Below are 57,671 nucleotides of genomic sequence, written 5' to 3' on the forward strand. Positions count from 1 at the left end.
TTGGAGAACATTGCGGATCTTTGGAATAATGCACTGACCAGCATAGAAAAGAAAATAAGCAAACCGAGTTATGAAACATGGCTGAAGTCAACGAAAGCTCACTCTCTTCAAGGTGACACGTTAACGATTACTGCGCCGAATGAGTTTGCCCGCGATTGGCTGGAAGAGCGCTATTCCCAATTGATCTCTGGAATTCTCTATGACATAACTGGAGAAGAATTAGGAGTAAAATTTATTATTCCTCAAAATCAAAATGAAGAAGGGCTTAATTTTCCAAATCCGCCTAGAAGAGCGGATAAAGAGGATGAACATCCTGAACTGCCATTAAACATGCTTAATCCTAAATATACTTTTGATACCTTTGTTATTGGCTCAGGAAACCGCTTTGCCCATGCTGCATCATTAGCTGTGGCCGAAGCGCCCGCTAAAGCATATAACCCTTTATTTATTTATGGGGGTGTCGGTCTTGGAAAAACTCACCTTATGCACGCCATTGGCCATTATGTGTTAGATCATAACCCGTCAGCTAAGGTTGTATATTTATCATCAGAGAAATTTACGAATGAATTCATCAACTCCATTCGTGACAATAAGGCAGTGGATTTCCGCAATAAATATCGAAAAGTAGATGTACTGTTAATTGATGATATTCAATTTTTAGCCGGAAAAGAATCAACTCAAGAGGAATTTTTCCATACTTTTAATACATTACATGAGGAAAGCAAGCAAATTATTATTTCCAGTGATCGGCCGCCAAAGGAAATTCCGACTCTTGAAGATAGGCTTCGATCCAGGTTCGAATGGGGGCTTATTACTGACATTACACCGCCCGATCTTGAAACAAGGATCGCAATTTTGCGTAAAAAGGCAAAGGCTGAAGGACTCGATATACCTAATGAAGTTATGCTGTATATTGCCAATCAAATTGATTCAAATATTCGTGAATTAGAGGGGGCTCTTATTCGCGTTGTTGCGTATTCATCCTTAATTAATAAAGATATAAATGCTGATTTGGCTGCTGAGGCTCTAAAAGACATTATTCCAAGCTCAAAGCCGAAAGTAATTACCATTCTAGATATTCAGCGCGTTGTCGGGGAACACTATAATGTAAAGCTAGAGGACTTTAAAGCGAAAAAGAGAACAAAATCCGTTGCTTTTCCGCGGCAAATTGCTATGTATTTATCTCGAGAGTTAACAGATTTCTCTTTGCCGAAGATAGGAGAAGAGTTTGGGGGACGGGATCATACAACCGTAATCCATGCCCATGAAAAAATCTCTAAACTCGTGCAATCAGATACTCAATTCCAAAAAGAAATTAAAGAGATTCATGAAATACTAAAAATATAGTGTGCATAACGTGAACCAGCTTACACACAGTCTGTCCACATGTGGATAGGCTGTGTTTCCATTAAGAAAATAGAGTTATCCACATGTTAACAAGCCCTACTAGTACTTCTAGTATTTTTAAAAAGAAAAATATATAACTAAAATATAAAAAATAGTTTAGACGGAGGATTAAGAAATGAGATTTATAATCCAACGGGATCGATTAGTTCAAGGTGTTCAAGATGTTATGAAGGCGGTAACGAGCCGAACTACTATTCCGATTTTAACGGGGATCAAAATCGTGGCGACATCTGAGGGCGTTACATTAACAGGCAGTGATTCAGATATATCCATTGAATCATTTATTCCTAAAGAAGATGGTGGAGATGAAATTGCTGAAATCAAGCAGACAGGCTCCATTGTGCTCCAAGCGAAGTTTTTTAGCGAAATTGTTAAGAAGCTGCCTACAGATACGGTTGAAATGCACGTGGAAAATCAATTGCAAACGGTCATCCGCTCTGGAAAATCTGAATTTAAATTAAATGGATTAGATGCGGAGGAGTATCCGTTATTACCGCAAATCTCAGAAGAAAATGTCTTTAAGATTCCAACTGACCTTCTTAAAGCGATGATCCGCCAAACGGTGTTTTCAGTGTCCACCTCAGAAACACGCCCCATCTTGACAGGTGTAAACTGGAGAGTGGAAAACGGGGAATTAACCTGTATTGCAACAGATAGCCATCGCTTAGCGCTTCGAAAGGCTAGAATAGAAACGGAAGCGGCAGAAAGCTACAATGTCGTTATTCCAGGAAAGAGCTTAAGCGAATTAAGCAAAATTTTGGATGATCATAATGATCCAATTGAAATTGTCATTACAGAAAATCAAGTTTTATTTAAAGCTAAGCACTTATTATTTTTCTCAAGATTACTTGAAGGTAATTATCCTGATACGTCTAGATTAATTCCAACAGAGAGCAAAACAGATATTGTTGTCCATACGAAGGAGTTTTTACAGGCGATTGACCGTGCTTCCCTATTAGCAAGAGAAGGACGAAATAATGTCGTTAAATTTACAACGATTGACGCAGGGGTTATTGAAATATCTTCTAATACACCAGAAATTGGACATGTTGTCGAAGAATTGCAAAGCCAATCTGTAGAAGGCGAGGATTTAAAAATCTCCTTCAGTGCCAAATTTATGATGGATGCCCTTAAAACATTAGAGGGTTCAGAAATTAAGATAAGTTTCACGGGAGCAATGAGACCATTTGTTATTCGGCCAATTAATGACGATTCCATTCTCCAGCTTATTTTGCCGGTTAGAACGTATTAATAAAGTGAAACTTCAATCAGTGGGGGTCTTACAACCCGTTAATCTGCGATAAACAAAAATGACGGGGAGCTGCCAGCAATAAGCTGGTAGCTTTTCTTTGTAAATTCGCTCAATTTTTAGTAAAATAGAACTTTAGGGTACATTCTAGAAATTGTTATGATTTTATGGGAAAAATAAGAGAAGATAGCTTTTCTTTTCTTTTTTACAATAAAAATCAAGCAATCGAGGAAGTGAAAAGATGACAGAAATCAAAATTGATACAGAATATATTACACTTGGCCAATTTCTTAAAGTATCTGAGGTCATTCAGTCTGGCGGGATGGCGAAGTGGTTTTTAAGTGAATATGAAGTATTCGTAAATGGAGAGCAGGATCAAAGAAGAGGAAGAAAGCTCCGAACGGGAGATAGGATTCAAATCGAAAGCTTTGGTTCATTTACGATTGTTTAAAAAATAGGCCTTCTGTAGCAGAGAGCTATGCTAAAAGGATGTAGGTCCATGTATATCGAGCAATTGCTATTAAAAAATTACCGGAACTATGAAGGATTAGAGGTCCAGTTTGAAAACAAGGTGAATGTCATTTTGGGTGAGAATGCTCAGGGAAAAACAAACGTCATGGAATCGATTTATGTATTAGCCATGGCAAAATCGCATCGTACCTCAAATGATAAAGAACTTATTCGCTGGGACCAAGAGTATGCTAAAATAGAAGGCAGGGTCCAAAAAAACAATGGATCTTTGCCCATGCAGTTAGTCATCTCTAAAAAGGGAAAAAAGGCTAAATGCAACCATATTGAACAGCAAAAATTAAGTCAATATGTTGGAAATATGAATGTTGTCATGTTTGCTCCCGAAGATTTACATCTTGTAAAGGGCAGTCCACAAGTAAGACGGCGTTTTATCGACATGGAAATTGGGCAAGTCTCTCCCATTTATCTTCATGATGTTAGCCAGTATCAAAAAATACTGCAGCAAAGAAACCATTATTTAAAGCAGCTCCAAATAAAAAAACAAACGGATCAAACGATGTTAGACATCCTAACTGAGCAGTTTATCCAAACCGCCGTCAAAATCGTTAAAAAGCGCTTCGAATTTCTGCAGCTGCTTGAAAATTGGGCAAAGCCGATTCATGAAGGCATATCAAGAGGGCTTGAATCATTGAAAATAGAGTACAAGCCATCGGCAGATGTATCAGATGAGCAAGATTTGTCGAAAATGATAAAAGTATATGAAGATAAATTTGGAAAAATAAAAAATAGAGAGATTGAACGTGGTGTTACGATGTTCGGTCCTCATCGAGATGATCTGCTCTTTTTTGTAAATGGGCGCGATGTACAAACCTTTGGCTCACAAGGGCAGCAGAGAACAACAGCTTTATCAGTTAAGCTGGCAGAAATTGAGCTTATTCATTCTGAGATTGGCGAATATCCACTATTGCTTCTTGATGACGTACTTTCAGAACTTGATGATTATCGTCAATCACATTTACTAAATACGATTCAAGGAAAGGTACAAACCTTTGTCACAACGACAAGTGTTGATGGAATCGATCATCAGACTTTAAAAGAGGCAGCTGCTTTCAAGGTGGAAGCCGGAAGTATGAAAAAGATTCAATGAGGTGAGCAATTGTACATCCATGTCGGAGAAGATATATTAGTTCGTTCCAAGGATATTGTCGCTATTATTGATAAACAAAGTGTTCACTCTTCTAAAATGATAGAAGAGTTTTTAGAGCGCCAGAAGCACTCTGTCATAAACCTCTCCAAAGGGTCTTATAAATCAGTGGTCATTACCACAAAGGAAATCTATTTTTCCCCACTGGCATCAGGTACATTAAAAAAGCGTTCCGCGAAATCCGCAATTTAAACAGATAAAGATAATAGTTTGGCGAAATAAAATAAGGATTAGCCAGGCTTTTTTATAGATAATTGATAGTTGATAGTAATGCAAATGAAAGTGTAGGTGATCGATGTGTCAATGGAGCAAAAGGCAGTGCAGGAAGAGTCTTATGATGCCAATCAGATACAGGTTTTAGAAGGTCTTGAAGCGGTTCGTAAGCGTCCAGGGATGTATATTGGTTCTACAAGTGCTAAGGGTCTGCACCATCTCGTATGGGAAATTGTAGATAACAGTATTGACGAAGCATTAGCCGGATATTGTTCAGAAATTAATGTGTGCATCGAGAAAGATAATAGTATAACCGTTATCGATAACGGACGTGGAATCCCTGTCGATATTCAAGAAAAAATGGGCCGTCCGGCCGTTGAAGTTATTATGACCGTTCTCCATGCTGGAGGGAAATTCGGCGGCGGCGGATATAAGGTTTCAGGCGGATTACATGGTGTAGGGGCATCTGTTGTTAATGCACTTTCCACTGAATTAGAAGTATTTGTCCATCGGGATGGGCATGTTCACTATATTAAATTTGAGCGTGGAGTAACATGCGAAGATTTAAAAATTATAGGAGAAACAGACCATACTGGCTCCACCATTCACTTCAAGCCAGATCCGGAGATTTTTTCAGAGACAACGGAATACGACTTTGAAACGCTGGCAAACCGTATCCGGGAATTAGCCTTCCTAAATCGCGGACTGAAAATCACAATTGAGGATAAACGAGAAGAGGGCAAGAAGCTAGAATATATGTATGAGGGCGGAATCAAGTCGTACGTTGAGCATTTAAATCGTTCAAGGGAAGTCCTTCACGAGGAACCGATTTATATTGAAGGCGAGCGTGATGGAATTAATGTTGAAGTATCCATCCAGTACAATGATGGATATACAAGCAATATTTATTCCTTTGCTAATAATATTAATACGTATGAAGGCGGAACCCATGAGGTCGGCTTCAAAACGGCTTTAACAAGGGTCATTAATGACTATGCAAGAAAAAGTGGGATTTTCAAAGAAAATGACACCAATCTTTCAGGGGAAGATGTTCGCGAAGGAATAACGGCTATTATATCCATTAAACATCCGGACCCTCAATTTGAAGGACAAACAAAAACAAAGCTAGGGAATTCTGAAGCCCGTGCGATAACAGATACTGTTTTTTCTGAAGCATTAGAAAAATTCCTGCTAGAGAATCCGGCAGTGGGGAGAAAAATCGTTGAAAAGGGGCTAATGGCTGCCCGTGCAAGATTAGCCGCTAAAAAGGCTCGTGAATTAACAAGACGAAAAAGTGCATTAGAAGTATCAAGCTTACCTGGTAAATTAGCGGATTGTTCATCAAAAGATGCAACCATCTCTGAATTATACATTGTTGAGGGAGATTCAGCGGGCGGATCGGCCAAACAAGGACGCGATCGCCATTTCCAAGCCATTCTTCCGTTAAGAGGGAAAATCCTCAATGTCGAGAAAGCTAGACTGGATCGAATTCTTTCAAACAACGAAGTAAGAGCGATGATTACAGCTGCTGGAACAGGCATTGGTGAAGATTTTGATATTTCGAAAGCGCGATACCATAAGATTGTCATCATGACCGATGCGGATGTTGATGGTGCCCACATCCGGACTTTACTATTAACCTTCTTCTATCGCTATATGAGACAAATCATTGAAGCGGGATATATTTATATTGCACAGCCGCCTTTATATAAAATCCAGCAAGGTAAACGGATAGAGTACGCCTACAATGAAAAGCAGCTGGAAGAAGTTATGGGAAGTTTGCCAAGTAATCCTAGACCAAATGTACAGCGTTATAAGGGATTAGGAGAAATGAATCCGGAGCAGCTTTGGGAAACAACGATGAATCCGGAAACAAGGACACTTCTACAAGTAAATCTTGAAGACGCAATTGAAGCGGATGAAACTTTTGAAATCCTTATGGGTGACAAAGTTGAACCACGCCGTCAATTCATTGAAGAAAATGCATTGTACGTTAAGAATCTAGATATTTAACATCATTCAGCAGAATTATAAAATGGTGAAATTCCTGCAAACAATCTAGTTAAAGGACCAGGATAGATCTATCCTGGTTTTATATACGTTTAGTATAAAAGGCAGTTGCTTTTGATATTTAGACTACCTTTTTTAATAAAAACTATTCACCAGGGAATTTTGCATACGAGTAGATTAAGAAATAGTTTGACACTTTAAGGAGGTTCTTTACATGGCTGAAACTCCGAAATCCCGAGTAAGAGAGATAAATATAAGTCAAGAAATGCGTTCGTCCTTTCTTGACTATGCAATGAGTGTTATTGTATCTCGTGCTTTACCGGATGTTCGAGATGGACTAAAGCCGGTTCACCGCCGGATTTTATACGCAATGCATGATCTAGGCATGCATTCAGATAAACCTTATAAAAAATCAGCTCGTATTGTTGGGGATGTTATTGGTAAATACCACCCTCACGGAGACTCTGCTGTCTATGAAACAATGGTGCGGATGGCTCAGGACTTTAACTTTCGTTATATGCTTGTTGATGGGCATGGTAACTTTGGATCTGTTGATGGAGACTCTGCAGCAGCGATGCGTTATACGGAAGCTCGTATGTCCAAAATCTCGATGGAGCTTTTAAGAGATATTAATAAAGACACAATTGATTATCAGGATAACTATGATGGTGAAGAGAGAGAGCCTGTTGTTTTACCAGCTAGGTTCCCGAATTTATTAGTCAATGGTACATCAGGGATAGCAGTTGGAATGGCGACAAATATCCCTCCGCATCAGCTTGGTGAAGTCATTGATGGGGTTCTGGCAATAAGTAAAGACCCTGAAATCACTATTCCTGAGCTAATGGATATTATTCCAGGCCCCGACTTCCCAACTGCCGGAATGATTCTAGGCCGGAGCGGAATTCGCAAGGCGTATGAAACAGGAAGAGGATCAATTACTTTAAGAGCCAAGGTTGATATTGAACAGAAGTCGAATGGCAGAGAAGTAATTATTGTCAATGAAATTCCTTACCAAGTGAATAAAGCAAAATTGATTGAAAGAATCGCTGAGCTTGTCAGAGATAAAAAAATTGATGGTATTACAGACCTCCGTGATGAATCTGATCGTAACGGGATGCGGATTGTCATTGAAGTTCGCAGAGATGCTAATGCAAGTGTATTATTGAACAATCTATATAAGCAAACAGCTATGCAAACGAGCTTCGGGATCAATTTGCTTGCCTTAGTAGATGGTGAACCAAAGGTACTGAATTTAAAGCAGTGTTTAGAGTATTATTTAAATCACCAAAAAGTTGTGATTCGCCGAAGAACGGAGTTTGAATTAAGAAAAGCGGAGGCGCGTGCTCATATTCTTGAAGGCTTAAGAATTGCACTCGATCATTTGGATGAAGTTATTGCATTAATCCGCGGCTCTCAAACAACGGATATTGCTAGAGAAGGATTAATGACCAAATTCAATCTTTCTGAGAAGCAAGCGCAGGCTATTTTGGATATGCGTCTGCAACGTTTAACAGGCTTAGAGCGTGAGAAAATTGAAGATGAATACGCAAGCTTAGTTAAACTAATTGCCGAGCTGAAAGCAATTTTAGCGGATGAGGAAAAAGTGCTTGAAATTATCCGTGAAGAATTGCTTGAAATTAAAGAAAGATTCAACGATGAACGCCGCACGGAAATCGTTGCTGGGGGCATTGAGCAAATTGAAGATGAAGATTTGATCCCTCGAGAGAATATCGTCATCACTTTAACTCATAAAGGCTATGTTAAACGTCTTCCGGTGTCTACTTATCGTGCCCAAAAGCGTGGTGGCCGCGGAATTCAAGGAATGGGAACGAATGAGGATGATTTTGTTGAGCACTTAATGACAACTTCTACTCATGACACCATTCTATTCTTCACGAACAAAGGAAAGGTATACCGTTCTAAAGGATATGAAATTCCTGAATTCAGCCGTACAGCGAAAGGGATTCCAATTGTCAACCTTTTAAGCGGGTTAGAGAAGGATGAATGGGTAAATGCCATTATTCCAGTTGAGGAATTTGTAGATGACTGGTTCTTATTCTTTACAACGAAGCAGGGAATTTCGAAGCGTTCCCCACTTACTTCATTTGCTAATATTAGAAACAATGGGTTAATTGCCATTAATTTAAGGGAAGATGATGAGTTGATTTCTGTACGTCTAACAGATGGACAGAAGGAAATTATTATTGGAACGAAAAATGGTTTACTCATTCGTTTCCCTGAAGATGATGTCCGTTCTATGGGACGTACTGCAACAGGAGTTAAAGGAATAAACTTAAGTGGTGATGATGAAGTAGTGGGAATGGAAGTGTTAGAGGAAAATTCCCAAATACTTATTGTTACGAAAAACGGTTATGGAAAACGTACACCTTCCGAAGAATACCGTATTCAAGGAAGAGGCGGTAAAGGAATTAAAACATGTAATATCACTGAGAAAAATGGAGATCTCGTTTCTATGAGAGCCGTTACAGGTGAAGAAGACTTAATGTTAATTACGACTGGCGGTGTCCTGATCCGTATGGCAGTAAATGATATTTCGACAATGGGTCGTAACACGCAAGGTGTAAGACTCATTCGTCTAGACGAAAACATAGATGAATTTGTCGCTACTGTTGCCAAGGTTGAAAAAGAAGAGGATAAACCAGAAGAAGAATTAACAAAGCCATTAGAAAGTGCTGAATTCGTTCCGAGTGAGGAATCCGAAGAGGACGATCAAGAATAGTATACGTATTGGGGGAACACAAACTTTGTGTTCCTCCTTTTGTGTTAAATGGGGTATAATGGTAAGAACGACTCATGACATTTGGGGTGGAAGACTGTGCGTGTAAACACAAGGGAATTGCAAGAAGGATGTATTGTATCTGAAGATATTTATAGTCTGACTAATCGTCCAATTGTTACAAAGAAAAGCATTCTTACTAAAGAATTAATTCATATATTAAATGTTTTTCTTATTGAGGAAGTAGCTGTAGAAAAATTAATGGTTAATGGCTCTGTGTTTTTTCCAGAAGAATACATAAGTGATGAAAGAGAAACAAAGGAAGCACCAAGCGAGAACAATGATTGTCTGGAAGATATGTTTCTTATTGGGGTACAAAAATATAAAAGGGAATTTAAGAATTGGCAATCAGGTTTGCCAATAGATATTTCAAAAATCAGAAGTATTATGCTCCCTCTTGTTGAAAAATCAGAAGCAAATCCATCAGATTTGTTCTCCCTTCATCATTTATCAAACAATGATGAGTACCTGTTTCAGCACTCTGTTGCTGTCGGGCTATTAAGTGCCTTTATAGGAAAGAAACTTAAATATAATAAAGGAGATGTTTTACAGCTAGCTCTTTGTGGTTGTCTTTCAGATGCAGGAATGGCAAAAGTAAAACCTTCCATCCTCTTTAAGAATTCAACTTTAACCTTTCAGGAATTTGAAGAGATTAAAAGACATCCAGTCTACAGCTATAAGATGGTGCAAAATATTTCTCTGTTAAAGGAAACGGCAAAGATAGGGATATTTCAACACCATGAAAGATTAGATGGAAGCGGCTACCCATTAGGGGAACAAAACAATAAGATCAGCACATTCGCCAAAATCATTGCAGTTGCTGATACATTTCATGCCATGACTAGTAATAGACTTTACCGAAAAAAGCAGTCTCCTTTTAAAGTGTTAGAAATGATGCTTCAGGATATGTTCGGGAAATATGATATTGCAGCGATGCACGCAATCGGGTCAGGCTTTATGACGTTTTCAATTGGAAGCACTGTAAAGCTTTCAGACGGTCAAATAGCTGAAATTATGTTCTTAGAAGAAAAAACACCGACAAGGCCACTTGTAAAAATAATTAAAACAGGTGAAATTCTCCACTTAGAAAAGCACCGGCAACTATATATAGAGGAAGTGTTGAAATAGACCACAGCATAGTTGGTCTATTTTTTTGTAATAGGGTAATTAACATATTTTACAATAACAAAAAGAGCAATTTATACTTAAAAAACACTTGCAAAAGCACTATGGGCTTGTTATACTAATTCAAGTCAGCAAGCGAGGGCAAACAACCTCTTTAAGAAAAAAAGTGTTGACATGGTTTTCTGCAAATGTTATATTAATGAAGTCGCCTCTGAGCGATAGTATAGTTCTTTGAAAACTGAACGAACAAAAACGTCAACGTTTAACTTTTAGTCTTTTTTAAAAAAGACATTTATGAGCTAATCAACTCACAATTTATTGGAGAGTTTGATCCTGGCTCAGGACGAACGCTGGCGGCGTGCCTAATACATGCAAGTCGAGCGAACTTGCGGGAGCTTGCTCCCAAAAGTTAGCGGCGGACGGGTGAGTAACACGTGGGCAACCTGCCTGTAAGACTGGGATAACTTCGGGAAACCGGAGCTAATACCGGATAATTCTTTTCTACTCATGTAGGAAAGCTGAAAGATGGCTTCGGCTATCACTTACAGATGGGCCCGCGGCGCATTAGCTAGTTGGTGAGGTAACGGCTCACCAAGGCAACGATGCGTAGCCGACCTGAGAGGGTGATCGGCCACACTGGGACTGAGACACGGCCCAGACTCCTACGGGAGGCAGCAGTAGGGAATCTTCCGCAATGGACGAAAGTCTGACGGAGCAACGCCGCGTGAGTGATGAAGGTTTTCGGATCGTAAAACTCTGTTGTTAGGGAAGAACAAGTACCGTTCGAATAGGGCGGTACCTTGACGGTACCTAACCAGAAAGCCACGGCTAACTACGTGCCAGCAGCCGCGGTAATACGTAGGTGGCAAGCGTTGTCCGGAATTATTGGGCGTAAAGCGCGCGCAGGCGGTCCTTTAAGTCTGATGTGAAAGCCCACGGCTCAACCGTGGAGGGTCATTGGAAACTGGGGGACTTGAGTGCAGAAGAGGAGAGTGGAATTCCACGTGTAGCGGTGAAATGCGTAGAGATGTGGAGGAACACCAGTGGCGAAGGCGACTCTCTGGTCTGTAACTGACGCTGAGGCGCGAAAGCGTGGGGAGCGAACAGGATTAGATACCCTGGTAGTCCACGCCGTAAACGATGAGTGCTAAGTGTTAGAGGGTTTCCGCCCTTTAGTGCTGCAGCAAACGCATTAAGCACTCCGCCTGGGGAGTACGGCCGCAAGGCTGAAACTCAAAGGAATTGACGGGGGCCCGCACAAGCGGTGGAGCATGTGGTTTAATTCGAAGCAACGCGAAGAACCTTACCAGGTCTTGACATCCTCTGACAATCCTAGAGATAGGACTTTCCCCTTCGGGGGACAGAGTGACAGGTGGTGCATGGTTGTCGTCAGCTCGTGTCGTGAGATGTTGGGTTAAGTCCCGCAACGAGCGCAACCCTTGATCTTAGTTGCCAGCATTCAGTTGGGCACTCTAAGGTGACTGCCGGTGACAAACCGGAGGAAGGTGGGGATGACGTCAAATCATCATGCCCCTTATGACCTGGGCTACACACGTGCTACAATGGATGGTACAAAGGGCTGCAAGACCGCGAGGTTTAGCCAATCCCATAAAACCATTCTCAGTTCGGATTGCAGGCTGCAACTCGCCTGCATGAAGCCGGAATCGCTAGTAATCGCGGATCAGCATGCCGCGGTGAATACGTTCCCGGGCCTTGTACACACCGCCCGTCACACCACGAGAGTTTGTAACACCCGAAGTCGGTGGGGTAACCGTAAGGAGCCAGCCGCCTAAGGTGGGACAGATGATTGGGGTGAAGTCGTAACAAGGTAGCCGTATCGGAAGGTGCGGCTGGATCACCTCCTTTCTAAGGATGAATTGAAGTGCTCGATACTTCAATAAAAGGCGTTTATTGTTCGTTCAGTTTTGAGAGAACTATTTCTCTTTATAATTTAATACCTTGTGAGAGAATTGAGAGCTTACGCAGGGATGCGTGCTTATCATTTATCAAACACTGTTATATATGGGCCTATAGCTCAGCTGGTTAGAGCGCACGCCTGATAAGCGTGAGGTCGATGGTTCGAGTCCATTTAGGCCCACCATCTCATGTTAACGGGGCCTTAGCTCAGCTGGGAGAGCGCCTGCCTTGCACGCAGGAGGTCAGCGGTTCGATCCCGCTAGGCTCCACCATGACGAATTCACATTCGTTTATTTTTTTCGGGGTTATTATCTTATAGAAGAAAGATAATAACTAAATATTTGCTCCTGCGCCGCAGTGTAATCAGGGAAGTAATCCCTCAGCTCGTCGCAAGGCAGCATGAAGAATTGCTACGATGCGAAATCACGATGTGATTGAAGTCAGTAGCCTTGTTCCTTGAAAACTAGATAATGATTTGAAGAAGCAATAACCGAGTAATCGCCATTTTAGTTATTCTCTCTATTATAAATAGAGTTTAAAACCAAACGATTCTTACGAATCGTGAGGGCAATGAGAAGCGAACAGGTCGAGGAAGCGACCGAACGAGCACCGGAACGTACGCAGTTGGTACGTGAGGAGCACAGTGACGGAGCTGACGAAGAGATGTGAAGCTTATCATTGACCGAACAAGGTTAAGTTAATAAGGGCGCACGGTGAATGCCTTGGCACTAGGAGCCGATGAAGGACGGGACTAACACCGATATGCTTCGGGGAGCTGTAAGTAAGCTTTGATCCGGAGATTTCCGAATGGGGGAACCCACTGTTCGTAATGGAACAGTATCTTTACCTGAATACATAGGGTATTGAAGGCAGACCCGGGGAACTGAAACATCTAAGTACCCGGAGGAAGAGAAAGCAAACGCGATTCCCTGAGTAGCGGCGAGCGAAACGGGATTAGCCCAAACCAAGAGGCTTGCCTCTTGGGGTTGTAGGACACTCTATACGGAGTTACAAAGGAACGAGGTAAATGAACAGGTCTGGAAAGGCCGGCCAGAGAAGGTAAAAGCCCTGTAGTTGAAACTTCGTTCCCTCCAGAGTGGATCCTGAGTACGGCGGGACACGTGAAATCCCGTCGGAAGCAGGGAGGACCATCTCCCAAGGCTAAATACTCCCTAGTGACCGATAGTGAACCAGTACCGTGAGGGAAAGGTGAAAAGCACCCCGGAAGGGGAGTGAAATAGTTCCTGAAACCGTGTGCCTACAAGTAGTCAGAGCCCTTTAACGGGTGATGGCGTGCCTTTTGTAGAATGAACCGGCGAGTTACGATTACATGCAAGGTTAAGTTGAATAGACGGAGCCGCAGCGAAAGCGAGTCTGAATAGGGCGAATTGAGTATGTGGTCGTAGACCCGAAACCAGGTGACCTACCCATGTCCAGGTTGAAGTCCAGGTAACACTGGATGGAGGACCGAACCCACGCACGTTGAAAAGTGCGGGGATGAGGTGTGGGTAGCGGAGAAATTCCAATCGAACTTGGAGATAGCTGGTTCTCTCCGAAATAGCTTTAGGGCTAGCCTCATGTTGTTAGAATCTTGGAGGTAGAGCACTGTTTGGACTAGGGGCCCTCATCGGGTTACCGAATTCAGACAAACTCCGAATGCCAAAGATTTATCCATGGGAGTCAGACTGCGAGTGATAAGATCCGTAGTCAAGAGGGAAACAGCCCAGACCACCAGTTAAGGTCCCAAAGTATACGTTAAGTGGAAAAGGATGTGGAGTTGCTTAGACAACCAGGATGTTGGCTTAGAAGCAGCCACCATTTAAAGAGTGCGTAATAGCTCACTGGTCGAGTGACTCTGCGCCGAAAATGTACCGGGGCTAAACGTATCACCGAAGCTGTGGATGGACATCTGCGATGTCCGTGGTAGGAGAGCGTTCTAAGGGCGTTGAAGCTAGACCGTAAGGACTGGTGGAGCGCTTAGAAGTGAGAATGCCGGTATGAGTAGCGAAAGATGGGTGAGAATCCCATCCACCGAATGCCTAAGGTTTCCTGAGGAAGGCTCGTCCGCTCAGGGTTAGTCGGGACCTAAGCCGAGGCTGAAAAGCGTAGGCGATGGACAACAGGTTGATATTCCTGTACCACCTCTTTACCGTTTGAGCAATGGGGGGACGCAGGAGGATAGGGTAAGCGCGCTGCTGGAATAGCGCGTCTAAGCAGTTAGAGTGCAAGCGAGGCAAATCCCGCTTGCGTTAAGCTTGAGCTGTGATAGCGAGGGAAATATAGTACCGAAGTTCCTGAATCCACACTGCCAAGAAAAGCCTCTAGCGAGGGAAAAGGTGCCCGTACCGCAAACCGACACAGGTAGGCGAGGAGAGAATCCTAAGGTGAGCGAGAGAACTCTCGTTAAGGAACTCGGCAAAATCACCCCGTAACTTAGGGAGAAGGGGTGCTCATTTGGGTGAATAGCCCGGATGAGCCGCAGTGAATAGGCCCAGGCGACTGTTTAGCAAAAACACAGGTCTCTGCGAAGCCGCAAGGCGAAGTATAGGGGCTGACGCCTGCCCGGTGCTGGAAGGTTAAGAGGAGGGGTTAGCGCAAGCGAAGCTCTGAATTGAAGCCCCAGTAAACGGCGGCCGTAACTATAACGGTCCTAAGGTAGCGAAATTCCTTGTCAGGTAAGTTCTGACCCGCACGAAAGGCGTAACGATCTGGGCACTGTCTCAACGAGAGACTCGGTGAAATTATAGTACCTGTGAAGATGCAGGTTACCCGCGACAGGACGGAAAGACCCCGTGGAGCTTTACTGTAGCCTGATATTGAATTTCGGTACAGCTTGTACAGGATAGGTAGGAGCCTTGGAAGCCGGAGCGCCAGCTTCGGTGGAGGCATTGGTGGGATACTACCCTGGCTGTATTGAAATTCTAACCCGCGCCCCTGATCGGGGCGGGAGACAGTGTCAGGTGGGCAGTTTGACTGGGGCGGTCGCCTCCTAAAGAGTAACGGAGGCGCCCAAAGGTTCCCTCAGAATGGTTGGAAATCATTCGAAGAGTGTAAAGGCATAAGGGAGCTTGACTGCGAGACCTACAAGTCGAGCAGGGACGAAAGTCGGGCTTAGTGATCCGGTGGTTCCGCATGGAAGGGCCATCGCTCAACGGATAAAAGCTACCCCGGGGATAACAGGCTTATCTCCCCCAAGAGTCCACATCGACGGGGAGGTTTGGCACCTCGATGTCGGCTCATCGCATCCTGGGGCTGTAGTCGGTCCCAAGGGTTGGGCTGTTCGCCCATTAAAGCGGTACGCGAGCTGGGTTCAGAACGTCGTGAGACAGTTCGGTCCCTATCCGTCGTGGGCGCAGGAAATTTGAGAGGAGCTGTCCTTAGTACGAGAGGACCGGGATGGACGCACCGCTGGTGTACCAGTTGTCTTGCCAAAGGCATAGCTGGGTAGCTATGTGCGGACGGGATAAGTGCTGAAAGCATCTAAGCATGAAGCCCCCCTCGAGATGAGATTTCCCATAGCGTCAAGCTAGTAAGACCCCTGAAAGATGATCAGGTTGATAGGTTTGAGGTGGAAGCGTGGCGACACGTGGAGCTGACAAATACTAATCGGTCGAGGACTTAACCACATTTAGTATGATTACTCGAATAACTTCTTCAGCATTATCTAGTTTTGAGGGAACAAACCTCAATGAAATAGGCTTAGTGGCGATAGCGAAAAGGTCACACCCGTTCCCATCCCGAACACGGAAGTTAAGCTTTTCAGCGCCGATGGTAGTTAGGGGCTGTCCCCTTGTGAGAGTAGGACGTCGCTAGGCAAATGAAAGAACAGCTGTTTAGGCTGTTCTTTTTTTGTTATTACATAATGTAAGTGAATCCATTAGAATATGTAGTTTTGTTTTTATGGTAAGGGACGGTAAATAGCATATTAAGCAGTAGACCAATTCATATATTGAAATGGTCTTTTTATCTAAGTTTGACGGACACTTGTTCCGTTAATTGTACCGAATTGGGATAAATCCTTATGTTTGAGGAAAAAGAGAATCCGCTATTTTCAAATAAAGCAGTGATTTCCCCGTGTTTTTTGTTAATAGCGAACTCAGTGTCCTCAAAGCCATTAAAATAAGGTCAATTAATGAAAATAACGGAACTATAGTCCGATTAAATTCCCTCAACATTATCGGAACAATTTCATGACGATGCAATCTTATTTTAAATAATAAAGGATTTCCTTATTTTTCTTTCGATAAGGTTTGATAAATTAAAAATGGCCCCTTTTTAGCAGTTATATTTAAAAAAGCCTGGATAAAAGGGAAATCCTGATTTGGCATCATTTTAATTAATTCGCTCCACCATTCTGTTTCATACCGGGCAATCATGCTTAAATTATATAGCAATAAATAATGGATTAATAATTCCGGATAAAGATTTAAACTATTTTTTGTTCTAGGGAAATAGTGTTGTCCATTTTCAAAATTATATTTGATAGGGAGGCAATCGTTTAGGCCAGTTGAGCCAATCTTAAATTGAATATATTGTTCATTTGATCCCTGTAGTTGTATATCGGATGAAGTCTCATTTTTCCAATACTCTATAAAGCGTGCTTCAGTCATATGAAAGGAGTCTAAAATATCCTTTGGTAACATGTAAGTTTGATCCTGATGCTTCATTTGAAAAAATGTTTGTTTTCCCTCTGTTTGTATAAACATTTGATTAAGTTCAGGAATCTGTGCGAGTAACTCCCGCATATTCGTTTTTTCGCCCTCTAAATGTTTCATGTGAAACAGTTTTTCCCCCATATATGGATAAAGTCCGCTTTTCTGGATTTTTACCTCATCTTGGAAAAAGTGATATTGCTGCTTTTTCCTTTTCCTTGTTGAGACTCCATGTGCAAGAACAGTGGTTGTTTCAGGATAATTAGGATCGACAGTTAAAATACAAGCTTTTATTAGATGAACCAGCCCATAAAATAAAAGGATTGGCTTAATTAAAAGTGGAGCAAGTTCAGCTTGTTTGTAATAAATTTGTCCATGTTCAAGATAATATATAAATGGGTAGCTATTTTCATAACTTTTTTGTTCTGCTGAATCTAAATGTTGAAGATGATAGCACTTTTTTAGAAAGGACTGTGAGGAACTTGCCGAAAAATAATATAAAAATGAATCCCAATCTTTGTAGTCATTCATTAATACGTACCCCCAAGTTATTAGAAAAGTCCAACATATTGAAGAATCCTTGACAGTATTTTGCCCAATTGATAACCTACTAATAATATTTTCAAGAAATGGGGGTCAAAAAGATGTGGGAAAGTAAGTTTGTAAAAGAAGGTTTAACGTTTGATGATGTATTGCTTGTTCCTTCAAAATCAGAGGTTCTTCCACGTGATGTAAGTTTAAGTGTTCAGTTAGCAGAAAAGATTAAGCTTAATATTCCAATCATCAGTGCAGGGATGGATACTGTAACTGAAGCGGAAATGGCTATTGCGATGGCTCGACAAGGTGGATTGGGTGTCATTCATAAAAATATGACGATTGAGCAGCAGGCTGAGCAAGTCGATAAAGTGAAGCGCTCTGAAAGCGGCGTTATTACAGACCCATTTTTCCTTACCCCAGAACAACAAGTATATGATGCAGAGCATTTAATGGGGAAATACCGAATTTCAGGTGTACCTATCGTAAATAATGGTGAAGAGCAAAAACTTGTTGGGATTTTAACAAACCGAGATCTTCGATTTATTTCGGATTATTCGATTATTATTTCTGATGTTATGACAAAGGAAAACCTTGTCACTGCACCTGTGGGAACTACTTTAGAAGAAGCAGAGAGCATTCTGCAAAAGCATAAAATTGAAAAGCTCCCGCTTGTGGACAGTGAAGGGATCCTAAAAGGTTTAATTACGATAAAAGATATTGAAAAAGTGATTGAGTTTCCAAATTCGGCTAAAGATGATCAGGGCCGCTTATTAGTTGGAGCTGCTGTTGGTGTAACGAAAGATACAATGATGCGTGTCGCAATGCTTGTAAAATCTCAAGTGGATGTTATTGTAGTGGATACTGCACACGGACATTCAAAAGGCGTATTAGATACTGTTCGTGAAATAAGAAACACTTACCCAAATCTAGCGATCATTGCTGGAAATGTTGCAACTGCAGAAGGCACAAAGGATTTAATTGAAGCAGGAGCAGATATTGTCAAAGTAGGAATTGGACCTGGCTCCATTTGTACAACTCGAGTGGTTGCAGGAGTAGGCGTCCCTCAAATTACAGCCGTGTATGATTGTGCTACTGAGGCAAGAAAGCATGGAAAGTCAATTATTGCTGACGGTGGAATTAAATATTCAGGTGATGTAGTAAAAGCTCTTGCTGCTGGTGGACATGCCGTTATGCTTGGCAGCCTATTAGCAGGAGTATCCGAAAGTCCAGGGGAAACAGAAATCTTCCAAGGTCGCCGCTTTAAGGTTTACCGCGGAATGGGTTCTGTTGCTGCGATGGAAAAGGGTTCAAAGGATCGTTATTTCCAAGAAGATAATAAGAAATTTGTGCCGGAGGGAATTGAAGGCCGCCTTCCATATAAAGGGCCTTTAGCAGATACAATTTATCAGCTTGTGGGCGGTCTGCGTTCAGGTATGGGGTATTGTGGAACAAAGGATTTAACGGAATTAAGAGAGAAATCACAATTTGTAAGGATGACTGGTGCTGGATTAAAGGAAAGCCATCCGCATGATGTCCAAATAACAAAAGAAGCACCAAACTATTCTTTTTCATAATTCAATAAAAAATTTAAAAGCAGAGTAAGCATAACGCTACTCTGCTTTTTATTTGAAACATCTTAGGTAAGAATAGGTAAATCCTCTGTCTATGTTTTAATGTCGAATTATGATAAAATATCAAACGTGTACTAAAAAGTTGGAGGGCTTTGTATTGAAAAAATTCCGCAAATATGTAGCTAGTATTCTTGCATTCGTAATGGTAATAGGCCTTTTTCCTAGCTTAAATAGAGCCTATGCAGAAGATTTTTTAAATGTTAATGGCGATGCTGCTATTTTAGTAGAAGCAGAGACAGGTAAAGTACTTTATTCTAAAAACGCCGACCAAGTTCTTGGTATCGCTAGTATGACAAAAATGATGACTGAGTATCTTCTTCTGGAAGCGATTAAAGAAGGAAGAGTGAAATGGGACCAAGAATATTCCGTCAGCGAGTATGTCTGGAAGATTTCACATGATAGGGATTTATCCAATGTACCTTTGCGCAGAGATGGAAAATATAATATTCGTGAACTGTACCAAGCAATGACGATTTACTCGGCAAATGGTGCGACGATTGCCATTGCAGAAACGCTTGCGGGTTCTGAAGAGAACTTTGTAAAAATGATGAATAAAAAGGCAGAAGAACTAGGGTTAAAAGATTTCAAGTTTGTTAACTCATCTGGCTTAAATAATAAACATTTAAAAGGATTCCACCATACTGGGACAGAAGATGAAGAGAATGTGATGTCTGCAAGAGCTACTGCAAAGCTAGCTTCTTATTTGCTTAATGACTACCCAGAAGTGTTAGAAACGACAACTATTCCGAAAATGACCTTCAGAGAAGGCACAGAAGATGCGATTGACATGCAAAACTGGAACTGGATGCTTCCTAGTCTTGTATATGGCTTTGAGGGCGTAGATGGCCTAAAAACAGGAACAACGGAGTTTGCAGGCTATTGCTTTACAGGAACAGCTATTAGAAATGGCACACGTTATATCACTGTTATTATGAATGCCAAGGATGAAAGCGGTAAGGGTACATATAAATCCCGCTTTGATGAAACAAAGAAAATGTTTAATTATGCGTTTAGTAATTTTGGCAAAGAAGAGCTAGTACCAGCTAATCACCAAGTGAAGGGTCAAAAGACTTTACCTGTTATTAAAGGAAAAGAAGACAAGGTGAAGATTGAAACAAAGGATCCAATCACAATGGTCGTGAAAAATGGCGAAAAAGAAAACTATAAGACAAAGCTAGTTTTGGATAAAGAAAAGCTAAATAATAAAGGGGAATTAACGGCGCCAGTTAAAGAAGGGGAAAAGGTCGGAACTTTAACGATTGAATCTTCTAATGAAGGTGACTTAGAATTTTTATCTGAAGAAGGAAAAAGTAGAATTCAAGTAGATGTTGTTGCAGCTGAAGATATTGAAAAGGCGAACTGGTTTGTTTTAATGATGCGTGGAATCGGCAGCTTTTTCGGGAATGTCTTTGGGGGCATCTCTTCAACTGTAAAAGGTTGGTTTTAGTAAAAAGGGTTTCTTGTCTTGACAGGAAGCCCTTTTTGTTGTTTAGTTTCATTATAGGAAAGAAGCGAAGAAAAACTATTTTGCATAATATAGTTGCAAATGGTTCATAATTGTAGTACATTATGAATTACAAAAATTTCTATAATCAAAAGCAATGAGAGGAACTAGTAACAGGATTTTCATTCTTAAGAGAGCCAATGGCTGGTGAGAATTGGCGGGTGAAGCTTGTGAATCCATCCTCGAGCAAAGTATGGAACGCACTAAAGGGGAACATTTTTGAATCTCCTTGTAGGCAAGTAAATACTTTCGGTATAAAACCGTTATGAATTTAAGGTGGAAGGCTTTTGCCTTCAACTAGGGTGGCAACGCGGGTAACTCTCGTCCCTTTTTTGGGGACGGGAGTTTTTTGTGTTTTGCCCCCTTTTTTAAAAATAAGGAGGGGTTATGAAATGTTAGATATTAAGTATTTAAGAGCTAATTTTGAAGATGTGAAAAAGAAGCTGGAGCATCGAGGCGAGGATTTAACGGATCTTGGGAAATTTGAAGATCTTGATACGAAACGACGGGATTTGATTGTGAAAGCTGAACAGCTGAAAAGCAGACGGAATGAAGTTTCTCAGCAGGTTGCAATTTTAAAGCGTGATAAACAAGACGCGGATCATTTAATTGCTGAAATGCGAGAGGTTGGAGATCAAATTAAAGAGCTTGATGATGATCTGCGCACGGTTGAAGAGGAATTAGATCAACTATTGCTTAGCATTCCAAATATTCCGCATGAAAGTGTCCCAGTTGGAGAAACTGAAGACGACAATGTGGAAGCGTGGAAGTGGGGAGAGGTTAGACAGTTTGACTTTGAACCGAAGCCGCACTGGGAAGTGGCGGATCAGTTGAATATTCTTGATTTTGAACGTGCTGGGAAGGTGACAGGAAGCCGATTTGTATTTTACAAAGGACTCGGTGCACGCCTTGAACGTGCTTTATTCAACTTTATGCTTGATCTTCACACAGAGGAGCATGGCTTTACAGAGGTATTGCCGCCTTATTTAGTCAATCGTGCAAGTATGACAGGTACTGGCCAGCTTCCGAAGTTCGAGGAGGATGCTTTCCTTATCGAAAATGAGGACTATTTCTTAATTCCAACAGCGGAAGTGCCAGTAACGAATATGCACAGAGAAGAAATCTTAAGCGCAGAGGATCTTCCGATTAATTATGCTGCATTTAGTGCTTGCTTCCGTTCTGAAGCAGGATCAGCTGGACGTGATACGAGAGGGCTTATTCGCCAGCACCAATTTAATAAGGTGGAGCTTGTTAAATTCGTAAAGCCTGAAGAATCTTATGATGAATTAGAAAAGCTGACAAAAAATGCCGAGAAGGTTTTGCAGCTATTAGGCCTTCCATACCGTGTGATGAGCATGTGTACGGGTGATCTTGGCTTCACGGCTGCGAAAAAGTATGATATTGAAGTGTGGATTCCAAGCTATAACACTTACAGAGAGATTTCTTCTTGCAGTAACTTTGAAGCTTTCCAAGCAAGACGTGCGAACATCCGTTTCCGCCGTGAAGCAAAGGGTAAACCTGAGCATGTGCATACACTAAATGGATCTGGCCTTGCAATCGGCCGCACCGTTGCAGCTCTGTTGGAAAACTATCAGCAGGAAGATGGCAGTGTCGTGATTCCAGAAGTACTGCGTCCGTATATGGGCAATAGGGATGTTATTAAACCGGATTAATTTTCGTTAGATTCCAAACTTTTGTTGAATTCCAGAAAGATTGGAAATAGAGTGCATAAAGACTTTTTGAGCGGGGTCACTCCCGCTCAAAAAAAATATTAAATAATATTGACAGCGATTTTTAAAAATGATATATTATTTCTTGTCGATACGGAGGAATACCCAAGTCCGGCTGAAGGGATCGGTCTTGAAAACCGACAGGCGGGTCAAACCGCGCAGGGGTTCGAATCCCCTTTCCTCCTCCATTATCATTGACATTATACACGCGCATAAATTGGAGATAAAAACCGTTACAGGCTCATGTAGCGGTTTTTTTTATACTTTAAATACTAAAAAAGTCGCCTGTTTAGGCGACTATTTTTTTAATAATTGAGTTTGCTTCATGAACTCTGAAATCCGTTCAAGAATCGGTTCAACTGAGCTTTCATCATCAATAATATCATAATCATTGATGTTCAATCGAAGGACAGGACAAGCGTTAAAGGAGTTAATCCAATCCTCGTAACGCTTATGCATTTCCTTCCAATACTCAATTGGTGTCTGCTGCTCCATTGGGCGTCCTCGTTCATGGATTCGCGATAAAATATCATCTAGGGAGCCTTCTAGATAAATAAGCAAGTCCGGATGCGGGAAATAAGGAGTCATGACCATCGCCTCAAATAGGCTAGTATAGGTTTCGTAATCGACCTTGGACATGGTGCCTTTTTCATAATGCATTTTCGCAAAGATCCCAGTGTCCTCATAAATGGATCGATCTTGAATAAAACCGCCGCCATACTCAAAAATTCGTTTTTGTTCTTTAAAACGTTCAGCCAGAAAATAAATTTGCAGATGAAAGCTCCAGCGTTCAAAATCCGCATAAAATTTATCTAAATAAGGATTGGTATCCACTTTTTCAAAGGATGTGCGAAAGTGTAGAGCCTTTGCAAGGGCATTGGTCATTGTCGATTTTCCCACTCCAACCGTTCCGGCAATCGTGATGACTGCATTTGAAGGGATTCCATATTTGTTTCGAAGAATCATGATTGCATGCTCCCTTTAATTAATGTGATAGATAAAGTGTCAATGATCTTTTGAAGATCGTCTTGATTTTTTACAAAGTCTAAATGGTCGCCATTGAAGCGCAGAACTGAAACCTCTGGGTGCTGAGATTCGAATTCGCTAATCGCCTTGTCATAGTCAATAGATAACTGCTCTAAATACAAAGGGCTAATATTCTTTTCAATATCCCTTCCTCTTAGGCGAATACGACTTAAAATCGTTTCAAGACTTGCATGAAGATAAATCACTACATTGGGCTTTGGCATATCTTTTGTTAGGATACCGTAAATTTTTTCATATTTTTCGTATTCCTGTGTATTTAATGATCGTCCGGCAAAAATAAGATTTTTAAATATATGATAATCTGCAACGACTGGCTTATCTTTCTTCAGGAAATGGTTCTGAATATCAGCTAGTTGCTTATAGCGGTTGCAGAGGAAAAACATTTCAGTTTGAAAACTCCATTCTTCGATGTTTTCATAGAATTTACCTAAAAACGGATTTTCATCTACTATTTCTTTCAGTAGAGCAAATTCGAAATGATCGGAAATGGCCTTGGCCAGTGATGTTTTCCCAACGCCTATTGGTCCCTCAACCGTGATGAAAGGGGTTGCTCCCATGGATAGTCCTCCTACTCCGTACTGCTTTGTCTATTAAGTTTTATATGGCACTCCGTTCTTAAACGACACAAAAATTATTTTATCACACAATTGTGATGGAAGGGATATGGAATTTTTTTTATCAGAAATACACAAAAAAACAGCTGACAACGTATCAGCTGTTTATAATCATTTAAGGTCTTTTTACAACATTAAAATTCTCTGTGATCAATAGCCAGTTTTGCGGAAAAGAAAGGCCAAGCTTCCAATAGCTCATTCCCCTTAACTTCAATTCTTTAATCAAATCAAATTTTGCCTGAATGGAGCGGGCGTCCTCAAACCAGACTTCATGTTTCTTACCTTCATTGTCGGTATAGGTAAAAAATGGTGCCTGAGCTTTTGTGTCATACTGGATAGGGACGTTGTTGTCCGCGGCAAGCTGTATGGCCTGCTGAGGGCTCACTGCTCGAGCGAAGGAACCTTGAACAAATGGCAGTGTCCAGTCATAGCCGTAAAGGTTTTGACCCATCAATATTTTGTTAGAAGGAATTTCAGATATTGCATACTCTAATACATTCCGAACGGGTCCAATCGGAGAAACAGCCATGGCTGGTCCGCCGCTATAGCCCCATTCATAGGTCATGATGACAACGAAGTCAACGATTTCGCCGTGTGCTTTATAATCATGGGCTTCATACCAGCGGCCTTTTTGCCCTGCGCTTGTTTTTGGGGCGAGTGCGGTTGAGAGCAGCCAGCCTTCTTGTTGAAACCTAGCTTTGGCTTTCCTAAGAAAACGATTGTATGCTTCGCGATCCGCTGGGCGTAAGTATTCGAAATCGAAATGAATATCCCGGAAGCCATATTTTTTAGCAGTTGCCACAATATTATTTAAAAATTTGTCTTGAATGGGAATATCATTAAGCAAAATTCGACCTAGTTCATCACTAAATTGATCATTCTCTTGATTTGTAATAACCATCATTAAAACATTTCTGTTTGCGCGGGCAATGGCTGGAAAATTATTTAATAATGGCTCTTTCAGGGACCCATCACGAAGCGCCTGAAAGCTAAAAGGAGCTAAATAGGTCAAATAAGGAGCGGCTTCTCTTGCACTAGTTTCTAAATTGGGTGCTACCGTTGTGCCCCTTGGTTCTACATACGCATTAAATTCAGCCTGCTGTTTTGGACGGGGCGGAATATAAAGTCTAAATCCGACCTGAAGCGGAGTGTTTACAGAAATACGGTTGACTGAAGCAAGTTCCTGGTAGGAAAGACCAAATTTCCTTGAAATTGAATATAGACTATCCCCGCTTTGGACCGTGTAAAATTGGCCGACAATGGGAATTACTAGGGTTTGACCAACCACTAAATTATTAGGATTAGGAATTTCATTAGCTTCAGCTATATCATTAGCGGTCGATCCATAGGCACGCGCAATACTTGTTAAGGTTTGGTTTTCTTGAACAACATGAATTTGCAAAATGACTCCTCCTTCGTCAAACAATTAAGGGCCTTTATCGATGACTAAAATTGAACACTACCACCATTTTATGAAAGGAAAAATAAAGTCATGATATAATTTAGCGAAGGATCTAATTAAAAGGATGAAATAAAATGGATTTGCAAATGGTACAATCTGATGAAGTATATATGCAAGAAGCGATAAAAGAGGCAAAAAAGGCTGAACAAATAAAGGAAGTCCCGATTGGGGCAATCATTGTACTAAACGGGGAAATCATCGCAAGGGCCCATAATTTGAGGGAATCCAATCAAAATGCGATCTCGCATGCAGAGTTACTTGCAATTGATAAGGCATGCCAGCAGCTTGGCACGTGGAGGCTTGAGAATGCCATTCTTTATGTTACCCTTGAGCCATGCCCAATGTGCGCCGGAGCCATTATTCTTTCTCGGATAAAAAAGGTTGTATACGGTGCAAAGGATCCGAAGGGCGGCTGTGCAGGCACTTTTATGAATCTTTTGCAAGATGAGCGATTCAATCATCAGAGTGAGGTAGTAACAGGAGTTCTTGAAGAAGAGTGCGGTGAATTACTGTCATCTTTCTTCCGAAATTTGCGAGACCGAAGAAAAAAAGAGAAGAAACAAAGGAAACAATCACAGTTGGATAATCATACAGGAATTGTCAGCGAATAGGAATTGATTTTTACACAAAAGATTAGTATACTTAATTATGCGTCACATATGGCGCAACTAAATATGGTTTCAACTTTGCCGTGCTAGGCGGGGAGGTAGCGGTGCCCTGTACTCGCAATCCGCTCTAGCGAGGCTGAATCCCTTCCCGAGGCTGGTATCCTGTAGGGCCTGCCTTAAGTAAGTGGTGTTGACGCCCGGGTCCTGCGCAATGGGAATCCATGAACCATGTCAGGTCCGGAAGGAAGCAGCATTAAGTGGACGCTCCCATGTGCCGCAGGGTTGCCTGGGCCGAGCTAACTGCTTAAGTAACGCTTATGGGAACCAGTCGAAGGAAGGTGCACGGCAGTTTAACTATATAAACAAAACTCATCTCTCTGAATCGGGATGAGTTTTTTTATTTCTAATACTTTGAAATAATGAAAATGAATAAGGTATAATGGTTGTTGAGAATACATAGGAAGGGGGCGTAACAATGAGTTATCAGGCTTTATATCGTGTTTGGCGTCCTCAAAGCTTTATTGATGTTGTCGGACAGGAGCATGTAACGAAAACATTGCAAAACGCCCTGCTTCAGGAAAAAATCTCGCATGCCTATCTGTTTTCTGGGCCCCGCGGCACTGGGAAAACAAGTGCGGCAAAGATTTTGGCTAAGGCAGTCAACTGTGAGAGGGCACCAGTAAACGAACCTTGTAATGAATGCCCTACTTGTAAAGGGATAACAGACGGATCTATCCAGGATGTCATTGAAATTGATGCCGCATCTAATAACGGCGTTGAAGAAATTAGGGACATTCGGGACAAGGTTAAATATGCACCAAACATTGCAAGGTATAAAGTCTATATTGTCGATGAAGTTCATATGCTATCCATTGGAGCTTTTAATGCCTTATTGAAAACACTTGAGGAGCCTCCGAAGCATGTTATCTTTATTTTAGCAACAACTGAGCCCCATAAGATTCCGCTTACGATTATTTCAAGATGCCAGCGATTTGATTTTAAACGCATTACAGCACAAGCAATTGTAGGCAGAATGAAGCTCATTGTCGAAGAGACTGGCGTCAAATGTGAGGAACAGGCATTGCATGTGATTGCGAGAGCAGCAGAGGGCGGCATGCGTGATGCATTAAGTTTACTTGATCAGGCTATTTCATTTAGCCAAGATGAAGTGACGACAGATGATGCTTTAACTGTGACAGGAGCTGTTTCGCAAGGTTTTTTAAATAAACTGGCTTCTGCAGTTATGGAAAGGAATGCGGCAGCGGGTCTGGAATTCTTGGAGGAACTTCTCTTCCAAGGGAAGGATCCTGCACGATTTGTTGAAGACTTTATCCTATATTATCGAGACATGCTTCTCTTTAAGGCAGCCCCTAAATTGGAGGAATCGCTGGAAAAAGTTATGTTGGATGAAGAATTCCAACAGCTTGCCGAAAAAATTCAGCCAGAAGAGCTGTATGAATTAATAGAAGTACTGAATAAAGCACAGCAGGAAATGCGCTGGACGAATCATCCGAGGATTTTTCTTGAGGTGGCAATCGTTAAGGTTTGCCAGCTTGATAGAAAAGGATCGACTGCAGCCGGCGGAGACCTTCAGCCGCTTCTGCAAAAGATAGAACATTTAGAGAATGAAATCAGCCTTTTGAAGCGCCAGGGTGTTGTGATTCAAGATGAAGGTCAGCCTGCCGTTCAGAAAAAGGCACAAAGAAGCTCTCGTAAAGGCTTTCAAGCACCAACAGGGAAGGTTAACGAAATATTAAAGCAAGCTACAAAAAATGATTTAATGGCGATAAAAAGCAATTGGGGTGAAATGTTAAACAGGCTGGCTCATAATCAAATGAGGTCCCAAGCTGCTTTGCTAAATGAAGCGGAGCCTGTTGCCGCATCTTCTACAGCCTTTATCATTAAATTTAAATATGAAATTCATTGTCAAATGGCAATGGATAATACGAGATTTCTCGACACCTTATCCAATGTCATGTATGAGCTCTTAGGAAAACGAATGCAGCTCGTTGGAATTCCTGATGAACAATGGCAGAAAGTCAGAGAAGATTTTCTCAACAGCCAGCAAGATAATGGAGTCAACGAAGAACATTCGAATGAGGAAGAGCCGTTAATTGCCGAAGCGAAAAAATTATTTGGTGATGATTTAGTAGAAATAACAGACTAATTAACTGGAGGTACAATTAAATGCGTGGAATGGGAAATATGCAAAATATGATGAAACAAATGCAAAAGATGCAAAAGAAAATGGCCGAAGCTCAGGAGAAGCTTGGTGAAGAAAGAATCGAAGGGACTGCTGGCGGCGGAATGGTTTCTGTCATTGTTTCTGGCCATAAAGAAGTCCTCGAAGTAAACATCAAAGAAGAAGTAGTAGATCCAGAGGATATCGAAATGTTACAAGACCTTGTATTAGCTGCAACGAACGAGGCTCTTAAAAAGGCAGATGAATTAACAAATAACACGATGGGCCAATTCACTAAAGGGATGAATCTGCCTGGAATGTTCTAAAGACTCCTATTGTCTAGCTTCAGTTGTTGGATTAGACTGAAGCTTTTCTTTTTATAGGCGCTTCCGCTTTTCAATGTCTAGCTCCAGTGCCTAGGGACCCGAGGTCATAAGCCAACTTGTCATGAAGGTAAAAGGCGACCTTCCTGCCAACTTGTCTTATGCTTGTCGTCCCTGATCAAGGGCTTCCGCTTTTCTTTGTCTAGCTTCAGCACCTACCCCCTCGAGGTCACAAGCCAATCCTCCCAGAAAGGAAAGGGCACCTTTCCGGGAAGGCTCGTCTTGTGCTTGTCGGGGGTGGGCACTAAGGAAAGCTTCTGCGAATAATCATCGCAGGAACAATCGTTCTTTGATTGTTCCGAAGGCGCTTCCGCTTTTCTTATTAAGGAGGAATTAATATGCATTATCCTGAACCGATATCTAAGCTGATTGACAGCTTTATGAAATTGCCAGGTATCGGCCCGAAAACGGCCGCTCGTCTGGCATTTTTTATATTAAGTATGAAGGAGGACACTGTCCTTGATTTTGCAAAGGCGTTAGTGAACGCCAAAAGGAATTTGTCTTATTGCTCAGTATGCGGCCATATTACGGATCAAGACCCTTGCTATATTTGTGAAGATCAGAGAAGAGATCGAACGGTTATTTGTGTCGTTCAAGATCCTAAAGATGTCATTGCAATGGAAAAAATGAAAGAGTATCATGGCTTATATCATGTATTGCAAGGCGCTATCTCTCCAATGGATGGAATTGGGCCAGAGGATATAAACATTCCCACACTTCTAAAAAGACTCCAAGATGACACAGTACAAGAAGTTATACTTGCCACGAACCCTAATATTGAGGGAGAAGCGACAGCGATGTATATTTCTCGTCTATTAAAGCCATCTGGAATTCGTGCTACGCGAATTGCCCACGGGCTTCCTGTCGGAGGGGACCTTGAATATGCCGATGAAGTAACTCTATCAAAGGCACTTGAGGGAAGAAGAGAAGTTTGATTTAAAACTGTCGAGGCGCATGCGCTTTCTAATGGGGGCGAAGATAATGTTATTTCGTAGGAAGGGCTGGCTGCGTAGGGAATTTGATGAAAAGCTTTTAGATAAGGTTTACGATTTAAGGGATACTTGGACAAATCACAAAACGCTTGTTGAAAAAAGCTTCGACCCATCCGCAGAGATTATGACACAAGCAAAACTTGCAGAGGCAAAATACTTCTTTCTTTTTAAAGAAGTAAAAAAAAGAAATATAACCTTACACAAATAATTTTTGGACATAGTCCTTCTATCGAGGTCTTTTTTGTATATCGATTTCATAAATTGATAGTACAAGTTTCTCGAAAGGAGGATTTTTCTTATTGGAGCCTGTTATCGTCATTTCTATATTAGGTGTTTGCATTTTATTGCTACTATTTATGGGTACGCCACTAAAACCGGTTAAAATGGTTGGACAAGGTATTATTAAGATATTGATTGGTGCTCTGTTTTTATTCTTTTTAAATACGTTTGGAAATCAGTTTGGCATACATGTACCCATTAATTTAATTACTGCCTCTGTCTCAGGTTTTCTAGGGATTCCTGGTTTGTTTTCATTAGTAGCTATACAGACTTGGATAATTTGAATAGATGAACAGCTGCACGTCAAAGTAGCTGTTCAATTTTTTTGTTGAATTTTATTGACAGCTCACATATATGATGTTAATATATTAAAAGTCTTCACAAAAACATTTATTAAACAACGGAATTCATTAAGAAAAAAAGTTGTTGACATAGTGTTTTAGAGATGATATGATTATAAAGTCGCCTCTGAGCGATAATATAGTTCTTTGAAAACTGAACGAACAAAAACGTCAACGTTTAACTTTTAGTCTTTTTATAAAAAAAGACATTATGAGCTAATCAACTCACAATTTATTGGAGAGTTTGATCCTGGCTCAGGACGAACGCTGGCGGCGTGCCTAATACATGCAAGTCGAGCGAACTTGCGGGAGCTTGCTCCCAAAAGTTAGCGGCGGACGGGTGAGTAACACGTGGGCAACCTGCCTGTAAGACTGGGATAACTTCGGGAAACCGGAGCTAATACCGGATAATTCTTTTCTACTCATGTAGGAAAGCTGAAAGATGGCTTCGGCTATCACTTACAGATGGGCCCGCGGCGCATTAGCTAGTTGGTGAGGTAACGGCTCACCAAGGCAACGATGCGTAGCCGACCTGAGAGGGTGATCGGCCACACTGGGACTGAGACACGGCCCAGACTCCTACGGGAGGCAGCAGTAGGGAATCTTCCGCAATGGACGAAAGTCTGACGGAGCAACGCCGCGTGAGTGATGAAGGTTTTCGGATCGTAAAACTCTGTTGTTAGGGAAGAACAAGTACCGTTCGAATAGGGCGGTACCTTGACGGTACCTAACCAGAAAGCCACGGCTAACTACGTGCCAGCAGCCGCGGTAATACGTAGGTGGCAAGCGTTGTCCGGAATTATTGGGCGTAAAGCGCGCGCAGGCGGTCCTTTAAGTCTGATGTGAAAGCCCACGGCTCAACCGTGGAGGGTCATTGGAAACTGGGGGACTTGAGTGCAGAAGAGGAGAGTGGAATTCCACGTGTAGCGGTGAAATGCGTAGAGATGTGGAGGAACACCAGTGGCGAAGGCGACTCTCTGGTCTGTAACTGACGCTGAGGCGCGAAAGCGTGGGGAGCGAACAGGATTAGATACCCTGGTAGTCCACGCCGTAAACGATGAGTGCTAAGTGTTAGAGGGTTTCCGCCCTTTAGTGCTGCAGCAAACGCATTAAGCACTCCGCCTGGGGAGTACGGCCGCAAGGCTGAAACTCAAAGGAATTGACGGGGGCCCGCACAAGCGGTGGAGCATGTGGTTTAATTCGAAGCAACGCGAAGAACCTTACCAGGTCTTGACATCCTCTGACAATCCTAGAGATAGGACTTTCCCCTTCGGGGGACAGAGTGACAGGTGGTGCATGGTTGTCGTCAGCTCGTGTCGTGAGATGTTGGGTTAAGTCCCGCAACGAGCGCAACCCTTGATCTTAGTTGCCAGCATTCAGTTGGGCACTCTAAGGTGACTGCCGGTGACAAACCGGAGGAAGGTGGGGATGACGTCAAATCATCATGCCCCTTATGACCTGGGCTACACACGTGCTACAATGGATGGTACAAAGGGCTGCAAGACCGCGAGGTTTAGCCAATCCCATAAAACCATTCTCAGTTCGGATTGCAGGCTGCAACTCGCCTGCATGAAGCCGGAATCGCTAGTAATCGCGGATCAGCATGCCGCGGTGAATACGTTCCCGGGCCTTGTACACACCGCCCGTCACACCACGAGAGTTTGTAACACCCGAAGTCGGTGGGGTAACCGTAAGGAGCCAGCCGCCTAAGGTGGGACAGATGATTGGGGTGAAGTCGTAACAAGGTAGCCGTATCGGAAGGTGCGGCTGGATCACCTCCTTTCTAAGGAAGATTTGAAGTACTTGATACTTCAATAAAAGACGTTACTTGTTCGTTCAGTTTTGAGAGAACTATTTCTCTTTATAATTTAATACCTTGTGAGAGAAATGAGAGCTTACGTTAGTGATGCGTGCTTATCATTTATCAAACACTGTTATATATGGGCCTATAGCTCAGCTGGTTAGAGCGCACGCCTGATAAGCGTGAGGTCGATGGTTCGAGTCCATTTAGGCCCACCATCTCATGTTAACGGGGCCTTAGCTCAGCTGGGAGAGCGCCTGCCTTGCACGCAGGAGGTCAGCGGTTCGATCCCGCTAGGCTCCACCATGACGAATTCACATTCGTTTATTTTTTTCTGGAAAATCACGTTGTGATTAAAATCAGAAACATTGTTCCTTGAAAACTAGATAATGATTTGAAGAAGCAATAACCGAGTAATCGCCATTTTAGTTATTCTCTCTATTTTATATAGAGTTTAAAACCAAATCACAATTCAGAAGAGTTGTGAGGGGGATGAGAAGCAAGCAGATCAAGGAAGCGACAGAACGAGCACCGGAGCGTACGTAGTTGGTACGCGAGGAGCACAGTGACGGAGCTGACGCAGAGATGCGCCGCTTATCATTCACCGAACAAGGTTAAGTTAATAAGGGCGCACGGTGAATGCCTTGGCACTAGGAGCCGATGAAGGACGGGACTAACACCGATATGCTTCGGGGAGCTGTAAGTAAGCTTTGATCCGGAGATTTCCGAATGGGGGAACCCACTGTTCGTAATGGAACAGTATCTTTACCTGAATACATAGGGTATTGAAGGCAGACCCGGGGAACTGAAACATCTAAGTACCCGGAGGAAGAGAAAGCAAACGCGATTCCCTGAGTAGCGGCGAGCGAAACGGGATTAGCCCAAACCAAGAGGCTTGCCTCTTGGGGTTGTAGGACACTCTATACGGAGTTACAAAGGAACGAGGTAAATGAACAGGTCTGGAAAGGCCGGCCAGAGAAGGTAAAAGCCCTGTAGTTGAAACTTCGTTCCCTCCAGAGTGGATCCTGAGTACGGCGGGACACGTGAAATCCCGTCGGAAGCAGGGAGGACCATCTCCCAAGGCTAAATACTCCCTAGTGACCGATAGTGAACCAGTACCGTGAGGGAAAGGTGAAAAGCACCCCGGAAGGGGAGTGAAATAGTTCCTGAAACCGTGTGCCTACAAGTAGTCAGAGCCCTTTAACGGGTGATGGCGTGCCTTTTGTAGAATGAACCGGCGAGTTACGATTACATGCAAGGTTAAGTTGAATAGACGGAGCCGCAGCGAAAGCGAGTCTGAATAGGGCGAATTGAGTATGTGGTCGTAGACCCGAAACCAGGTGACCTACCCATGTCCAGGTTGAAGTCCAGGTAACACTGGATGGAGGACCGAACCCACGCACGTTGAAAAGTGCGGGGATGAGGTGTGGGTAGCGGAGAAATTCCAATCGAACTTGGAGATAGCTGGTTCTCTCCGAAATAGCTTTAGGGCTAGCCTCATGTTGTTAGAATCTTGGAGGTAGAGCACTGTTTGGACTAGGGGCCCTCATCGGGTTACCGAATTCAGACAAACTCCGAATGCCAAAGATTTATCCATGGGAGTCAGACTGCGAGTGATAAGATCCGTAGTCAAGAGGGAAACAGCCCAGACCACCAGTTAAGGTCCCAAAGTATACGTTAAGTGGAAAAGGATGTGGAGTTGCTTAGACAACCAGGATGTTGGCTTAGAAGCAGCCACCATTTAAAGAGTGCGTAATAGCTCACTGGTCGAGTGACTCTGCGCCGAAAATGTACCGGGGCTAAACGTATCACCGAAGCTGTGGATGGACATCTGCGATGTCCGTGGTAGGAGAGCGTTCTAAGGGCGTTGAAGCTAGACCGTAAGGACTGGTGGAGCGCTTAGAAGTGAGAATGCCGGTATGAGTAGCGAAAGATGGGTGAGAATCCCATCCACCGAATGCCTAAGGTTTCCTGAGGAAGGCTCGTCCGCTCAGGGTTAGTCGGGACCTAAGCCGAGGCTGAAAAGCGTAGGCGATGGACAACAGGTTGATATTCCTGTACCACCTCTTTACCGTTTGAGCAATGGGGGGACGCAGGAGGATAGGGTAAGCGCGCTGCTGGAATAGCGCGTCTAAGCAGTTAGAGTGCAAGCGAGGCAAATCCCGCTTGCGTTAAGCTTGAGCTGTGATAGCGAGGGAAATATAGTACCGAAGTTCCTGAATCCACACTGCCAAGAAAAGCCTCTAGCGAGGGAAAAGGTGCCCGTACCGCAAACCGACACAGGTAGGCGAGGAGAGAATCCTAAGGTGAGCGAGAGAACTCTCGTTAAGGAACTCGGCAAAATCACCCCGTAACTTAGGGAGAAGGGGTGCTCATTTGGGTGAATAGCCCGGATGAGCCGCAGTGAATAGGCCCAGGCGACTGTTTAGCAAAAACACAGGTCTCTGCGAAGCCGCAAGGCGAAGTATAGGGGCTGACGCCTGCCCGGTGCTGGAAGGTTAAGAGGAGGGGTTAGCGCAAGCGAAGCTCTGAATTGAAGCCCCAGTAAACGGCGGCCGTAACTATAACGGTCCTAAGGTAGCGAAATTCCTTGTCAGGTAAGTTCTGACCCGCACGAAAGGCGTAACGATCTGGGCACTGTCTCAACGAGAGACTCGGTGAAATTATAGTACCTGTGAAGATGCAGGTTACCCGCGACAGGACGGAAAGACCCCGTGGAGCTTTACTGTAGCCTGATATTGAATTTCGGTACAGCTTGTACAGGATAGGTAGGAGCCTTGGAAGCCGGAGCGCCAGCTTCGGTGGAGGCATTGGTGGGATACTACCCTGGCTGTATTGAAATTCTAACCCGCGCCCCTGATCGGGGCGGGAGACAGTGTCAGGTGGGCAGTTTGACTGGGGCGGTCGCCTCCTAAAGAGTAACGGAGGCGCCCAAAGGTTCCCTCAGAATGGTTGGAAATCATTCGAAGAGTGTAAAGGCATAAGGGAGCTTGACTGCGAGACCTACAAGTCGAGCAGGGACGAAAGTCGGGCTTAGTGATCCGGTGGTTCCGCATGGAAGGGCCATCGCTCAACGGATAAAAGCTACCCCGGGGATAACAGGCTTATCTCCCCCAAGAGTCCACATCGACGGGGAGGTTTGGCACCTCGATGTCGGCTCATCGCATCCTGGGGCTGTAGTCGGTCCCAAGGGTTGGGCTGTTCGCCCATTAAAGCGGTACGCGAGCTGGGTTCAGAACGTCGTGAGACAGTTCGGTCCCTATCCGTCGTGGGCGCAGGAAATTTGAGAGGAGCTGTCCTTAGTACGAGAGGACCGGGATGGACGCACCGCTGGTGTACCAGTTGTCTTGCCAAAGGCATAGCTGGGTAGCTATGTGCGGACGGGATAAGTGCTGAAAGCATCTAAGCATGAAGCCCCCCTCGAGATGAGATTTCCCATAGCGTCAAGCTAGTAAGACCCCTGAAAGATGATCAGGTTGATAGGTTTGAGGTGGAAGCGTGGCGACACGTGGAGCTGACAAATACTAATCGGTCGAGGACTTAACCACATTTAGTATGATTACTCGAATAACTTCTTCAGCATTATCTAGTTTTGAGGGAACAAACCTCAATGAAATAGGCTTAGTGGCGATAGCGAAAAGGTCACACCCGTTCCCATCCCGAACACGGAAGTTAAGCTTTTCAGCGCCGATGGTAGTTAGGGGCTGTCCCCTTGTGAGAGTAGGACGTCGCTAGGCAAAAGTAAAGAACATCGTAGAGATGTTCTTTTTTTGTATATAAATTTAGAATGGGGACTTATATGAGCATCGTGGGGCGAATTTTACTAAAAACCCATAAAAACGCCCGCCATAAGAGGTTCATGGGACGCGTTTTGCAAAGCCCCCGTCTAAAACGATTGCCATGAGATGTTCAAAAGGACGCATTGTGCAAATAAAAAGTGATGGCTGAATTTTACCGTATTCCTATCCTAATGCCAGTAAATCACGGGGGTAAAAAGCAAAATAAAAAGCCCCAAATGGAGCCTGCATTATGAAAGTATTTCTGGATTGGTGATTTTTTTTAGTTGTTTTAAATAATATTTATATTTTGGATTACTTGTATCTGTAGAAATTAAATCACTTTCGCAATCTGTACAGATAAAAGAAGTGTATAGATGAATCCCTCTTATTTTTGTTTGCTCGCAAATGACACACTTTTCCCCTATATGCTTCTTTGCTATTAGCGAACTCAATGACTCCACCTCCATACACCAATTCTTTCCTAATTCATTGATTTGTATACAGTTCTTTGAAAATTCACTTAAAGAGATTACTTGATTACTAATGTATGTTAAAAAATGAATTTGGTTGTATGTCTTATTCAATTCTTCTTTCCCATTGGCATTTGCATAAGAAAGTATCGAGATTCACTTCTATTTGGTAAAATAGATGGGATGATGAACTAGATATTTGGTGATTATAAATGAATCAAAATAAAATGCCTATATTAGATGCTTTAAAAGCACATATCAAACGTAACCCTGTTTCCTTTCATGTTCCTGGACATAAATATGGAGACCTTCTTCCTGATGAAGGAAAGGGTTATTTTCAGGAATTATTAAAGCTTGATGCAACAGAACTAAATGGTTTGGATGACCTTCATTCACCTGAAGGGATTATCTTGGAAGCTGAAAAGCTGCTTGGTCATTTTTACAGCGCGAAAAAGAGCTTTTTCTTAGTAAATGGCTCAACTGTTGGAAATCTGGCGATGATCATGGCTGCGGTCGCAGAAAATGAGACAGTGCTTGTTCAAAGAAATTGCCACAAATCGGTCTTAAATGGAGTTCAGCTTGTGAAGGCCCATCCTGTTTTTCTAGGGCCAGATTTCGATGAAGAATGGGGTGTGGCAGGAGAAGTATCTCTTCACACAGTGGAAAAGGCTGTGCAAGAGTACCCGGATGCGAAGGCCATTATTCTTACCTATCCGAACTATTATGGGATGATTCATGATATAGAGGAGATCATTCAGTATTCTCATTCAAAGGGGATCCCCGTTTTAATTGACGAGGCACATGGTGCTCATTTTGCAGGAAATGATAAATTTCCACGGTCAGCTGTCCAATTAAAAGCTGATATTGTAGTTCAGTCAGCTCATAAAACACTTCCTGCTATGACGATGGGTGCCTATCTTCATTTTAATAGTGACATTCTAACAGAAAGAAAAGTCAGCGATTGTCTTCAACTCCTGCAATCAAGCAGTCCCTCATATCCCATTATGGCATCATTGGATATGGCGAGGCACTATTTGGCTACTTATTCAAATGAGGATATGAATGTTTTTTTACAAAAGATAACTGAATTTAGAAGGAGGCTGCAGCAATTAAGGGGCATCAGAGTACTAGAATATCAAAATGGCAAAGGAGATCCACTCAAAATAACGATTCAATCCACCACATCGTTAAGTGGATATGACTTGCAAAGCTTACTCGAAGGTGTAGGAATTTATGCTGAAATGGCTGATCCCTATAATATACTGCTAGTTTTTCCTTTATTAAAAAAAGATATGGATTTTCCTATTGAAGAAATAATTTCGCGTTTTGAAGCAGCTCTTCAATCTATTCCAAATACACAGAGGTGCAAGATAGTAAACAGCTTTGGCAAACCGAAAATTTCGAAGCCGAGCTTGAGTGTGAAGCAGATGAGTAGCCTCAAAAGTGAATCCATCCACTTGGAAGAGGCGGTCGGTAAAATTTGTGCGCAATTACTTATTCCCTATCCACCTGGTATCCCACTATTATTTCCTGGGGAAATAATACGAAAAGAAGATATAGATTTTATTAAATTATTGCTGAAAACAGGTGCCAGATTTCAAGGCGGAGACAGCTTGAAATCTGGAAGAATAGACATATTTCACGAATAAATTAACTTAAGCCTCCGGCGGATGCCTCAGATTTTTTAGAGGAAATTATCGGGCAAGCTCGATAATAATCTGTACCGAGGAGAAATTGATTATAATATTATTGAATCATCTTGGAGGTTAGCGATTTGAAAAAAGGTATTTTTATAACGATGGAGGGACCTGAGGGGGCAGGGAAAACCACAATCATTAACATGCTTGGCTCAAGATTAGAGGCAGAAGGCTATCAGGTTATGCAAACGAGAGAACCAGGTGGTATTGATATTGCTGAGCAAATTCGAAATGTCATTCTGGACAAGAACAATACGAAAATGGATCCCCGTACTGAGGCCTTATTGTACGCAGCGGCAAGAAGGCAGCATCTTGTTGAAAAAGTCCTTCCAGCTCTTGAGAAAGGTTATATTGTTTTATGCGATCGATTTATTGATAGCTCCCTAGCTTATCAAGGGTATGCAAGAGGATTAGGAATAGATGAAGTCTTTTCTATTAATCAATTTGCCATCGAAGGAATGATGCCGCAATTAACGTTCTATTTTGATATAGAACCAGAGACAGGCCTTGAAAGAATCAATCGGCATAAGGATCGGGAAGTAAATCGTCTTGATCTTGAGGACTTAGAATTCCATCACATGGTACGCGAGGGTTATTATAAGCTAATGAATGATCATTCTGAACGTATGTATAAAATAGATGCGTCTCAATCAATAGAAGAAGTGTATGAGGCAGCTGAAAAAAAGATAAAAGAGATAATCAATCGGGAAGAATAAATAAAAGGAGGGTGACTTTTTTCATGTATATAACCCTCTTTTTTGTACCCAAAAGTTCCTTATCCTTCTAGTCAATATGGATAAAGCATGTTAGTTCTTTAAAAAATTGCTATAATGGATATAGGAAGGCAATTTTAGAAAAGTGGAACAAATGAAGGGGGATGAGAGAATGAAACTTATATTAGCGGTTATTCAAGATCAAGACAGCAATAAATTAATGAATGCATTGGTAGATAATAATTTCAGAGCAACTAAGCTTGCAAGTACTGGCGGCTTTCTAAAATCAGGGAATACAACCTTTATGATCGGAACAGAGGATATTCGTGTTGACAGGGCACTGCAAATTATTAAAGAAAATTGCAAATCAAGAGACCAGCTAGTGGCCCCTATCTCTCCAATGGGAGGAAATGCTGATTCATATGTTCCATATCCAGTTGAGGTCGAGGTCGGCGGAGCAACCGTCTTTGTACTGCCAATTGAAAAATTCCAGCAGTTTTAATAGAATTTTATTATAAAGAATTGAAGTGGTGGTTATTGTGGTCAAAACGTGGGAAGACCTAGAAGGAATGCAGCCTGTTGTTTTGAAAATGTTTAAAAATAGCATCTTAAAGGATAGGCTTGCCCACGCTTATTTGTTTGAAGGGATGAAAGGAACTGGCAAACGGGAAGCCGGTAGTCTTTTAGCAAAAAGTGTATTTTGCCACTCACCCATTCAAGGCTATATGCCTTGTGAGGCTTGTGTAAATTGCAAAAGAATAAACAATGGGAATCACCCTGATGTTCATATTGTTGAACCAGATGGTCTGTCCATTAAGAAAGCTCAAATCCAATCTCTTCAAGAGGAATTTTCGAAAACAGGTGTTGAATCTAAGAAGAAATTATATATGATTGTTCATGCTGATCGAATGACTTCAAATGCTGCTAACAGTTTACTGAAGTTTCTTGAAGAACCACACCCTCATACAATGGCTATTTTAATGACAGAGCAGGCACAGCGAATACTTCCTACTATTCTTTCTCGCTGCCAAACTATTTCATTTCAGACGCTATCACCTGAAAAAATGGCTGAAAAGCTAACAATGAATGGAGTATCTCCACAGATGGCTCCATTAATTGCCCAACTTACCAATAATATAGATGAGGCAATTGCGTATAGTCAGAATGATTGGTTTGTACAAGCACAAAAAATAGTGTTAAAATTATATGAAGTGCTTAAGAAAAGTCCTTTGGAGGCGATGGTGGCTCTCCAGGATGATTGGTTTAAGCATTTTAAAGAGAAAGAGCAGTTAGATCTAGGTCTTGATTTATTACTTTTAATCTCTAAGGATTTACTATATATACAGCTCGGTAAGGAAGGTCAGATTGTCTATCTAAATGAGAAAGCACGTTTAGAACAGTTTGCGTTGCAATCCTCTAGCAGACAGGTATCGGAACAGATGACGGCTATTTTGGAAGCAAAAAGGAAATTGCATGCAAATATGAATCCGCAGCTGTTAATGGAACAGCTTGTGTTGAAATTGCAGGAGGGGTCTTCATTTGTATGATGTAGTAGGAGTCCGCTTTAAAAAAGCGGGCAAGATATATTATTTTGATCCCGGCGGGCTAGAGATAGAGAGGGATGACTTTGTCATTGTTGAAACAGTCCGTGGTGTGGAATATGGCAAGGTTGTCGTTCCGCCGAAAAAGGTTGATGAGCATGATGTGGTTCTGCCTTTAAAAAAGGTGCTGCGAATCGCGGATCAAAAGGATAAAATGATTGTCGAAGAAAATAAACAGGCCGCAAAAGAAGCTTATGAGGTTTGCAGTGAAAAAGTTAGTACTCATCATTTAGATATGAAACTAGTTGATGTTGAATATACATTTGACCGAAATAAAGTTATTTTTTACTTCACTGCTGATGGAAGGGTAGACTTCCGGGAGCTTGTAAAGGATCTTGCAGCAATTTTCCGCACAAGGATAGAATTACGGCAAATAGGAGTTAGGGATGAAGCAAAAATGTTGGGCGGCATTGGCCCTTGTGGAAGAATGCTATGCTGTTCTACTTTTCTAGGCGACTTTGATCCAGTGTCCATTAAGATGGCAAAGGATCAGAATCTCTCCTTAAACCCAACGAAAATATCAGGTTTATGCGGGCGTCTGATGTGCTGTTTGAAATATGAAAATGATGAATATGAAGAAGCAAAAGCCCAGCTTCCTGACCTTGGTGAGTGGATCCAGACACCGGAAGGTCCTGGCAAAGTAGTAGGATTAAATATTTTAGAACGGGTGCTGCAAGTGGATGTAACTGCTGCTGAACGCGTGCTTGAGTATACTTTAGAAGAATTAGTCAAACAGGGTGCTGTATCAGTTCAATCCACAGATTAATGAGGTGGAATACGTGGATAAAAAAGAAATCTTTGATTCAGTAAGTAATATGGAAGCCCAAATTGGACACTTATATCAACAGCTAGGCGAGTTAAAGCAGCATTTGGCAGAAATACTAGAAGAGAATAACTCTTTAAAGCTGGAGAACGAGCATTTAAGGCGCCGTTTGGAATTAACGACAGATAAAGAAAAGACGAAGGTAAAAAAAGGGCCGTCAGCCAATTCGCCAATGGATTCCACTGATTACAAAACAGCTGATATTGGAGAAGGCTATGATAATCTTGCCCGTCTTTATCAAGAGGGTTTTCATATATGTAACCTCCATTTTGGAAGCCCGCGAAAAGAGGGAGATTGCCTTTTTTGCTTATCTTTTCTTAATAAGAAATAATTTTATGGCCTTCCTCTTAAGGGGAAGGCTATTTTTAACATATCTAACTACCATGAAACGCTTTAGGAGCATCTTCATCGCACGAGTAAGAGCTTTTAGAAGGAGCGTCTACGCATTTCTAATTACATGGAGGAAAAAAGAATGGATATTTTAAAAGGGGACGAGCGTTTAGATTATTTACTTGCAGAGAATTTGCGAATCATTCAGAGCCCCACAGTGTTCTCCTTTTCACTTGATGCCGTTTTACTTGCCAGGTTTGTTCATGTGCCGATTCAAAAGGGCCTTTTAATTGATCTTTGCAGTGGGAACGGTGTGATCCCGTTGTTTTTAAGCATGAGAACAAAAGGCTCCATTATTGGGGTTGAAATACAGGAACGACTTTTTGATATGGCAAAGAGAAGCATCGAATATAATCAATTGGAAGCCCGGCTTCAAATGATTCATGGGGATATTAAGGAGATCACAAAGGAGCTTGGATTTGGCAAATTCGATGTTGTTACTTGTAACCCGCCTTATTTTCCGACTCCCTCATCAGAAGAGATCAATGTGAACGAGCATTTAGCCATTGCCCGCCATGAAATTCTCTGTACGCTGGAGGACGCGATCAAGGCTTCAAGCGACTTAGTCAAGCAGGGCGGAAAGGTCGCGTTTGTTCATCGGCCAGGAAGGTTCTTAGACATTGTGACACTGATGAGAAAATACAAATTGGAACCGAAAAAGGTCCAATTTGTTTATCCGAAGCAAGGAAAGGAAGCAAATACCTTATTAATAGAAGCAACTAAATACGGCAGTCCAGATTTAAAAATCTTGCCCCCTTTATTTGTCTATCAGGAAAATAATGAATACACCCCTGAAATAAGGGAGATTTTATATGGAGAATAATCACCTTTTTTATGTGCTCCAGTGCAGGGACCATACGTTGTATGCAGGCTATACGAATAATTTAGAAAAGCGGATAAAGCTTCACAATGAGGGAAAGGGAGCGAAATATACAAGAGGAAGAGGCCCAGTTAAGCTAGTCTTCTCAAAAGCGTACGATAATAAAAGTGATGCCTTAAAGGCAGAATATGAATTTAAGCAGTGGCGTAGGGAGAAAAAAGAGAAATACCTCATTAATGAAACGGGTGGTACTTATGTGGCAGCAAAAAAGCTTTGATAAGGAAGACAGTAAGGGAATTTTGTATTTAGTTCCGACCCCTATTGGGAATTTAGAGGATATGAGCTTTCGGGCGATTCGTATTATGAAGGAAGCAGATTTTATTGCTGCTGAGGATACAAGGAATACGAAGAAGCTATGTAATTATTTTGAGATTGAGACTCCTATTATTAGCTATCATGAACATAATAAGGAGGTTAGCGGGCAGAAATTATTAGAGAAAATAGCAGATGGAGCGAAGATTGCTCTTGTGAGTGATGCAGGGATGCCAACGATATCTGATCCCGGCTATGAGCTGGTTACTGCTGCGGTTGCCGAGAAATTGACGGTTGTTCCGCTTCCTGGCGCAAATGCAGCCCTAACTGCACTCATTGCATCAGGAATTAATCCTCAGCCCTTCTATTTCTATGGATTTTTAGATCGGAAAAAGAAAACCAAAAGAAAAGAGCTTGAGGAGCTTTCGAAAATTTCCGCCACTACGATTCTTTATGAAGCCCCACATCGTTTGAAAGAGACACTTACACTTATTGAAGAACAAATGGGGAATAGAGAAATTGTCCTTTGCCGCGAATTGACAAAAAAGTTTGAGGAGTTTATTCGTGGTTCTGTAAAAGAGGTTTTAAATTGGGCAACAAATGAAGAAATTAGAGGAGAATTTGTTCTAATTCTTGAAGGTTCATCAGAGACCGAGTCAGAAGAGGATGAGGTCTGGTGGCAGGATTTATCCGTTGAAGCTCATGTGGAGCATTATATAAATGATCGTGGAATGAATAGTAAAGATGCCATTAAACAAACGGCAGCAGATAGAGGCATGAATAAGAAAGAGGTTTACCATGCCTTTCATGTAAAATCAAATGATAAAGAAGAGTAAAAAAAGAAGCTTCTCTGCGCAGAGAAGCTTTCTTTATATTATTTTACAAGTTCAAATCTGTTTTGAATTTCACTTAATAATTGTTCTGCACCTTCGCGGCTAACAATTAATTTTCCATTAGCTAATTGGATGTTATCGTCAGAAACTTCCCCAGTTACTAGGCAAGTCATATTTGGCTTGTACTTTTTAAGGATAATACGATCATCATCTACGTAGATTTCTAGAGCATCCTTTTCAGCAATATCCAATGTACGTCTTAACTCGATAGGAATAACCACGCGACCAAGTTCATCAACTTTACGAACAATACCTGTAGATTTCATATTAAAATCTCCTCCCAAATCTTAAAAAATATTTTTCTATTTAATGTTCTTTCGCCAATATTCGACAAAAACTTTATTAACTCAATAATACCAGCGTTTCCCAAATCCGTCAATTAATTTATTTTTTAATTTACCTAGAAGTTTTTACCTTATCCCGTAAAGGTTATTACATCAAGGTTTGTTGATATTACAGCAGTTTTTACGGATAGTTTAGTAAAAATTCTAATTTACATGGACATATTTTTAATATTATTGCCAATAAAATAATTCGACAAATAGCAACAGGACCTGCAAAATTCAATATAATAATATACGAGAGGAGATATATTTTTATAGGGATAAAAAACAAATTAAGTGGTTTCGCAAATAAACTGGGTAGTTTCGCAAACAAACTGAGTGGTTTCGCAAACAAACTGGGTAGTTTCGCAAATAAACTGAGTAGTTTCGAAAACAAACTGGGTAGTTCCACAAACAAAGTGGGTAGTTTCGCAAACAAACTGAGTGGTTTCTCAAACAAACCGAGTAGTTTCGCAAACAAACTAGTGGTTTCGCAAACAAATGGAGTTGAATCGCAAACAAATAAAAAATATGTATTTGATTAGTGATTCAGTTCAGACAAATCAAATAAGCAACTACTTACATTTTTAGGGCTTCAGTCATTCTATATTTGTTGCACAAATACTAAATATTAGGTATATTTTGATGGTATAAGAGGTTATGCTGACTTAATGAATCCGTTTGCTCACGGAAGTTCTAATTATTATAAGAAGCCTATATTTGGCAAGCATTTCAGTTCGATCTCGTCCATTGTAAGGTCGGGATTTTTTAGCTAAAAAGGAGGGGATTTTGTGGGAGGTAAAAAAACGTTTTATCTTACTACACCTATTTATTATCCAAGCGGAAATTTACATATTGGCCACGCCTATACAACGGTAGCTGGCGACGCGATGGCTCGCTACAAGCGTTTGCGCGGATTTAATGTCATGTATTTGACTGGTACGGATGAGCATGGTCAAAAGATCCAGGAAAAAGCAGAGGAAAAAGGTGTTACACCTCAAAGCTATGTAGATGAAATTGTCGAAGGAATTCAAGTGCTTTGGAAAAAGCTTGATATTTCCTATGATGATTTTATCCGGACAACTCAAGAGCGTCATAAAGATGTTGTTCAAAAAATCTTTGCTCAATTATTAGAGCAAGGTGATATTTATCTTGGGGAATATGAGGGATGGTATTGTACACCATGCGAATCGTACTTCACAGAGCGCCAGCTAGCAGATGGAAATTGTCCGGACTGCGGAAGAGCTGTTAACAAGGTGAAGGAAGAATCATATTTCTTTAAAGTAAGTAAATATGCAGACAGACTCCTGCAATACTATGAAGAGAATCCTTCGTTTATTCAGCCTGAATCTCGAAAAAATGAGATGATTAATAATTTTATTAAGCCAGGCTTAGAGGATCTTGCCGTTTCTAGAACAACTTTTAATTGGGGAATTGAAGTTCCCGGCAATCCTAAGCATGTCATTTATGTGTGGATCGATGCTCTATCGAACTATATAACAGCTTTAGGCTACGGAACAAAGGATCCATCGAAATACGAAAACTTCTGGCCAGCAGACGTGCATTTAGTAGGGAAAGAGATTGTCCGTTTCCATACGATTTATTGGCCAATCATGCTGATGGCTTTAGATTTGCCGCTTCCTAAGCAAGTGTTTGCACACGGATGGTTACTAATGAAGGATGGCAAAATGTCTAAGTCAAAAGGAAATGTAGTGGATCCTGTTACCTTAATTGATCGTTACGGTCTTGATTCATTACGTTATTATTTATTGCGTGAAGTTCCATTTGGTTCCGATGGTGTATTCACTCCGGAAGGCTTTGTAGAAAGAATTAATTTTGACCTTGCCAATGATTTAGGAAACCTGTTAAATCGTACGCTGGCAATGGTAGATAAATATTTTGGCGGAGTTATTCCAAAATATAATGGTTCAAATAGTGAGTATGACCAGTCGTTGCTTCAAGCAAATAAGGAAACAGTTCAGAAATATGAAGAGGCGATGGAAAAAATGGAGTTTTCCGTAGCTTTATCGACCATTTGGCAATTAGTGAGCAAATCGAATAAATATATCGATGAAACACAGCCATGGGCTCTGGCAAAGGTCGAGGCAAAGACTTCTGAGCTAGAAAGTGTAATGGCCCATTTAGCAGAATCTTTAAGAAGAATTGCCGTTCTCATCCAGCCGTTCTTAACAAGAGCGCCGAAGGAAATTTTTTCCCAGCTAAATGTAAATAAAGACAACTTAACTACATGGGAGAGTCTAGAAAGCTTTGGGTTAATTCCAGAAGGGACAAAGATTGCCAAAGGCGACCCTATTTTCCCTCGTCTTGATTTAAATGAAGAAGTAGAGTTTATCAAAACAAAAATGCAAGGCTCAGCACCAAAAGCAGAAGAAGTGAAACAAGAGGAAAAGCCTGACAGTGAAGAAATTACGATTGATGATTTCATGAAGGTTGACCTGCGGGTAGCGCAGGTTATTCATGCAGAACCAGTGAAAAAGGCTGATAAGCTGCTGAAGCTTCAGCTAGATCTTGGCTATGAGAAGAGGCAGGTTGTCTCTGGAATTGCTCAGTTTTACAAGCCAGAGGACCTCATTGGCCGAAAACTTATTTGTGTCACAAACCTCAAGCCTGTTAAACTGCGTGGAGAGCTTTCTGAAGGAATGATCCTTGCCGGCAGCAAGGATGGAGAACTTTCACTAGCAACCATTGCTGAGTCGCTTCCATTAGGAGCTAGAGTAAAATAATATTAGAAATACGCTGGAGTTAGACAGTTTCTAACTATCTCACCTATTCTAAGAACTAACATAGAAATGTTTCACGTGTAACATTATACGTAAAACATTTCTATGTTTTTCTTTTATAAAATAATATTTATTCACATATTTAACGATAATATCATTGATGTGAATGGTAAAAGGATTAGATTTATTATTTTTCTATAATGAGTAAAAAGCAGCACTACTATATTTGGAAAATTATCTGCCATTTGTATTAATTGTAACCGAAACGATATAGTTGTTACCAAAATATAATATATGTAAAAAGGAGAATATTTGATGTTTTTCGACACCCACGCACATTTGAATGCCGAACAATATAATGATGATCTAAGAGAGGTTATTGACAGAGCAGTGGAGGAAGGAGTTTCCCGCATTGTCGTTGTTGGCTTTGATCGTCCAACCATTGAAAAGGCGATGGAACTGACTGAACAATATGACTTTATATACGCAAGTGTGGGCTGGCACCCAGTTGACGCCATTGATATGACCGATGAGGATCTCCAATGGATTGAGGAGCTCTCTAGCCATCCGAAGGTAGTAGCACTTGGTGAAATGGGGCTCGATTATTATTGGGACAAGTCTTCAAAGGAAATTCAGAAGGAAGTATTTAGAAAACAAATTCAGCTGGCGAAAAAGGTAAAGCTGCCGATTATCATTCATAATCGGGATGCCACAGCTGATATTGTAGCTATTTTGAAGGAAGAGGGAGCAAGTGAAGTGGGCGGGATTATGCATTGCTTCAGCGGCAGCTCAGAAACAGCCAAGGAATGTGTGGAAATGAATTTCTATATTTCACTTGGCGGACCCGTTACCTTTAAAAATGCAAAAAAACCGAAGGAAGTTGCAGAAGTCATCCCAATGGAGAAGCTATTAATCGAGACAGACTGCCCGTATTTAGCGCCTCACCCTTATCGCGGCAAGCGGAACGAGCCTAGCTATGTAAAACTAGTGGCAGAACAAATTGCAGAAATTAAAAATGTCTCAGTAGAAGAAGTAGCTAGAATAACAACAGAGAATGCTAAAAAAATATTCGGCATAATTTGATAAGGAATTTTGTCGATATTCTAGGGTACTTGTCCTTTTTTTTCCTAGTTCTAAAAAGTTCTACATTTCCTTGTCCTAACATAGGATAACCATGTCGATAAGTCTCTCTTTCCTTTCTCTAAAAGATTTTGCATAATAGGAAATACGTTTAGGAGAGGGTGGTGCTAAAATAAGGAAAGTGAAAGAGAGTTGACAAAACTGTAAGATAGTCTATATAATCACTCCGAGAGAAAAGGAGGCGTTTTTCATCGTATTTCAAAACATGAAAAACCTGTTTTCCGAGTCTTTGAGTAAGAAGAGAATTGTCATTATTACTACTAGTTTCATAGTTTTTGCAGCTGCTTTAGGCTTCTTTATATTCGAATCAACAAAGAAAACGGTGGCAATGACATTAGACGGTCAGGAAAAGTTCATTAAAACACATGCGGGAACGATTCAAGAACTTTTTAATGATTTAGACATTTCTTTACGCAAAGAGGACTATGTGTCGTTATCCCTTGACACAAAGGTGAAAAACAATCTAGAGATTGTTTGGGAGCCGGCAAAACAGGTTCACATTGTGAAAGACAACGAGAAGAAAACGATTTGGACAGTGTCCAAAACAGTAGAAGAGCTTTTGAAAGAACAGGAGATTACGATAACTGATCATGATAAGGTTCAGCCAAATCTCGAAGAGCCAATTAAAAATAAACTTGAAATAGTTGTCAATAAAGCTTTTGCTTTAACATTGTCGGATGGCGGGAAAGAGCAACAGGTTTGGTCCACTTCGACTACGGTCGCTGACTTTTTATCACAGCAGGGGATTACGCTAAACGAACTAGATCGTATTGAACCCAAAGCGGATACGGTTGTCAAAAAAGATGACACTATCCAAATCATTAGAGTAGAAAAAGTCACCGATGTTGTGGAAGAACCAATTAAATTTGCTGTTGTAACGAAGAAGGACAGCAGCCTGGCTAAAGGTTCCCAGAAAGTCATCAATCAAGGCAAAGAAGGCCTTTTAACGAAGGAATACGAAGTTGTTCTAGAAAATGGCAAAGAAGTTTCACGGAAATTATTAAGCGAGAAAACCGTTAAGGAAAAGCAGGATAAAATGGTTGCTGTCGGAACGAAGCCGTTGGCTGTTAATATGGTTGCATCCCGTGGCGAAACAGGCGGGAAGGAAATCCATGTGTCCTCAACCGCATATACGGCATATTGTAACGGTTGTTCAGGAAAAACCGCGACAGGCATTAATCTGCGTGCTAATCCAGATGTGAAGGTGATTGCAGTAGATCCTAGAGTCATCCCTTTAGGTACGAAAGTTTATGTAGAGGGCTACGGGTATGCAATCGCTGCGGATACCGGCTCTGCTATTAAAGGAAACAAAATCGATGTGTTTTTTGCTACAAAGGCAGAAGCCTATCGCTGGGGACGCAAAAAAGTAAAAATTAGAATCCTTAATTAATTTTATTAAAGTGCAGGGGACCCCTAAAATCCTCTGCATTTTTTCTTTTTTTCTTTCTTGTACTTTTCATATATAATTAAAATCATTATTTAATCCATCATATATACAGACGAATAACATTACAGAAATGTTTCAAATTTTTATCAAATATTTTATTTTTATTTTAAATGTCTCTAATGAAATGCCAGAGCTGGTCAATAGGAGGATTTATGAAAATAAAGGAAATCATCGTGGTCGAAGGAAAGGATGATACGACTGCGATTAAAAACGCACTGGATGCGGATACAATTGAAACAAATGGTTCTGCCATCAATCAAGAAACATTAGAAAAAATAAAGCTTGCTCAAAAGACAAGAGGGGTTATTGTTTTTACTGATCCAGATTATCCAGGGAAAAAAATCCGCAATACAATCAAAGAACATGTCCCTGGGTGCAAGCATGCTTTTATCGATAAAAAGGATGCGATACATAAATACGGCAAAGGTGTTGGTGTCGAACACGCTTCACCTGAGATGATACGGCAGGCTCTTCGCGAGGCGCACCTCATGCATGAAGAGGTAGAGGAGATCATCACTCAAGAGGACTTACTTGCTGCGGGTCTAATCGGCGGCTCTGGGGCAAGAGAAAGAAGAGAGAAGCTAGGAAGGCTTTTAAAAATTGGGTTTACAAATGGAAAGCAGCTACATAAAAGTTTAATGATGTTTCAAATTAGCAAAGAAGAGTTTGCGGCTGCTATCCAAGTGATCCGCCAGGAGGATGAACATGCATAAAGATATAGCAACCCCAGTAAGAACCCGTGCCATACTTGAAAAATACGGATTCTCTTTTAAAAAGAGCTTAGGACAAAACTTTTTAATTGATACGAATATTCTAAGAAGAATTGTCGATCACGCCGAGTTAACGGAAGAATCAGCAGCGATTGAAATTGGCCCTGGGATCGGCGCTTTAACAGAGCAGCTTGCGAAAAGAAGCAAAAAGGTAGTGGCTTTTGAAATTGATCAGCGGCTATTGCCAATATTACAAGACACCCTTTCCCCTTATCCGAATACAAAGATCATTCATGAGGATGTATTGAAAGCGGATGTAAAAGGGATGATTGAAACAGAATTAGAAGGAATTCACGATATTATGGTCGTTGCCAATCTTCCCTATTACGTGACAACCCCGATTATCATGAAACTGCTTGAGGACAAGCTGCCAATCAGGGGAATTGTTTGTATGCTTCAAAAAGAGGTGGCAGATCGAATTTCTGCTAAGCCGGGGACAAAAGATTACGGTTCTCTTTCCATCGCTATTCAATACTATACAGAGGCTGAGACGGTGATGATTGTTCCGAAAACCGTATTTATCCCTCAGCCGAATGTGGATTCAGCAGTTATTCGTTTAACGAAACGGAAGGAACCGGCTGTTTCCGTTCAGAATGAGGAATTCTTTTTTCAAATTATTAGGGCCAGCTTTGCGCAAAGGCGGAAAACATTATTAAATAACTTAACAAGTTATTTGCCAGATGGGAAACAAAAGAAGGAAGATATTCTTGCTGCTTTAGAGCAAGCAGAAATCGAGCCTACCCGAAGAGGGGAAACCTTATCCATTGAGGAGTTTGCCCGGTTGAGTGATAAATTGGCTTCAATATTTACTTAAGCTCACCATGTGTGGGCTTTTTTTTATGGAATGAAGAGCTTAAATGAATGGTTAAAACTTTATTTATAGATAAAAAAAGCACATGTTTTTAGACGTATGCATAATTTATGAGAGAACCAGACTATATTCTTTAGAAGGCCCTCCTGTAAATGGCAGCTTTTCGATGCCATGTGAGGCTTGATGGGGCTAATTGGAGTGACTTTAGTTGAGCATAAACATCATGGATATTGTCGGGAGGGTTTCATACCAATGTGATATTCTGTTTCGGGTCATCGATTTTCGGGAACAGAATGGGAAAAAGTTTGCCATCCTATACGGGGAAGACATTCGGCTAATTGCAGACGCGCCTATTGAGGATTTAATTACGATTAGTCCTTCGACAAGGGCAAAGATTGCACAGGAGTATCATTCCATGGAAGAACAGTCTCTGCAGTTGTTCCGTCAGGATATCGAACTGATTAAGCAAAAACAAGAGTATGAAGCCACGGACGGCTACAGCAAATCATTGAGCTATTTTCAAATGCCTGGAAGAGTCCTCCACCTAGATGGGGATCCAGCTTATTTAGAAAAATGCCTAAATTTATATGAAAAAATAGGTGTCCCAGTGACTGGCATTCATTGCAATGAAAAGGAAATGCCGCTGAAGATTGGGCAGCTAATAGACTACTATAGACCAGATATTCTTGTGATCACCGGACATGATGCCTATTCAAAGGCAAAAGGGAAGAAAACAGATATTAACGCCTATCGCCATTCTAAACAATTTGCACAAACGGTTAGAGAAGCAAGAAAGAAGGTCCCTCATTTAGATCAGCTAGTCATTTTTGCAGGTGCATGCCAATCACATTTTGAATCCATCATCCACGCAGGAGCTAATTTTGCCAGTTCCCCTTATAGAGTGAATATTCATGCACTAGATCCGGTGTATATTGTGGCAAAAATTAGTTTTACTCCTTTTATGGAGCGAATAAATGTATGGGATGTGTTGCGCAATACATTAACTGGGGAAAAGGGATTGGGCGGAATCGAAACAAAGGGAGTTCTGAGAACGGGCATGCCATTTAATATTGAACACAACAATGAATCCTAAATATAAACCGTTCTTACTCGGGGCGGTTTATTTTTTTGACCAAATAGTCATATTTCTTTAAATGTAGCGTACATATTCTAAGATGAATAAGGATAAGCTAAAAATGTTGAAAAATAGAAGAAATTGTGGACGAAAATATATTGACAATCTTTTTTAAAGACTGTTATAATTTATATTTTTATTTGACTCCACTGTGTCAGTGTGATATACTTAACATAGTGAGGTGGAACGAATGGCAAAAACATTATTGGATATCAAAAAAGCTCTTGATTCAAACCTTGGGAAAAGATTATTACTCAAGGCTAACGGTGGAAGAAGGAAGACGATTGAGCGTTCAGGTGTTTTAGCAGAAACGTACCCTTCTGTATTTGTGATTGAGCTGGATCAGGATGAAAATGCGTTTGAACGTGTATCCTACAGCTACGCAGATGTTCTTACAGAAACTGTTCAAATTACATTCTACGAAGATACAACAGGACGAGTTGCTTTAAATTAATATAAATTTTTTTTGTGTGTAGGCGGCGAACTTATGTTTGCTGCCGTTTTTTTTTTACATCCACCAATATCCCAAATATTTAACTCTTATGATTAAACATAGTAAGCCTCATACTATAGGTACCGCAGTGTGAAAGGAGATGTTAATCATAGGCAGGCGAAAAGGGATTATGACAGAGGGCTTTAAAGAGGAGCTTGCGAAGGAACTTGGCTTTTATGATGTTGTGCAAAAAGAAGGCTGGGGCGGTATCACAGCGAAGGATGCTGGAAATATGGTTAAACGTGCAGTTGAAATTGCACAACAAGGCCTAAATAATAATCGGTAACCTTTTGAAGATAACGTAAACTGCATATTTAACAGATAGTGATTAATAACGAAATGGACTCACTGCGGTGGGGCTGACCTAAAGCACAGGTGCCAGTCACCTAATAGGACAGCCCCTATTTCTTTAGAAATTTTGACAAAAAGTATAACTTTTATAAAGAAAGTCTAATCAGTACGTCTTACTTTTGTTGTTTTGTGGTAAAATAGGACAAAAAATGGAGACGTTTTGTCAAAGTAGGTGAAGATGTTGAAGATTTTAGTAAAGGCACCGGCTAAAATTAATTTATCCTTGGATGTTTTACATAAACGTGAGGACGGCTATCATGAAGTTGAGATGATTATGACAACTATTGATCTCGCTGATCGCCTTGAATTAACTTTATTAGAGCAAGAGGTAATCAAGATTATCTCCCATAATCGTTTTGTACCGGATGATCAGAGAAATTTGGCTTACCAGGCGGCACTTCTTTTAAAAGAGCGGTTTCAGGTGAAAAAGGGAGTCGCTATTACAATTGAAAAAGCCATCCCGGTCGCTGCAGGGCTTGCTGGAGGGAGCAGTGATGCCGCTGCTGTATTAAGAGGGCTGAATAAGCTATGGGGTCTTGGATTAAGTTTAGATGAACTCGCTATAATTGGAGCGGAAATTGGCTCGGATGTTTCATTTTGTGTTTACGGAGGGACAGCCTTAGCAACTGGAAGAGGGGAAATTATTAAAGAACTCCCTGCGGCACCGACTTGCTGGGTTATACTAGCTAAACCCTTTATCGGCGTGTCTACTGCAGATGTGTATCGGCGACTTCAATTAAGTGGAGTGAATCATCCGAAAACAAAGGAAATGATCCAGGCAATAGAAGCCGGGAGTTATGAACAGGTTTGCGGCCTTGTTGGGAATGTGCTGGAGGACGTTACCTTCAGGCTGCATCCTGAGGTGGCACAAATTAAAGAGCAAATAAAAAGATTTGGTGCCGATGCTGTTTTGATGAGCGGTAGTGGGCCGACTGTATTTGGACTTGTTCGCCATGACTCTAGAATGCAGCGGATCTATAACGGGTTAAGAGGATTTTGCGATCAGGTTTTTGCCGTTAGAATGCTTGGAGAACGACATAAGCTTGATTGAATCCGGATGATGGTGATATATTAACATTATAATATTCGGATTTGGGGGTCCTATGATGAAGTTTCGTCGGAGTGAGCGCTTAATTGATATGACGAATTATTTATTAGAACATCCAAGACAATTGGTTTCTTTAACTTATTTCTCAGAAAGATACAAATCAGCTAAATCCTCCATCAGTGAAGATTTAGCAATCATTAAGGATACATTTGAACAACGGGGAATTGGAACGTTACAGACGGTTCCGGGTGCTGCAGGCGGAGTGAAATTTCAAGTAAAAGTAACGGAAGAGGAAGCAAAATCAACTATTTCCGAGCTTTGTGAAATTATGGCCAGTCCTGATCGATTATTGCCGGGTGGGTATTTATATATGACGGACATAATAGGAAACCCATCTATTGTGAATCGGGTCGGACGGTTATTTGCGTCTGCTTTCGGGGAAACGCAAATTGATGTAGTAATGACGGTAGCTACGAAGGGGATATCTTTAGCTTATGCAACTGCGAATTATTTAAATGTCCCTGTTGTCATCGTTCGAAAAGATAGTAAAGTGACAGAAGGCTCTACAGTCAGCATTAACTATGTATCTGGTTCAACAAAAAGATTATCAACGATGATGCTATCGAAGCGAAGCCTGGCAGAAGGCTCAAGAGTCCTTATTGTCGATGACTTTCTAAGGGGTGGCGGCACTGTAAATGGAATGGTCAGTATGCTTGAGGAATTTAAAGCCCATGTTGCAGGCATAGCTGTTCTAGTAGAAGCAGAAAAGGCTGAGGAACGTCTAGTGGATGAATATTTATCTCTTCTGCGGTTATCAGATATTGATGAAAGAGAAAAGAAGATCAATGTGAATGAAGGTAATTATTTTAAAAATAAATGATTATCAAATTATGTTTAAGGGGGATACATAAATGAAATTTGTTCAAACTTCAAAAGCACCAGCAGCAATAGGTCCGTATTCACAAGGCATCATTGTAAATAACTTATTTTACAGCTCAGGTCAAATTCCGCTAACTGCTGAGGGTGTTTTGGTAGAAGGAGACGTAATCGTTCAGACTCATCAAGTGTTCAAAAATCTGCAAGCTGTACTTGAAGAGGCTGGCGCGTCTTTAGAAACAGTTGTAAAGGCAACCGTATTTATTAAAAATATGGACGACTTTGGTGCGATCAACGAAGTGTATGGGGAATATTTCCACACTCATAAGCCTGCACGCTCTTGTGTAGAAGTGGCTCGTTTGCCTAAGGATGTTTTAATAGAAATCGAAGTAGTAGCTCTTGTAAAATAGCAGTCAATATAAAAAACCAAGCTCGTTGCAATCGCGGGCTTGGTTTTTTTAGTTAAATAGAAAGATGATCCGGGTTAATTTTACAATTTATTGTATATTTTTTGGTAGTTTAGTCATAATGGATATGGGATAATAAATAGAACTTAATCATTTGGAATAAAAGATTCTAAAAATTTTTTCGATTCAAGCAGGAAAAACAGAGGATATGTGGAATTAAATAAAATAAGATTTGTATCTTCTTGAAAAGGTGGTGAACAGAATGGAAGTAACTGACGTAAGATTGCGCCGCGTTAATACAGATGGCCGTATGAGGGCGATTGCCTCTATTACTTTAGATCATGAATTTGTTGTTCACGATATTCGAGTAATTGATGGCAATAATGGATTGTTTGTTGCAATGCCTAGCAAACGTACTCCGGATGGGGAGTTTAGGGATATTGCTCATCCTATTAACTCAGGAACACGGGGGAAAATCCAAGAGGCTGTATTATCAGAATACCACCGTTTAGGTGAATTAGAAGTTGAATTTGAGGAAGCAGGAGCTTCCTAATAATAAGCAACTAGAGCCTACTACTAAGTAAGGCTCTTTTTTATGTACCTGATTATGAATACGATACCCCCTTAATTCCCCGTTTATTACCAACTCAAACCTCTCACTTTTTATAAAAAAGCTCTGCAATTCTGCCCTTTATCAATTTCCTTCCTTCATATGGGAATAATTCAACATTTTTCGTGTAAAAAATATGTAGTTTTTTGTCACTCCTTGAAATAAGACCGTATATAGGATATATTTTTAAGGGATAAAAAGGTTATGTGATCGAATAATGCGGAACTGCGATGATGAAATGAACATCTAATGTATTCGTAAATAAATGAGTGAACCAATATAATGAAAAAAGAGTATTGGTGCTTCACGCTGTCTTAATTTATTCGTAAGCTGTAATAAACAGCTTTTCTATTGTCTAGCTCCAGCGCCTACCCCGATGTACAGGACGTACTAGTGTCGACAGAGCGACAGGACGTCGCGTTATTGTCGACCTCGAGGTCACAAGCCAATCCTCCCAGAAAGGTAAATACACTTTTCCGTGAGGCTCGTCTTGTGCTTGTCGGGGGTGACCACGGCGCTTGCGCTTTTCAAGAAGTGAGCGACATTATTTCACTTGAAATGGAGGCCTGTCTGTGTATAATCGTTATGCGGTCATCTTAGCCGCGGGCCAAGGGACGAGAATGAAGTCTAAGCTTTATAAAGTCCTGCATCCTGTGTGTGGAAAGCCGATGGTTCAACACGTGGTTGATCAAGTTTCAAAGCTTAACATAGAGGAAATTGTCACAATCATTGGACATGGGGCAGAATTGGTACAGGCACAGCTCGGTGACGACATTAAGTATGCATTGCAAAAGGAGCAGCTGGGTACGGCCCATGCTGTCATGCAAGCGAAAGAAATGCTCCATGGGAAAGAAGGCGTTACCATTGTCGTTTGTGGAGATACTCCGCTAATCACCCATGAGACAATGGAGGCCCTTTATAAACATCACGAGGATAAAGGTGCTAAGGCAACGGTACTGACTGCTTGGACCGACAATCCTGCTGGCTATGGACGCATCGTCCGAAATGAAAGCGGACATGTCGAGAAAATAGTCGAGCATAAGGACGCAACAGAAGAAGAACGAAAAATTCAAGAAATTAATACGGGTACTTATTGCTTTGATAATCAAGCTTTATTTCAAGCGTTAAGTCGGGTAAGCAATGATAATGTCCAGGGAGAATATTATTTACCGGACGTTATTGAGATTCTGAAAAATGAAGGAGCTCCTATTGCTGCTTTCCAAACAGCAGAATTTGAGGAGACTCTTGGTGTGAATGACAGGGTTGCTCTTTCTGAAGCAGAACGATTAATGAGAAAGAGAATAAATGAGTTCCATATGCGAAATGGTGTGTCAATCATCGACCCATCCAATACGTATATCGGTTCCGATATATCGATAGGAATGGATACGATTATACACCCCGGCACGATTCTTACTGGAAAAACAACGATTGGATCTAATTGTGTCATTGGTCCTCACAGCGAAATTTCAGATTGTACAGTTGGCGATCATACTATAATTCGTCAATCTGCAGCTTTTGACAGTCAAATTGGTTCCGGTGTCCAAATTGGGCCATTTGCTCATATACGTCCGAAATCTGACATTCATGGGCATGTGAAAATTGGAAACTTTGTTGAAGTGAAAAAAGCTGTTTTCGGTGAGGGAAGCAAGGCATCTCATCTAAGCTATATAGGGGATGCTGAAGTCGGCCGCGATGTAAATATTGGCTGCGGCACAATTACAGTCAACTACGATGGGAAAAATAAATTCCTAACGAAGATAGAAGATGGAGTTTTCGTAGGCTGCAATTCCAATCTCGTGGCACCAGTAACCATTGGGGAAAATGCCTATGTGGCAGCGGGCTCAACGATAACAGAGGATGTT

45 protein-coding genes, 5 tRNA genes, 6 rRNA genes, 1 other RNA gene and 1 other annotated feature (1 of these 58 running past the window's edge) are annotated in these 57,671 nt (G+C 41.4%); of the genes, 51 read left to right on the forward strand and 6 right to left on the reverse strand.

Annotation, left to right across the window (positions count from 1 at the left end):
- The 13 genes from dnaA (at window position 1) to rrf (RRV45_RS00065) (ending at window position 16,208) form a co-directional block, all read left to right on the forward strand.
- A complete protein-coding gene (gene dnaA, locus RRV45_RS00005; RefSeq protein ID WP_315666777.1) occupies window positions 1-1,347 on the forward strand; it encodes a chromosomal replication initiator protein DnaA in 1,347 nt (448 codons plus the stop codon).
- Window positions 1,348-1,522: 175 nt separating this feature from the next.
- Window positions 1,523-2,659, forward strand: a complete 1,137-nt coding sequence (dnaN, locus tag RRV45_RS00010) for a DNA polymerase III subunit beta (RefSeq protein WP_315666778.1) — start codon at window positions 1,523-1,525, stop codon at window positions 2,657-2,659.
- A 238-nt stretch (window positions 2,660-2,897) separates the two neighbouring features.
- Window positions 2,898-3,107 (forward strand): S4 domain-containing protein YaaA, encoded by a 210-nt coding sequence (yaaA, locus tag RRV45_RS00015; RefSeq protein ID WP_315666779.1) that lies wholly within the window; start codon window positions 2,898-2,900, stop codon window positions 3,105-3,107.
- Window positions 3,108-3,155: 48 nt separating this feature from the next.
- Window positions 3,156-4,274 carry a DNA replication/repair protein RecF gene (gene recF / locus RRV45_RS00020; protein ID WP_315666780.1) on the forward strand — a complete coding sequence of 373 codons (1,119 nt, stop codon included), beginning with the start codon at window positions 3,156-3,158 and terminating at the stop codon, window positions 4,272-4,274.
- Window positions 4,275-4,283: 9 nt separating this feature from the next.
- Entirely contained in the window at window positions 4,284-4,523 is a 240-nt protein-coding gene (gene remB / locus RRV45_RS00025) for an extracellular matrix regulator RemB (protein WP_315666781.1), read from the forward strand.
- 111 nt (window positions 4,524-4,634) lie between these two features.
- Window positions 4,635-6,557, forward strand: a complete 1,923-nt coding sequence (gene gyrB, locus RRV45_RS00030) for a DNA topoisomerase (ATP-hydrolyzing) subunit B (RefSeq protein WP_315666782.1) — start codon at window positions 4,635-4,637, stop codon at window positions 6,555-6,557.
- Between the two features lie 211 nt (window positions 6,558-6,768).
- Window positions 6,769-9,294 (forward strand): DNA gyrase subunit A, encoded by a 2,526-nt coding sequence (gene gyrA, locus RRV45_RS00035; RefSeq protein WP_315666783.1) that lies wholly within the window; start codon window positions 6,769-6,771, stop codon window positions 9,292-9,294.
- A gap of 96 nt (window positions 9,295-9,390) precedes the next feature.
- Window positions 9,391-10,479 carry an HD-GYP domain-containing protein gene (locus RRV45_RS00040; RefSeq protein WP_315666784.1) on the forward strand — a complete coding sequence of 363 codons (1,089 nt, stop codon included), beginning with the start codon at window positions 9,391-9,393 and terminating at the stop codon, window positions 10,477-10,479.
- A 312-nt stretch (window positions 10,480-10,791) separates the two neighbouring features.
- Window positions 10,792-12,342 (forward strand): 16S ribosomal RNA (locus tag RRV45_RS00045).
- Window positions 12,343-12,500: 158 nt separating this feature from the next.
- A tRNA-Ile gene (locus tag RRV45_RS00050) sits at window positions 12,501-12,577 on the forward strand.
- A gap of 12 nt (window positions 12,578-12,589) precedes the next feature.
- Window positions 12,590-12,665, forward strand: a tRNA-Ala gene (locus tag RRV45_RS00055).
- A 418-nt stretch (window positions 12,666-13,083) separates the two neighbouring features.
- Window positions 13,084-16,019, forward strand: a 23S ribosomal RNA gene (locus RRV45_RS00060).
- 72 nt (window positions 16,020-16,091) lie between these two features.
- Window positions 16,092-16,208, forward strand: a 5S ribosomal RNA gene (gene rrf, locus RRV45_RS00065).
- Together the 16S, 23S and 5S rRNA genes with 2 tRNA genes alongside form the textbook arrangement of a ribosomal RNA operon.
- A 414-nt stretch (window positions 16,209-16,622) precedes the next feature.
- Here the strand turns inward: rrf (RRV45_RS00065) and RRV45_RS00070 are convergent.
- Window positions 16,623-17,576: a YaaC family protein gene (locus RRV45_RS00070; protein ID WP_315666785.1), complete on the reverse strand. Its 954-nt coding sequence runs from the start codon at window positions 17,574-17,576 to the stop codon at window positions 16,623-16,625.
- Window positions 17,577-17,689: 113 nt separating this feature from the next.
- On the opposite strand from RRV45_RS00070, the gene guaB reads away from it, so the two are divergent.
- From guaB to RRV45_RS00090, 4 genes are all read left to right on the forward strand, one after another.
- Entirely contained in the window at window positions 17,690-19,156 is a 1,467-nt protein-coding gene (guaB, locus tag RRV45_RS00075) for an IMP dehydrogenase (RefSeq protein ID WP_315666786.1), read from the forward strand.
- Between the two features lie 199 nt (window positions 19,157-19,355).
- Complete coding sequence (locus RRV45_RS00080) at window positions 19,356-20,660, forward strand: D-alanyl-D-alanine carboxypeptidase family protein (RefSeq protein ID WP_315668891.1); 1,305 nt, start codon at window positions 19,356-19,358, stop codon at window positions 20,658-20,660.
- Window positions 20,661-20,805: 145 nt separating this feature from the next.
- Window positions 20,806-21,049 (forward strand) — a binding site (T-box leader).
- A 60-nt stretch (window positions 21,050-21,109) separates the two neighbouring features.
- The gene (gene serS / locus RRV45_RS00085; RefSeq protein ID WP_315666787.1) at window positions 21,110-22,390 is read left to right on the forward strand and encodes a serine--tRNA ligase; all 1,281 of its coding nucleotides are present in this window, start codon (window positions 21,110-21,112) and stop codon (window positions 22,388-22,390) included.
- Window positions 22,391-22,542: 152 nt separating this feature from the next.
- Window positions 22,543-22,635 (forward strand) — tRNA-Ser (locus RRV45_RS00090).
- A gap of 109 nt (window positions 22,636-22,744) precedes the next feature.
- Here RRV45_RS00090 and RRV45_RS00095 read toward each other — a convergent pair.
- The 3 genes from RRV45_RS00095 to RRV45_RS00105 all read right to left on the reverse strand — a co-directional run bounded on the left by RRV45_RS00095 (window position 22,745) and on the right by RRV45_RS00105 (window position 25,510).
- The gene (locus RRV45_RS00095) at window positions 22,745-23,413 is read right to left on the reverse strand and encodes a deoxynucleoside kinase (protein WP_315666788.1); all 669 of its coding nucleotides are present in this window, start codon (window positions 23,411-23,413) and stop codon (window positions 22,745-22,747) included.
- Window positions 23,410-24,051, reverse strand: coding sequence for a deoxynucleoside kinase (locus RRV45_RS00100; RefSeq protein ID WP_315666789.1), 642 nt, complete (start codon window positions 24,049-24,051; stop codon window positions 23,410-23,412). Before RRV45_RS00100 ends, RRV45_RS00095 begins: the two co-directional genes overlap by 4 nt.
- Window positions 24,052-24,223: 172 nt before the next feature.
- The gene (locus RRV45_RS00105; RefSeq protein WP_315666790.1) at window positions 24,224-25,510 is read right to left on the reverse strand and encodes a glycoside hydrolase family 18 protein; all 1,287 of its coding nucleotides are present in this window, start codon (window positions 25,508-25,510) and stop codon (window positions 24,224-24,226) included.
- Window positions 25,511-25,644: 134 nt separating this feature from the next.
- On the opposite strand from RRV45_RS00105, the gene tadA reads away from it, so the two are divergent.
- The 12 genes from tadA (at window position 25,645) to rrf (RRV45_RS00165) (ending at window position 35,893) form a co-directional block, all read left to right on the forward strand.
- Window positions 25,645-26,181, forward strand: coding sequence for a tRNA adenosine(34) deaminase TadA (gene tadA / locus RRV45_RS00110; protein ID WP_315666791.1), 537 nt, complete (start codon window positions 25,645-25,647; stop codon window positions 26,179-26,181).
- A 78-nt stretch (window positions 26,182-26,259) separates the two neighbouring features.
- Window positions 26,260-26,524, forward strand: an RNA gene (ffs, locus tag RRV45_RS00115) — signal recognition particle sRNA large type.
- Between the two features lie 129 nt (window positions 26,525-26,653).
- The gene (gene dnaX / locus RRV45_RS00120; RefSeq protein ID WP_315666792.1) at window positions 26,654-28,345 is read left to right on the forward strand and encodes a DNA polymerase III subunit gamma/tau; all 1,692 of its coding nucleotides are present in this window, start codon (window positions 26,654-26,656) and stop codon (window positions 28,343-28,345) included.
- 20 nt (window positions 28,346-28,365) lie between these two features.
- Window positions 28,366-28,686 (forward strand): YbaB/EbfC family nucleoid-associated protein, encoded by a 321-nt coding sequence (locus tag RRV45_RS00125; RefSeq protein ID WP_066302040.1) that lies wholly within the window; start codon window positions 28,366-28,368, stop codon window positions 28,684-28,686.
- A 395-nt stretch (window positions 28,687-29,081) separates the two neighbouring features.
- Window positions 29,082-29,678 carry a recombination mediator RecR gene (gene recR / locus RRV45_RS00130; RefSeq protein ID WP_066302038.1) on the forward strand — a complete coding sequence of 199 codons (597 nt, stop codon included), beginning with the start codon at window positions 29,082-29,084 and terminating at the stop codon, window positions 29,676-29,678.
- Window positions 29,679-29,724: 46 nt separating this feature from the next.
- Complete coding sequence (locus tag RRV45_RS00135) at window positions 29,725-29,943, forward strand: YaaL family protein (protein ID WP_315666793.1); 219 nt, start codon at window positions 29,725-29,727, stop codon at window positions 29,941-29,943.
- Window positions 29,944-30,034: 91 nt separating this feature from the next.
- Complete coding sequence (locus RRV45_RS00140; RefSeq protein ID WP_315666794.1) at window positions 30,035-30,298, forward strand: pro-sigmaK processing inhibitor BofA family protein; 264 nt, start codon at window positions 30,035-30,037, stop codon at window positions 30,296-30,298.
- Window positions 30,299-30,587: 289 nt separating this feature from the next.
- Window positions 30,588-32,138: ribosomal RNA gene (locus tag RRV45_RS00145) — 16S ribosomal RNA — on the forward strand.
- 159 nt (window positions 32,139-32,297) lie between these two features.
- Window positions 32,298-32,374: transfer RNA gene (locus RRV45_RS00150), tRNA-Ile, on the forward strand.
- A gap of 12 nt (window positions 32,375-32,386) precedes the next feature.
- Window positions 32,387-32,462 (forward strand) — tRNA-Ala (locus RRV45_RS00155).
- 306 nt (window positions 32,463-32,768) lie between these two features.
- Window positions 32,769-35,704 (forward strand): 23S ribosomal RNA (locus RRV45_RS00160).
- Window positions 35,705-35,776: 72 nt separating this feature from the next.
- Window positions 35,777-35,893: ribosomal RNA gene (rrf, locus tag RRV45_RS00165) — 5S ribosomal RNA — on the forward strand.
- A 290-nt stretch (window positions 35,894-36,183) separates the two neighbouring features.
- On the opposite strand, the gene RRV45_RS00170 is transcribed toward rrf (RRV45_RS00165), so the two are convergent.
- Window positions 36,184-36,387 carry a sigma factor G inhibitor Gin gene (locus RRV45_RS00170; RefSeq protein WP_315666795.1) on the reverse strand — a complete coding sequence of 68 codons (204 nt, stop codon included), beginning with the start codon at window positions 36,385-36,387 and terminating at the stop codon, window positions 36,184-36,186.
- A gap of 230 nt (window positions 36,388-36,617) precedes the next feature.
- On the opposite strand from RRV45_RS00170, the gene RRV45_RS00175 reads away from it, so the two are divergent.
- The 9 genes from RRV45_RS00175 (at window position 36,618) to rsmI (ending at window position 43,597) form a co-directional block, all read left to right on the forward strand.
- On the forward strand, window positions 36,618-38,054 hold the full coding sequence (locus tag RRV45_RS00175) for an aminotransferase class I/II-fold pyridoxal phosphate-dependent enzyme (RefSeq protein ID WP_315666796.1): 1,437 nt from the start codon (window positions 36,618-36,620) through the stop codon (window positions 38,052-38,054).
- 125 nt (window positions 38,055-38,179) lie between these two features.
- Window positions 38,180-38,818: a dTMP kinase gene (gene tmk, locus RRV45_RS00180; protein ID WP_315666797.1), complete on the forward strand. Its 639-nt coding sequence runs from the start codon at window positions 38,180-38,182 to the stop codon at window positions 38,816-38,818.
- 169 nt (window positions 38,819-38,987) lie between these two features.
- Window positions 38,988-39,317 (forward strand): cyclic-di-AMP receptor, encoded by a 330-nt coding sequence (locus RRV45_RS00185; protein WP_315666798.1) that lies wholly within the window; start codon window positions 38,988-38,990, stop codon window positions 39,315-39,317.
- Window positions 39,318-39,354: 37 nt separating this feature from the next.
- A complete protein-coding gene (gene holB / locus RRV45_RS00190; RefSeq protein ID WP_315666799.1) occupies window positions 39,355-40,362 on the forward strand; it encodes a DNA polymerase III subunit delta' in 1,008 nt (335 codons plus the stop codon).
- Entirely contained in the window at window positions 40,355-41,182 is an 828-nt protein-coding gene (locus RRV45_RS00195; RefSeq protein WP_066302014.1) for a PSP1 domain-containing protein, read from the forward strand. The genes holB and RRV45_RS00195 overlap by 8 nt, the downstream gene beginning before the upstream one ends.
- 13 nt (window positions 41,183-41,195) lie before the next feature.
- The gene (gene yabA / locus RRV45_RS00200) at window positions 41,196-41,570 is read left to right on the forward strand and encodes a DNA replication initiation control protein YabA (RefSeq protein WP_315666800.1); all 375 of its coding nucleotides are present in this window, start codon (window positions 41,196-41,198) and stop codon (window positions 41,568-41,570) included.
- A 141-nt stretch (window positions 41,571-41,711) separates the two neighbouring features.
- Window positions 41,712-42,452 (forward strand): tRNA1(Val) (adenine(37)-N6)-methyltransferase, encoded by a 741-nt coding sequence (locus RRV45_RS00205; protein WP_315666801.1) that lies wholly within the window; start codon window positions 41,712-41,714, stop codon window positions 42,450-42,452.
- Window positions 42,442-42,726, forward strand: a complete 285-nt coding sequence (locus tag RRV45_RS00210) for a GIY-YIG nuclease family protein (protein ID WP_315666802.1) — start codon at window positions 42,442-42,444, stop codon at window positions 42,724-42,726. The genes RRV45_RS00205 and RRV45_RS00210 overlap by 11 nt, the downstream gene beginning before the upstream one ends.
- The gene (gene rsmI / locus RRV45_RS00215) at window positions 42,704-43,597 is read left to right on the forward strand and encodes a 16S rRNA (cytidine(1402)-2'-O)-methyltransferase (protein ID WP_315666803.1); all 894 of its coding nucleotides are present in this window, start codon (window positions 42,704-42,706) and stop codon (window positions 43,595-43,597) included. Before RRV45_RS00210 ends, rsmI begins: the two co-directional genes overlap by 23 nt.
- 38 nt (window positions 43,598-43,635) lie before the next feature.
- Here rsmI and RRV45_RS00220 read toward each other — a convergent pair whose 3' ends face one another.
- Window positions 43,636-43,920, reverse strand: a complete 285-nt coding sequence (locus RRV45_RS00220; protein WP_066301993.1) for an AbrB/MazE/SpoVT family DNA-binding domain-containing protein — start codon at window positions 43,918-43,920, stop codon at window positions 43,636-43,638.
- A gap of 848 nt (window positions 43,921-44,768) precedes the next feature.
- On the opposite strand from RRV45_RS00220, the gene metG reads away from it, so the two are divergent.
- From metG to glmU, 13 genes are all read left to right on the forward strand, one after another.
- Window positions 44,769-46,721, forward strand: coding sequence for a methionine--tRNA ligase (gene metG / locus RRV45_RS00225; RefSeq protein WP_315666804.1), 1,953 nt, complete (start codon window positions 44,769-44,771; stop codon window positions 46,719-46,721).
- 312 nt (window positions 46,722-47,033) lie between these two features.
- Window positions 47,034-47,801 carry a TatD family hydrolase gene (locus RRV45_RS00230; RefSeq protein WP_315666805.1) on the forward strand — a complete coding sequence of 256 codons (768 nt, stop codon included), beginning with the start codon at window positions 47,034-47,036 and terminating at the stop codon, window positions 47,799-47,801.
- Between the two features lie 262 nt (window positions 47,802-48,063).
- Window positions 48,064-49,248, forward strand: coding sequence for a ubiquitin-like domain-containing protein (locus RRV45_RS00235; protein ID WP_315666806.1), 1,185 nt, complete (start codon window positions 48,064-48,066; stop codon window positions 49,246-49,248).
- Between the two features lie 209 nt (window positions 49,249-49,457).
- The gene (gene rnmV, locus RRV45_RS00240; RefSeq protein WP_315666807.1) at window positions 49,458-50,018 is read left to right on the forward strand and encodes a ribonuclease M5; all 561 of its coding nucleotides are present in this window, start codon (window positions 49,458-49,460) and stop codon (window positions 50,016-50,018) included.
- Window positions 50,011-50,889: a 16S rRNA (adenine(1518)-N(6)/adenine(1519)-N(6))-dimethyltransferase RsmA gene (gene rsmA, locus RRV45_RS00245; protein WP_315666808.1), complete on the forward strand. Its 879-nt coding sequence runs from the start codon at window positions 50,011-50,013 to the stop codon at window positions 50,887-50,889. The genes rnmV and rsmA overlap by 8 nt, the downstream gene beginning before the upstream one ends.
- A gap of 205 nt (window positions 50,890-51,094) precedes the next feature.
- The gene (yabG, locus tag RRV45_RS00250) at window positions 51,095-51,979 is read left to right on the forward strand and encodes a sporulation peptidase YabG (RefSeq protein WP_315666809.1); all 885 of its coding nucleotides are present in this window, start codon (window positions 51,095-51,097) and stop codon (window positions 51,977-51,979) included.
- 232 nt (window positions 51,980-52,211) lie between these two features.
- On the forward strand, window positions 52,212-52,475 hold the full coding sequence (veg, locus tag RRV45_RS00255; protein ID WP_057776771.1) for a biofilm formation stimulator Veg: 264 nt from the start codon (window positions 52,212-52,214) through the stop codon (window positions 52,473-52,475).
- Window positions 52,476-52,623: 148 nt separating this feature from the next.
- The gene (locus RRV45_RS00260; RefSeq protein ID WP_315668892.1) at window positions 52,624-52,800 is read left to right on the forward strand and encodes a small, acid-soluble spore protein, alpha/beta type; all 177 of its coding nucleotides are present in this window, start codon (window positions 52,624-52,626) and stop codon (window positions 52,798-52,800) included.
- Window positions 52,801-53,046: 246 nt separating this feature from the next.
- On the forward strand, window positions 53,047-53,916 hold the full coding sequence (gene ispE / locus RRV45_RS00265; RefSeq protein WP_315668893.1) for a 4-(cytidine 5'-diphospho)-2-C-methyl-D-erythritol kinase: 870 nt from the start codon (window positions 53,047-53,049) through the stop codon (window positions 53,914-53,916).
- Window positions 53,917-53,971: 55 nt separating this feature from the next.
- Window positions 53,972-54,793, forward strand: coding sequence for a pur operon repressor (gene purR, locus RRV45_RS00270; RefSeq protein ID WP_315668894.1), 822 nt, complete (start codon window positions 53,972-53,974; stop codon window positions 54,791-54,793).
- 31 nt (window positions 54,794-54,824) lie between these two features.
- Window positions 54,825-55,199: a RidA family protein gene (locus RRV45_RS00275; protein ID WP_315666810.1), complete on the forward strand. Its 375-nt coding sequence runs from the start codon at window positions 54,825-54,827 to the stop codon at window positions 55,197-55,199.
- A gap of 259 nt (window positions 55,200-55,458) precedes the next feature.
- Window positions 55,459-55,749 (forward strand): septation regulator SpoVG, encoded by a 291-nt coding sequence (gene spoVG, locus RRV45_RS00280; protein ID WP_053479353.1) that lies wholly within the window; start codon window positions 55,459-55,461, stop codon window positions 55,747-55,749.
- A 629-nt stretch (window positions 55,750-56,378) separates the two neighbouring features.
- Window positions 56,379-57,671, forward strand: partial view of a bifunctional UDP-N-acetylglucosamine diphosphorylase/glucosamine-1-phosphate N-acetyltransferase GlmU gene (glmU, locus tag RRV45_RS00285; protein WP_315666811.1) — the 5' portion only. 81 nt of this gene lie beyond the right edge of the window; the window shows 1,293 of its 1,374 coding nt (coding positions 1-1,293); its start codon is at window positions 56,379-56,381; its stop codon lies off the right edge, out of view.

The organism is Bacillus sp. DTU_2020_1000418_1_SI_GHA_SEK_038, assembly GCF_032341175.1.
Lineage (GTDB): Bacteria > Bacillota > Bacilli > Bacillales > Cytobacillaceae > Cytobacillus.

What these genes read in the sequence shown, in the direction of transcription:
- RRV45_RS00095 (WP_315666788.1), bottom strand. Translation starts at nt 23,413, where the DNA reads ATGATTCTTCGAAACAAATATGGAATCCCTTCAAATGCAGTCATCACG.
- serS (WP_315666787.1), top strand. Translation starts at nt 21,110, where the DNA reads ATGTTAGATATTAAGTATTTAAGAGCTAATTTTGAAGATGTGAAAAAG.
- RRV45_RS00205 (WP_315666801.1), top strand. Translation starts at nt 41,712, where the DNA reads ATGGATATTTTAAAAGGGGACGAGCGTTTAGATTATTTACTTGCAGAG.
- rnmV (WP_315666807.1), top strand. Translation starts at nt 49,458, where the DNA reads ATGAAAATAAAGGAAATCATCGTGGTCGAAGGAAAGGATGATACGACT.
- RRV45_RS00135 (WP_315666793.1), top strand. Translation starts at nt 29,725, where the DNA reads ATGTTATTTCGTAGGAAGGGCTGGCTGCGTAGGGAATTTGATGAAAAG.
- tadA (WP_315666791.1), top strand. Translation starts at nt 25,645, where the DNA reads ATGGATTTGCAAATGGTACAATCTGATGAAGTATATATGCAAGAAGCG.
- RRV45_RS00275 (WP_315666810.1), top strand. Translation starts at nt 54,825, where the DNA reads ATGAAATTTGTTCAAACTTCAAAAGCACCAGCAGCAATAGGTCCGTAT.
- dnaX (WP_315666792.1), top strand. Translation starts at nt 26,654, where the DNA reads ATGAGTTATCAGGCTTTATATCGTGTTTGGCGTCCTCAAAGCTTTATT.
- RRV45_RS00125 (WP_066302040.1), top strand. Translation starts at nt 28,366, where the DNA reads ATGCGTGGAATGGGAAATATGCAAAATATGATGAAACAAATGCAAAAG.
- spoVG (WP_053479353.1), top strand. Translation starts at nt 55,459, where the DNA reads ATGGAAGTAACTGACGTAAGATTGCGCCGCGTTAATACAGATGGCCGT.
- rsmA (WP_315666808.1), top strand. Translation starts at nt 50,011, where the DNA reads ATGCATAAAGATATAGCAACCCCAGTAAGAACCCGTGCCATACTTGAA.
- gyrA (WP_315666783.1), top strand. Translation starts at nt 6,769, where the DNA reads ATGGCTGAAACTCCGAAATCCCGAGTAAGAGAGATAAATATAAGTCAA.
- RRV45_RS00235 (WP_315666806.1), top strand. Translation starts at nt 48,064, where the DNA reads ATGAAAAACCTGTTTTCCGAGTCTTTGAGTAAGAAGAGAATTGTCATT.
- dnaN (WP_315666778.1), top strand. Translation starts at nt 1,523, where the DNA reads ATGAGATTTATAATCCAACGGGATCGATTAGTTCAAGGTGTTCAAGAT.
- recR (WP_066302038.1), top strand. Translation starts at nt 29,082, where the DNA reads ATGCATTATCCTGAACCGATATCTAAGCTGATTGACAGCTTTATGAAA.
- rsmI (WP_315666803.1), top strand. Translation starts at nt 42,704, where the DNA reads ATGTGGCAGCAAAAAAGCTTTGATAAGGAAGACAGTAAGGGAATTTTG.
- guaB (WP_315666786.1), top strand. Translation starts at nt 17,690, where the DNA reads ATGTGGGAAAGTAAGTTTGTAAAAGAAGGTTTAACGTTTGATGATGTA.
- purR (WP_315668894.1), top strand. Translation starts at nt 53,972, where the DNA reads ATGAAGTTTCGTCGGAGTGAGCGCTTAATTGATATGACGAATTATTTA.
- RRV45_RS00185 (WP_315666798.1), top strand. Translation starts at nt 38,988, where the DNA reads ATGAAACTTATATTAGCGGTTATTCAAGATCAAGACAGCAATAAATTA.
- RRV45_RS00210 (WP_315666802.1), top strand. Translation starts at nt 42,442, where the DNA reads ATGGAGAATAATCACCTTTTTTATGTGCTCCAGTGCAGGGACCATACG.
- RRV45_RS00070 (WP_315666785.1), bottom strand. Translation starts at nt 17,576, where the DNA reads ATGAATGACTACAAAGATTGGGATTCATTTTTATATTATTTTTCGGCA.
- RRV45_RS00175 (WP_315666796.1), top strand. Translation starts at nt 36,618, where the DNA reads ATGAATCAAAATAAAATGCCTATATTAGATGCTTTAAAAGCACATATC.
- RRV45_RS00220 (WP_066301993.1), bottom strand. Translation starts at nt 43,920, where the DNA reads ATGAAATCTACAGGTATTGTTCGTAAAGTTGATGAACTTGGTCGCGTG.
- yaaA (WP_315666779.1), top strand. Translation starts at nt 2,898, where the DNA reads ATGACAGAAATCAAAATTGATACAGAATATATTACACTTGGCCAATTT.
- veg (WP_057776771.1), top strand. Translation starts at nt 52,212, where the DNA reads ATGGCAAAAACATTATTGGATATCAAAAAAGCTCTTGATTCAAACCTT.
- recF (WP_315666780.1), top strand. Translation starts at nt 3,156, where the DNA reads ATGTATATCGAGCAATTGCTATTAAAAAATTACCGGAACTATGAAGGA.
- gyrB (WP_315666782.1), top strand. Translation starts at nt 4,635, where the DNA reads ATGGAGCAAAAGGCAGTGCAGGAAGAGTCTTATGATGCCAATCAGATA.
- RRV45_RS00230 (WP_315666805.1), top strand. Translation starts at nt 47,034, where the DNA reads ATGTTTTTCGACACCCACGCACATTTGAATGCCGAACAATATAATGAT.
- RRV45_RS00080 (WP_315668891.1), top strand. Translation starts at nt 19,356, where the DNA reads ATGGTAATAGGCCTTTTTCCTAGCTTAAATAGAGCCTATGCAGAAGAT.
- RRV45_RS00100 (WP_315666789.1), bottom strand. Translation starts at nt 24,051, where the DNA reads ATGGGAGCAACCCCTTTCATCACGGTTGAGGGACCAATAGGCGTTGGG.